The following is a 57,671-nucleotide window of genomic DNA, read 5'->3' on the forward strand; positions in this document are numbered from 1 at the left end:
GACCGTTATATTTGCAGGGGCCGTGATGGCAGGTAATTCATTGTCTACGATCTGTATGGTTCGCTGCAGGTAAAGGATGTTTCCGCATCCATCTGTTCCTGACCAGGTTTCGAGATAGGTGCCGCAAGGTCCGTTAACACCTACTGTGATCACAGAAGTGATCGACCCGGAGATCAGGCAAGGTGTACTTTGTGCGTTCGAATAGGCTAAATTGGTCGCGGCTGGTGGCGCCTGGGAGCAATCCAATGTAATATCTGTTGGTGTGCTGACAAATGAAGGCGCCGGAGCTTTGGATACGGTTATCAACCGGGAATGGATCACATCAGGCCTTCCGCAGGGGTCCAGCAGCGTCCAGGTTTCCGTATAAGACCCGCCACACTGGTCGTGGCTGCCGAGGACGGTGCTGAGCACATTCCCTTTAATGGAACAGGTACCAGTCTGATTATTGTCATAGTTAATGGTGCTGGGAGACGGAGCAGCACCACAATCAATGGTGATGTCCGAAGGTCTGCTCGTAAAGTCGGCGGGAGGTGCAGGCAGGATTGTGATGGTTTGGGTGCATTGATCGCTGTTGGAAGATTCATCATTTACCGTCCAGGTCCGGGTGATGGTTTGTGCACACGGTACAACACCGGCGGTCTGATCGGAATTGGTTATGGTGTTCGTTCCGCATCCGTTGGTAGCGGTTGCTGTTCCGGTAGAAGCAGGATCGGTTGAGGCACCACAATCGATGGTTACATCAGAAGGACATGAGATGACCGGCGGTTGGCAGCATAAGTTAAGGTCTACTGAATGAGTTACCATTTGGCTGACCGGAGGAACGTCCGAATCGGTCACGGTTAAGGTGACATTGTATGCGGCAACTGCGGGATAGGTATGGGTGGGATTAGCCTCAGTTGAGGTTGTACCATCACCGAATTGCCACAGATAATGTAAATCACCCATTCCGCCCGTTGTCATATCGGTAAAATCTACCGAATGCAATGTGGTACCACAGGCGGATGAAAAATCCGGCACCAGTGGTGCATCTACCAGGATATCCATCATATCCCAGCATTGACCATTAGGATAGTTCGTACAGGCTGTCGAATTACTACAGGTTGCACTTGCAGCAGTTCTCCAGGCAACGATAACATTACCCAGCTGGATCAGATTGCCGCAAGTCCAGTTGATCATACCCGCGTCGATGGTTACGGTTGCGCCGTTTAGCGGTAATGGTCCGTTATAACAAAAGAGCACATCTGTTCCGGAATCCGATCCATTGATGTAAAGGTCGGCTCCAAAGCGTACGGCTGCTCTGGTTCCACTACTCGTATTGGTGATCACAATGTAAATGTGCGCTGCCACGGTCGTTCCCAGGGTGCAGGGTTCGATAGGCACTCCGTTGGCGTCACCAACATAAACTTCTGTAACCGATACATCATTCGCATTACAGGATGTTCCGCACTCACGGATGTCGGTAATCGCCAGGTCAGCCATCGCAATGGCACGTGGTGCTGTTTTTGTAGCATTTAAATTCGAAGAAAGGGAATGAGGATAGGTTGTTGGGTTATTCTTTACTCTTTCAGGCGTTATCAGGAGTCCAAGGCATAACACAACTACCGCAAGTGTGTACACTTTACGCATACTTGGTTGGTTTAAAAGCTGACTCTTATTTTGATTCGGGTGGATAGACCTTATTGAATCCCAACTTTTTAAAAGGAATCAAACGTCTCGGACGTCAATCCAACTCTGAGTAACCTTAATAGAGGGCAGAAATTTAGGAAATTTTTGGATTCAATTGTATCCCTCATCGGACGAATGAAAGCAATTTTAACTTATCTGGTGGTAATATTATTGAATATTTATATTTCAAGTCATGTTTCGAAAGGAATTGATTTACAGATATTTATAAAGTGTAAAATAAATGTTTATAGCATATTGAATCAAAGGTGCCGGAGCATCCGGAAATTGATTTGGCGATTTGGCTACCGATTTGCAACCCCTAAAGCCGAAGCAGAAAAACATTTCCCAGCATTCACAAATGCAATGTTTCCCTCGCATATTTTTCCCATGCCCATGCCGACCGGGTCATCTCATCCAGATCACGTTTCGTGTGCCAGTGCAGCACCTGTGCCGCTTTATCTACATTGGCATAGATAGCAGCAACATCGCCTGGACGGCGGTCCACCAGGCGGTAATTTAAGTTTAAACCCGTGACTTTTTCGAAGGATTGAATGACTTGTAATACCGTACTGCCCAATCCGGTGCCCAGGTTGATCACGTCGTAACCAACCGACTGCTTTCCGTCCAGTTGATGTAGTAACGCGCTTACATGTGCTTCCGCCAGATCCATGACATGAATGTAATCCCGGACGGCGGTGCCATCTGCGGTATCGTAATCACTGCCAAAAACCGCCAATTCCTTTCGTATGCCGATAGCGGTCTGGGTGATGTAGGGCATCAGGTTATTGGGTACCCCGATCGGCAGCTCGCCTATCAGGGCCGATGGGTGAGCTCCTACCGGATTAAAATAGCGCAATGATATGGCCCGCTGTACTTCACCGGCGTGTACGGCGTCCCGGATCATAATCTCATTCATTTGTTTGGTCTGCCCATAGGGAGAAGCGGCCGGCTGCAATGGAGTCTGCTCGGTGACCGGTAGAACATCAGGCTCTCCATAGACCGTAGCTGACGATGAAAAGATCAGATTGGGTATGTCGTGCCGGTGCATGGCTTCCAGCACATGAAGCATGGATACCAGATTATTCCGGTAGTACCGGGTCGGTTGGGCCACCGACTCACCGACGGCTTTCAGAGCCGCAAAATGAATGATACCGACGGCATCGCTGTGGCGGTTGAAACAATCTTTTGTTGCTTCTTCATCACAAAGATCGACAATCTCGAGGAGCGGTTTGCTTCCGGTGATACGCCTGATACGGTCTACAACTTCTGCAGAACTGTTGACCAGATTGTCCATCAGGACCACCTCAAAGCCTGCTTCCTGAAGGGCTACCGCTGTATGGGATCCGATGTAGCCGGTACCTCCGGTGGTTATGATTTTACGTTTAGTCATCTGCTGTTTACCAGAACAATGCGTACAGGGCGACCAATATGATCATAATGATGGTCGCACTGATGTTGAATGCCGGTGCGGTACGGAATAGATTCTTGGTCAGCGGAATGCCCTTCGCATCCGGTTTGCCGCGGTTCTCCAGGAAACTCAACAGTAAAATAATGCCGATGGATGCCAGACAGGTTATGAACATTTGATGCATGAAGGGTATGTTCACAAACAAAGCCGCGTCCGACCATCCGTTGGGTGCCACCTTAAAATAAAGGGCGATCGGTATCGACAGGATGACGCCCCAGATGGCAGCATTGTTGGTCGCACTACGCCAGAACAATCCGGTGAGGAACACGGCCAGAATACCGGGACTTACAACACCTGTATATTCCTGGATGAATTGGAATGCCTGGGATAAATTACCCAGAAGGGGAGCAATGATCACCGCAATGACCAGAGCAATGGCAGCCGAGATACGACCGGCATTTACGATCTGGCGGTTGGTTGCTTTTTTATTGATGTAATCGACGTAGATGTCCATGGTAAATATAGTAGCCGTGGAATTCAGCATCGAAGCCAGTGATGAGACAATGGCAGCTGCCAATGCAGCCATGACCAATCCTTTCAGACCTACCGGTACGAAAGATTTGATCAGCCAGGGCGCAGCGTTGTCGTTAATGATCTGTCCGTTCAGGCCGAGAAAATGCGGATCAACGGATTCCGGAGTTACGGCACCAGAAGCATCGGCATTGAGAACAAAGGCGATGATACCCGGAATCACCACGATCAGTGGGATCAACAATTTCAGGAAGGCAGCAAATGCAATCCCTTTTTGGGACTCGCGTAAGTCTTTGGCAGCCAGCGTCCGCTGGATGATGTATTGGTTAAAGCCCCAGTAATACAGGTTCGCAACCCACATCCCGCCGATCAATACGGCGAGTCCGGGAAGGTCCCACCACGCATCACGTCCATCCGGGGTGATGATCTCCCCTTTGTCCAGGATCATAGAAAACTTCTCCGGTACTTTTTCCAGCAGGTAACTGAAACCGTGGAAGATATTTCCGTCCGGAGTGAGCTTGCCCAATGCAATAAAAGTGGTGATAAAGCCACCGATAACCAGCAAAACAACCTGTACCACGTCTGTCCATGCAACCGCACTAAGGCCTCCCCAGAGGGAATACGCGGCTGCAAAACAAGCCAGCCCGATGACAAAAGGCATCATCATGCTGCCATCCCCGGTACCAACGATGGTATCCATGGCCTTCGCACCCAAATAGAGGACCGAGGTCAGATTGACAAAAATAAACAAGGCGATCCAGAATACCGCCAGGATGGTTTTCAGGTTGGTGGAATAGCGTTTTTCCACAAATTCCGGAATGGTATACAGTTTCTTCTCGATGAAGATCGGCAGGAAGAATTTTCCTACGACCAGCAGGGTGAGGGCCGCCATCCATTCGTAGGATGCGATCGCCAGACCGATCGCAAATCCCGAACCGGACATACCGATGAATTGTTCGGCAGAAATATTGGCGGCAATGAGTGAAGCCCCGATCGCCCACCAGGGCAATGATTTGCCGGCCAGAAAATAATCTTCGGCTCCACGCTCATGACCTTTTTTGGTCCTTGATACATAAAGTCCAATTCCGAGGATGGTAAGGCAGTAGATGGTGAACACCACAATGTCGGCTGTATGCATAATCCATTTGCTTAATAGTCCAAAGCTTGAAATTAATTTAATTTTTCAAACCTCCGGACTTCAGACCTCCGTTATTTGTGGATGATCTAAAACAGGTTGCCACCAAAAGGAAAACCGGAAGGAACACTTCCGGCTTTCATTGCTTTTTTCTCCAGTAATTACAGGGTTTTACTGCGTCATGCCTGGCGGAATCCGCACCGAGCTGAGGTCCGGAATGGCAAGTTGCATTCCAGGATGCCCGAATAGGAGGTCATTCCCCTTTCTCCCTTCTCCCTTCTCCTTTCCCCTTTCCCCTTTCTCCTTTCTCCCTGCTTATTGATTGCCCAGGATCAAAGGCAGCCCTTTGTCTCCACCACCGACGACGATGACCTTGGAGTTCGGTGAATTAGCCAGCTGTAGGGTGGCTTCGATTCCTTTGTCCTGCAGGATCTTGTCAGAAAGTGAGGCGGACAAAATACGGTTGGCCTCTGCTTTGGCTTTAGCTTCAATGATTTTACGCTCGGCTTCTTTCCGCTCTTTCTCCAGGCGGAACTCGTACTGTAAGGACTCCTGCTCGGTCTTCAGTTTTTCCTCGATGGATGACCGTACCGTCTCCGGCAGTGCTACCTCCCGGATGAGCACAGCATCCAGATTAATGTACTTAATCTTGATGGCTTCACTGGTCATATGGAAGATTTCATCCTGGATGGCTTCCCTTTTAGTGGAATACAACTCTTCAGGAAGGTATTTGCCGATCACTTCACGGGTCGCAGAACGGATCTCGGGTTTGACGATACGTTCAAGGTATTCGGGGCCGATCAGATCATGCAGATAGCCGATCATTTGCGGATCCGGAGAGAAGCGGTAACTAAGTTCCACCTTGATGGTCAGACCATTACTGGAGAGAACTTCCATCGTTTCAAACGATTCATTGATGCGCACGTCGTAAATGAACATCTTATTCCAGGGCATGACCACATGAAAGCCCTGGTCATACACGTGTTCTTTGTCGAGTCCACCGCCGAAACGACGGAATAATACGCCCCGGTTACCGGCATCAATGGTCAGGAAAGTAGTATTGGTCAGGATTACAAAAAGTAAAATAAAGCCTACCCCAAAAAGGATGAGTTTCATGGCCTTTGGGGTTTGGCCAAATAAATTGGGATCGCGTCTGTTCGTCATTTTTGAATTTTTTTTAAAAAATAATGAAAGTCAGAGGGCAATACTGCAAATATTCTATCAGCAGAAGCAAAAAAACGACTTTTGATTAAGAATTACATGTTATTGTATTTCCTGCCAGGCCTGGACGACCTGTTCCGGGCGGATCTCCATCATGCATTTGAAATGGCCTTTCGGACAATCCCCTCTTCCAAATCGTGAGCAGGGACGGCAGGGCAGGTTGGCTACTTCCACGTTCTGGAAGGGGATGGGTTCATTCCCGTAATAGGGCCAGAAGCCGTACTCGGCCAGGGTCCCTCCAAAGATGGCTACGACCGGTTTACGCAAGGCAGCAGCGATGTGCATAAACCCGGTATCGTGCGCAATAACGGCACGCGATTGTTCCACCATGGAAGCCGAGCCCATCAAACTGAAGACTCCGCAGGTGGACAGCACTTTGCCCGGATAGGCTTTCTGCAGTTCCAGGCCGGTTTCTTTTTCGGCCGGGCCACCGATCAGTACTACTTTGCCCGGTATCTGCCCGGTAATTTCAAGCAATTTCTCGATGGGCAAGCGCTTCGTGAAGTGCGCGGCGCCGATGACAAAAGCCGTATAGCCATCAGACACCAGACCAAGCTCGTTAAGGTTTATTTTTTGTTTTTCTGGAATGTAAAAGTCCAGGCCTCTTCCATCTGGCTTTACACCCAGCGAATGGGCAGCGGCCAGATACCGCTCGACGATATGATCTCCGGGCAGCCGGTTGATCTTGAAGTGTACCATCAACCATTTTGCCCAGTTTGCTTTGTGGTAACTGCTTACCGGGACCCGCCATAAAGCCATCCGGATGCGCAGGCTGCGCAGGTTTTTATGCAGGTCAAGTACGTGATCGAATTTTTCGGCCTGTAATTGGGTGATAACGGCGGGCATACCTTCCCCGATGGTCCAAATTTTGTCAACGTGCGGATTAGGCAGTAGTAAGGGTTTAAATACATCTTTGGTTATCACATGGACTTCTGCGCCAACCTGCTCTTTGAGCACGCGGAGGACCGGTGTGATCAGCACCAGATCACCCAGTGCGCTGAAGCGGATGACCAGCACTTTCTTCGGTTTATTTTTCTCCCTGCCAATGGTCTGCATAGATGCACGCAAAGTAATCAAAATAGATACCTTTACGAAGGACAGCATGTTATCGTATGGAGCTAATAAGTACCCCGCCTGAAAAAATCAGAGCGCTATTTAATGCACAAAGTGACAACCGGCAGCGCATGTCATCGTCGAGTTGGCGGGAACGCAGCCGGCGCCTGAAAGCATTGGCAAATGCCGTCCTCAAGTATCAGACAGCGATTCAGGAGGCTTTATACAATGATTTTCGAAAGCCCAGTGGCGAGACGGATATGATCGAAATCTATCCCATTCTCCATGAGATCAGGCATGCTCGCAAAAACTTGCGTGACTGGACACGACGCAGAAAGGTGCCTACTGCCTTGCCTTTTATCGGATCCAGATCTTACATATTTCCCGAGGCGAAAGGGGTTGTTCTGATCATTTCTCCGTGGAATTTTCCGGTCAATCTGTCCATCATCCCCTTAGTCAGTGCCATAGCGGCTGGTAATACAGCCATTGTTAAGCCGTCTGAAAATGTACCCCATACGGCTTTAATGCTCGAAAAAATTATTTCCGAAGTCTTTCCGCCCGAGGAGGTGGCCGTCGTTCAAGGGGGGGCAGATACTTCTGGTACGCTGATGGAATTACCGTTTCATCATGTCTTTTTCACCGGCTCTGAGCGTGTCGGTAAGCTCGTTATGAAAGCAGCTGCCGAGCATCTTACCTCCGTGACGCTGGAACTGGGCGGGAAGACACCAACCATTGTGGACGCATCCGCACATCTTCCCCAGGCGGCAAGCCGGATTGTGGCAGCGAAATTTTCCAATGCAGGTCAGATATGCATTTCTCCCGATCATTTATATGTCCACGAACAGATTTATGAGCCATTCATGCAGACCTTACAGGATGTCATCGAGTCGATGTTTGGCAAAGAGCCGGCCAACAGTTCAAGTTATGCCCGCTTGGTGAATGGTCATCAATTCCAGCGGTTGAAATCCGGAATGGAGCAAGCGGTGGGGAATGGCGCCCGCATCCGTTACGGGGGTCGGATGGATGAAGCTGAACGATACATGCAGCCTACCTTGCTCAGTGAAGTTTCTCTGGAATCCAGTCTGATGAAAGGTGAAATTTTCGGTCCGATATTGCCGGTCCACAAATACAAAGATATCGATGAGGTCATCCGTAAGATCAACAGCGACCCGAAGCCACTCACCTTATATGTTTATACCAATTCACGCGTGATCGAAGAAAAAATCCTTCGCCAAACCAACAGCGGGAATGTTTGCATCAATAACAGTGCCCTGCATTTTTACAATAGTGATTTGCCTTTCGGGGGAGTAAATACCAGTGGGATCGGAGCGAGTCACGGATACTTCGGTTTTCTGGAATTCACCAACCAGAAAGCAGTCTACGATCAGGTCTTCCGCTACAGCTTGATTGATTTGATTTTTCCACCGGCCCGGGCCTGGAAAACCTGGCTGGTCAATCTGGTGATCAGGTGGTTTTAGGGGGCGGCACGCTGTACGCTATTCGCTATTCGCTATTCGCTGTACGCTATTCGCACGAAAACACGAAAACACATTAACTCAATTCTTAGTGTACCTCAGTGCCCTTTGTGTCTTAGTGGTAAAATGCTTTACGCTGTACGCTGTAGGCATTTCGCTATTCGCACGAAAACACGAAAACACGAAAACACATTAACTCAATTCTTAGTGCTTCTTAGTGACCTATATGCCTTAGTGGTAAAATGCTTTACGCTGTACGCTGTTAGTTGTTAGCAAGGAAACATGAAAACACCTTATCAGAGATCTCTCCGTGCGCCACTTTCAGCTGGCTTAGTCGAGATGACAATTTGGTAAAAAAGCTGTTCGTTGTTTGCTGTATGCTGTTTGCAGGTAAGGAAAACACCTAAAAACGAAAACATATGAAGCCTATTCTTAGTGCTTCTTAGTGACCTATATGCCTTAGTGGTAAAATGCTTTACGCTGTACGCTATTCCCACGGAAACACGTTATACATGTCCTGTCCATTCACCATTCAACCTTCACCATTCAACCTTTCTCAAGGTCTTCCCTTCGTCTTCACCAGGTGCCTTCTTTCCAGCTCCTGTTCGATCTCTTTGAGCCGTATTTCTTTGGCTTCGAGAAGGACCATGAAGTGATAGAGCAGGTCCGCAGCCTCGCCTACAAAAAGCCGGCGGTTGCTGTCCTTGGCTTCGATGACCAGCTCGACAGCTTCCTCACCCACTTTCTGGGCGATCTTGTTGATGCCCCGGTTGAGCAGTTTATTGGTATAACTGGTGGGATCTCCTTCTTCTTTGCGCTGACGGATGATCTTGCCCAGTTTATGGAGGAAAAATTTTCTTTCGTTGATGTCTCCAAAACAGGTGTCATCACCGGTATGGCATACCGGTCCGTCCGGCTTGACGCGCATGAGTAGGGTGTCGTTGTCACAATCTACCTGGACTGACTTCAGATGCAGGAAATTTCCGCTGGTTTCACCCTTGGTCCATAGCCGGTCCTTACTGCGGCTGTAAAAGGTAACCATCTTGGTGGCGATGGTCTGTTGGAGGGCTTCTTTGTCCATATAGCCAAGCATCAGGACGGCTTCGGATTGATTATCCTGGATGATCACCGGGATGAGTCCGTCGCCCTTGGCAAAGTCCAGTTTTTCGATTGTGGCTTGATTCAACATACGCATAAAGATAATTACTTATATGATTCGCATGGTAATGCCTTGACCCGCTAAATAATTTTTTAATGAAGGTATGGGTATTTCACCAAAGTGAAAGATGCTGGCTGCAAGTCCGGCATCGGCTTTTCCGGTGGTGAACACCTGCTTAAAATGTTCCATGGTTCCCGCGCCACCGGATGCAATGATGGGAATTGGCAACAGATCCGATAGCCGCGCCGTGGCTTCCAGGGCAAATCCCTGTTTGGTTCCATCGTGGTCCATGGAGGTGAACAGGATCTCACCTGCGCCACGTTCGGTGCCTTCCCGTGCCCAGGCAAACAACTCCAGTTCGGTTGGTATGCGTCCTCCATTCAGGTGCACATACCAACCCTGCTCCATCTGTTTGGCATCGATGGCAAGGACGATACACTGGCTACCGAATTCTTTACTCAGGTCGTTGATGAGGTCGGGATTGCGTACCGCTGCAGAATTGATGGAAACCTTGTCGGCCCCTGATTCCAGGAGTACGCCAACATCTGCAACCGAGCTGATGCCTCCGCCGATCGTAAATGGAATATTCAGCTCGGCAGCCACATGACGTGCAAGCTCTGCCAGGGTCTTCCGCTTCTCATGCGTAGCGGTAATGTCCAGGAAGACCAGCTCATCAGCGCCCTGACGACTGTAAGCTGCTCCCAGTTCTACCGGGTCGCCGGCATCACGCAGGTTGACAAAGTTGATGCCTTTGACGGTGCGCCCGTCTTTGACATCGAGGCAGGGAATGATGCGTTTTGCTAACATATCAGCTGGTTTGAAGTTGGACCAGAGCGGTCAGATCGATGGTCTTTTCGTAAATGGCCTTACCGATGATGGCTCCCCGGCAACCGGCATCGTGGACGGCCATGACATCGTCAAGGTTCCTTATACCGCCGCTGGCGATCAGGTTTTGGCCTGGGAATGTATGGCATACGGAGCGGTACAATCCGGTAGCCGGCCCGGTCATGGCACCATCTTTCGATATATCGGTCACGGTAAGCCAGGTGATTCCCCGCGACTCCATATCCGCTATGTAGTCGGACAATAAGGTTGATTCCGTGGCCTGCCATCCATGGGTGGCAATGTAATTGTCACGGACATCCGCAGAAAGAATGATGCGGTCCGCGCCGAAAACCTCGATCCAGGAGGTGAATAGCTCCGGTTCGCGGTAGGCCAGACTGCCGATATTGACTTTGTCCACCCCCAGCTCAAAAAGGCGTTCCACCTCTTCGCGGTTACGAATCCCTCCGCCAAAATCGACGATGAGCCGGGTATGCTTCAGGATTCCTTCCACCTGGTTCCAGTGGATTACTTTTTTTGCTTTTGCTCCTTCCAGATCCACCAGATGCAGGTGGGTAAATCCGGCATTCTCCAGGGTTTGCGCCATAGCTACCGGATCATTGGCATAAACGGTCTCCTGACTGTAATCGCCCTGAAACAGTCGTACACATTGACCGCCCAGCATATCAATGGCAGGAAATATCAGCATGGTTTATCCTTTTACAAATTGTTCCAGAATCCGGGCGCCTACCGGGCCTGACTTTTCCGGGTGAAATTGTGTAGCCACAAAGTTGTCTTTTTGCATCGCCGCTGAAAAGGGCTCAATATAATTGCAGGTGGCTGCCGTATAGGGGCCTTGCTCGGCATAGTAGCTGTGTACAAAATAGACGTATTCTCCCTCTACGGATTCCGGCAAAAAACTTCCCGGTTCGCGGTGGATGGCATTCCAACCCATATGAGGCACCTTATGTTCGGATTGATTTTTTGGCACGAAACGTTTCACCTTCTGCGGTATGATGCCCAGGCATTCGGTATCATTTTCTTCCGAGTGCGTGCAGAGCAACTGCATACCCAGACATACGCCCAGGACCGGTTGCGTCAGGCTACGTATAACCTCATCCAATCCGTGGCGGCGCAGGTATGCCATCGTCGAACTGGCTTCTCCCACACCCGGGAAAATGACTTTATCGGCTTGCCGGATACGGTCATGATCGCCGGTAAGGGTGGCATGTACTCCCATGCGTTCCAGTGCAAAAAGGACCGAACGCACATTGCCGGCATTGTACTGAATGATGACTATATCTTTCATAACGTACCTTTTGTGGTGGGTAACGAATCATCGGCGGGGTCACGACGTATAGCCATTCGGATGGCCCGGGCAAATGCTTTGAAGATGGATTCGATCTTATGGTGTTCGTTGTCACCGGTGCACAGGATGTTCAGATTGCAAGCCGCTGTATCGGTAAAGGACTTGAAAAAATGAAAGAAGAGTTCGGTGGGTACATCACCGATCCGTTCACGGCGGAATTCAGCATCCCAAACTAACCATGGTCTCCCACCGAAATCAATGCCTACGTGGGCCAGGCTATCATCCATCGGTAAATAGAAGCCATATCGTTGTAAGCCTTTCTTGTCGCCCAACGTCTTACGGAAGGCTTCACCCAATGCCAGTGCCGTATCTTCGATCGTATGATGTTCATCCACTTCCAGATCTCCGTCGACTTTAACAGTAAGATCTATGCCGGCGTGCCTGGCGATCTGGTCCAGCATGTGATCAAAGAAACCCAGACCGGTAGCTATGACACTCTTGCCGGAGCCATCCAGGTTGAGCTGGATCAGTACATCGGTTTCTTTGGTGGTGCGGCGTATTTCGGCAGTGCGTGTTCCCAGTTTCAGAAGCCGGTAGATTGCCTCCCAGGAGCCGGTCGTCAGTGCAGTGATGGACTCCAGTGTGATATCTTTCAACACTGGATCCAGCGGCCGGATGTGGATACCCTGGCAACCCAGATTGCGTGCCAGCATCAGATCCGTCTCCCGGTCGCCGATGACAAATGAATGGCTCAGATCGTAATCACCGGAGAGATAGCCAGTCAATAAAGCAGTGCCGGGTTTGCGGGTAGGCGCATTTTCCTCTGGCAGCGTGCGGTCGATAAATATAGCATCAAAATGAATGCCTTCGCCGGATAATGCTTCAAGCATTTTTTGCTGTGCTGGCCAGAAGTCCGATTCCGGGAATGACGGCGTGCCCAGGCCATCCTGATTGGTGATCATGACCAGCTCAAAGTCCAATTCACGGGCAATGCGACCCAGCCAGGTGAATACTCCCGGGACAAAGTCCAGTTTTGCCAGGCTGTCAACCTGGAAGTCGTAGGGCTCTTTGATCAATGTTCCGTCACGGTCAATAAATAATATTTTTTTTCCCATGATCAGGCGTTTTTGAAAGCTTGAATCAATGCATCGTTTTCCAGTGCAGTACCTACCGTAATGCGCAGACACCCTTCACACAGATGTACATTGGACCGGTTGCGCACAATGATGCCTTCCTGACGCAGATGGTCATACCATTTTTTTGCATCATCCACCCGGACCAGAATAAAATTGGTGTCCGAAGGATAGACCCTTTCGACCATAGGTAGTTTTTCCAGCTCAACAGTCAGCCACTGACGCTGATCCAGGATCTTTTGGACCCACCAGTCTTTTTGGTTTTTATTGCGGATCGACTGCAGGGCTTGCTCCTGGGTATAGGTGCTTATATTATAGGGTGGTTTGACTTTATAAATGAGTTTGATGATTTCCGGTGTGGAAAAAGCCATACCCAGTCGTATCCCTGCCAGTCCCCAGGCTTTGGAGAAGGTCTGCATGATCACCAGATTGGGGTAGCGCTTGATCCAGGGAACAAATGATTTATCCGGGCAAAAGTCAATGTACGCTTCATCGATAACCACAATACCAGTAAAGGCTTCGACGATGCGGTGGACCAGATTTTGATCCAGCGCATTAGCCGTTGGGTTGTTAGGGTGGCAAAGGAACAGCAGTTTGGTCTGGGGCGTGGTTGCTTGGGCGATGGCGTCCGGTATCGGCTGGTAATCGTCGTCCAGGCTGACAGCTATCGTCTGGACATCGCAAATGTCGGCGGCAACCCGGTACATCCCATAGGTAGGATCCAATGTCATAATTTGATCGATGCCCGGTTGGCAAAAGATGCGGATCATCAGGTCAATGATCTCATCGCTGCCGTTGCCGAGGGCGATGTATTCGGCGGGAACTCCTTTGATGGCGGCAATCTTCTCCCTTACCAGAGCGTGATGTGGATCCGGATAGCGGTTCAGGCCGGTTTCGTAAGGGTTTTCATTGGCGTCCAGGTGGATTCCGCCGGTGCCTTCGAAGTCATGCCTTGCTGAGGAATAGGGTGTCAATCGCCAGATGTTTGGCCGTACCAGATTTTCCAGATTCATGATGACTGATCGTTGAGATTTTGTAATCGGATGGATACCGCGCGGGCATGAGCTTGCAGTTGCTCTGCCTCTGCCATGGCAATAATTGCCGGCCCCAGGTTTTGTAGTCCTGCCGGTGTGATTTTCTGGAAGGTTATTTTTTTCAGATAGGCGTCCAGGTTAACACCGCTGTATGAACGGGCATAACCATTGGTAGGCAAGGTATGATTGGTGCCAGAGGCATAATCTCCGGCGGATTCCGGGGTAAAATTACCGATGAACACCGAGCCCGCATTGATGATCTGACTGGCTCTCTGGTCGGCATTTTCTCCGGTAATGATTAAATGTTCAGGAGCGTATGCATTAACAAAATCAACCATGTCTTGTTCTTCCTGCAGGAGTATCGATTTGCTGTGAGCAAGTGCACCCAGGGCCAGGTCGCTCCGGGGCAGCGCGGCGCACTGGCGATCAACTTCTTCCAGGGTCGCTTCCACCAGGACTTTATCCCGGGCTACCAGCACGACCTGGGAGTCGACTCCATGTTCGGCCTGGGACAGCAGATCTGCAGCCAGGAAAGCAGGTATACTTCCGGCCCCAGCCCATACCAGCACTTCAGATGGTCCGGCCGGTAAATCGATGGCCACACCCTGTTGCTGGACCAGCTGCTTGGCGGCGGTAACATACTGGTTGCCGGGTCCGAAGATCTTATAAACCCGGGGTATGGTGGCGGTTCCATAAGCCATTGCTGCAATGGCCTGCGCACCGCCGGCTTTGAAGATCTTCCCAACACCTACTTCATGTGCCGCAACCAGCATTTCGGGGATCAGGTTACCATTTTTGTCCGGGGGTGTACAAATGATGACCTCCCTGCATCCGGCAATGCGTGCTGGAATGGCCAGCATCAGGATAGTGGAGAAGAGCGGTGCGGTGCCTCCCGGAATATACAGGCCTACTTTCTCGATGGGTACGCTCTTTTGCCAGCAGGTGACGCCGGGAGATGTCTCCAGCTGCCGTTCGGGATCTTTTTGTAATTGATGAAACCGCTCGATGTTTTTTGCGGCCGTCCGGATAGCATCCAGTAAGCCATCATCGACTTGTGCATAAGCTGCTTGGATTTCCTCTTCGGATACTGCAAGGTGGCCGAGTTCTGCACCATCAAACAGAGCTGTGAAGCGAAGGACGGCGTCGTCTCCCTCATTTCTGACCGCATCCAGGATAGGCTGTACTTTCCCGGTGATCTGCGACCAGTCCATCACCGGGCGGGTGATGAGATCCGGCCAGCGGTCTCGTGTTGGCTCATTGAATTGTCGCATCAGATGATCATTTTTTGGATGGGTACCACCAGGATTCCCTGGGCTCCTTTCGCTTTCAGTTCATGGATGATCTCCCAGAATTTATCTTCCTGGATGACGGTATGCACCGAACTCCATCCGGACATGGCCAGCGGCAATACCGTCGGACTTTTCATCCCGGGCAGGATGGCAATGATCTCTTCAAGACGCTCGTTGGGGGCGTTAAGAAGGATGTATTTGTTGCTTTGTGCTTTCAATACCGATTCCATCCGGAATACCAGCTGATCCAGGATCCGCCTCTTGGCTTCACTCATATGAGGGGTAGCCGCCAGCACCGCTTCGGATCGCAGGATCACTTCTTTCTCAACCAGATTATTCTGGAAGAGGGTGTTACCGGAACTGACCAGGTCACAGATCCCCTCGGCCAGTCCGATGGCGGGGGCTATTTCGACGGAGCCGGAGATGACATGGATCTCGGCATCCACCTGGTTTTGTTCCAGATAGTTGCGTAAGGTATTCGGGTAGGAGGTGGCTATTTTTTTGCCCTGAAAGTCGCCGATGCCGGCGTAAGGCTGGCCTTTCGGTACGGCCAGGGACAGGCGGCATTTGGCAAAGCCCAGTGGCAGGACCGTATCCAGCTGGCAGCCGGTCTCTACCAGTAAATTTTCTCCGATGATACCGATGTCGGCGACACCGTCTTCGACGTATTGGGGGATGTCCGAATTGCGCAGGTAAAGAACATCAAGCGGAAAATTCTTGGCCTGGGCGCGCAACTGGTCGCGGCCGTTGTCCACTTTGATCGAACAATCGCTGAGCAACCCGAGGGAGTCTTCCAGCAATCTTCCGGACTTTTGAATAGCAATCTTTAATCGTTCCATGGTATGGTGTTAAAATAAAAAAGGCTTACCAAGCAGTTGGCAAGCCTTTGATGTTTTTTCATAGTTGACCTTACATCATACCGCTTCACCAGCTGCCCACGGGAACAGCATATGATGATGGTGATGATGTATTGGATAATTCATGAATCCAGCTATTAATTCAGGATTTGGTGGTACCTCCCAGGGTCGAACTGGGGACACCAGGATTTTCAGTCCTGTGCTCTACCAACTGAGCTAAGGTACCATTCTTCAATCAAGCCTTACGGTACTTCACCGAAAGGGAATGCAAATTTATACTCTTTTTTATTAACCCAAAATAAACCACTGCATTTTTTGTCCTTACCGGATCAGGGTGACGGTTCCGGCTTTGTTCTGCGGAAGGCCGCCAAACAATTGATACCTTACCTGATATACATAAACCCCGGGAGGTAGTTCTTGCCCGGCAGCGGTTCCATTCCATTGCGGTGAACTGCTGCCCGAGACCGGGGCATCATAAATCAGGTTGCCCCAACGGTCATAAATCCGGAAATAAATGAAGGATTCCACGGATCCGTCGTGGACGACTTCAAACAGGTCGTTTACGGCATCCCCATTGGGTGAAAAAACATTGGGGATGAATACCCCGCCACATTCCATCAGCTGCACCTGTGTTGACCTGGTGGTGGAGACACAGCCATCAGAGACCGTTACTGCATAAATGCCGGCAGAGGTAATGGTCTGGACCGGATTCAGGCTGTCGGCAGTATTCCATCGAAATGAATTTAACCGGCCATCCTGGAGGTCTATGATCCAGGATTCGCTGGCGCAGATGGTGGTGTCTTTTGCCAGTGTAAGCTGGATAGGTTCAGGTAGACCGACTTCTATGGTGTCGGTAAATGTACACACGGTGTCCACGCGGTGCAGTGCCACCCGGTACGTTCCGGTCTGGGTGATCGGATAGGCTACGCTGGTATCCCGGCCATTCCATACGGCTGTTGCCCCCGGATAGGGAATGTTGATCGTCAGCCCTTGTTCACAGATGACGGTATCCGGTCCGAGGTCAAATGGTATCTTGCGGTCGAGGACTTCCACCTGGACCTGATCCAGTGCAAACGTATCGCAGGCATCGGGGAAATAAAGGGTGTAGGTGGTGCTCTGTGCCGGCTGGGCAATGGGATTGGGACTGAACGGGTTATTTAATCCCTGGGTTGGTTCCCAGTACACATCCTGCATGATGCCAGAAATCAGCGGTATGGCTTCTCCCGGGCAGATGACCTGGTCCTGAATGTCATTGAGGAATGTGGTATACCGCATGCAGATGCGCTGCACATTGGATGAGCCACCGGTAGCTGAAGTAAATCCCCAGAAGACATAGGGAATACCGCCGAAGATGTTGGTTACAATGTCACCCTGGTAGGACAATCGCAGGTCACAGTCCATATACACATCCAGGCGGTGCACCTGGGCATCCCAGACCACACGCACATTGTGGTACTGGCAATCTTCAATATTCGGACTGCTGGCCAGCGCCTGGACCGGACCAGCCAGCGTATTGTTCGATCCATGGTCCACATCACCGTTGCGGATGATGGCTATGTGGTCGTAAGCAGGGTCATCAAGATTGAAATTCTGCCAGGTATCGAATTCAATACCTATGGAAGGCCGTACAAATTGAAACCCTAATCCTTCACCGGCCTCACCGATGGAGGTACTGACCGGTTGGAACCCGAATACGATCCCATCGGCTCCATTGGCATCCGTACAGCCCAGAAAGATGTCCATGATCGCTTCAAAGGATTCATTCAGGTTAATCTGATTGACATTCCAGATCGAGCCGGCAACAAACATGACATCCTGAGTCAGTTCGTAACATATGCTGTCGAGCCGGCGGGCAGCGCCGTTGATTTGGAATTGAGCAGAAGATGTACGGGGAAACAGGACCAGGAACAGGAGGCCGAAATGCAATGCTTTCAGGCAGCAGAAGTGCCGCCTTATGTTGATGCTGTTCAATTTATTGATCCAATTCAATCCAAATAAATTGTTGATTTCACATGCTATTCTAAACGACGAATACCGGCCCGTGTCATATATCCGTATTGGGAATTTACAATTTACTGGGTAATATGATTCACATCCTGTCCAACTTATTGATTTCAAAAGGGGGGCTGGAAAGAAGGGGAGAGGAAGACCTGGTATGCCCTACCGGTCCTGAAAAAACACATCAATTGGTTCAAGATTGCTTCAATTGCCTTCTCCGATGCTTAAAGTCTGACTACCAATAGCAGATAGCTAATATTATTTTCACTATAATTGCATTCATATTAAATGAATTCATGATATGTTTTCCAGGCGCCTGACGGTACCGCTTGCCTTATGGATCATGATCGTGCTCTACCTTGCCTTTGTAGAAGAAAAGGAGGGCGTGATGGTATGGATCATCCCACCGGCATTGTTACTGATGGTGGTATACATCTTTACGCCTCAACTGGATTATTGGTATGTGCAGCGCTACCGGCCTACCCTGGATGAACCTTTGCGGAAGTTTTTACATCGCCTGGTGCCCTGGATAACCCGCCTGGATCCGGAAGCGCAAAAAAAACTGGAAGAACGACTGGTATTACACATGGAAGGATCCGACTTCAGCGGCATGAGCATGGATACCATCCCGGAAGAAGCGAAGGTCATGGTCAGTCTGGCGGCGGTCATTATCTCGTGGGATCAGGAGAAAGCCCTGTTATCACCCTTTGAACGCGTGGTCTTTTACAAGCATCCTTTTCCCTCACCGAATCATCAGTTTCTGCATGCCAGCGAGACCGATTTTACCGATCAGGTACAGATCTATTCCCTGGAGCAGCTGATGGCTGCCTGGATGCGGCCGGACCGGTTCCTTAACCTGGCGTATTACGAATGGGGCAGAGTATTCCAGTTTGTCTTTGATCAGAAGCAGTATCCTCCATCCTCCCCACAGCATTGGGAGGTATTGACCCGAATCTCCGGGCAGTCCCTGGACCAATGGCAAAAATTTACCGGCTTTGAAGAGCTTGATTTCTGGGGAGTGGCCACGGCCTGTTATTTTACTTTTCAGCAAAAGATGGTGGAATCGGAACCAGCGCTCTATGCTGCTATCCGGGAAGTCTATGGCTCCCCGGTGAACAGTTAGTTGCTGCGTACGATTTTCGTAATGGCGGACTCTTCCACGATACCGACCGGTCCCCGGTAGATACCTCCATCTTTCCCGATATCGACCACCTTGACGGCAATCACATTGTTTCCGGTAGCATGGAGTAAGCCATCCGGGATGGGGTATACCCTCAATTTTGAAAACGATTGACTTTCACCCAGCTCGCGTCCGTCATTGGTTTCGCCTATTTTTTGGCCGTTCAGATAGGTGACATCAAAGTCGTCGATCTTACCCAGGACCAGATAATATTTTTGATTGCTCTGGGGGGTGAAATTCAGCCGGAATGTCTTGCGATACCACCCGGTACCATCATAGGAGCGATAGCCCTGATTATCCCAGAAATTCGGCACCAGAAGGGTCTCCCATTTGGTATCGTCATAATCGGGCCGGATATAATCTGCTTGATTGCTGGTGGTGAATTTCCAGGGTCCATAAAATCCCTGTTTGACAGCAGCACTCTGTTCCTGGGCATATATCCCCGGATTGCCGCCTATAATGCCACCATCCATGGTTTCATCGTATACCCGGATTGCAATGACATTGTCACCGCTGAAATTGATCAGCTCATTGGGGATAAAATAACTACGGTCCGAATCATAAGCGGTGCGGAACCGGGGAGGAAAGGTGCCGCTTTTTCCGATCAGCGTGCCATTCAGATACGTCTCATCCACATCGTCAATAAATCCGGGTAATAATATATGGGCATCCTGGCGGATTAATTCCCGGCCATCGAAATGGACCCGGTACCAGGCATAGCCATCATAGCCATTAAAGCCCTCATTTTCCCACCGGGCAGGTACCCGGATTTTCTCCCAGTTTTTGTCGGAATAAGATGGCGAAGCCCAGTTCACGTTGTCTCCAATACTAAATTTCCAGGACTGAGAAAGGTTGATTTTCCGGGTGAGGTCCTCAGAGACGTAATTTTGGCTTTCTCCAATATTATTTTCACCAAACAACCATTCCATAAACCAATTACGTAATGGCAATTCCTCCCACCGGCTTTCTTTACCTTTTTCCTGTGCAGTAAGGGAAAATGTGGATGCCAGGATTAAGATGATCATTATTAAAAGGGTGGATTTATTTCGCTTTTGCATACCTTATTTTCAGATGGTGACAGATACGTTTCCTATTTAATCATGGAATAATTTATTCCGGGTTTTTACTATTCGTTTGATGGTACATGACGACAGAATTATTTCCCATATCAATGACAAATCCATAAGACTGCATGAGCGTGGTGCCGATGATAGCTGTTATCCTTTTCCCGGTTCTTGCTTCAATAGATTCTGCCACATTGGTGAGATCAAAGGCGTACATTGGGCAGTACAAAGGCGTTTCGCCAAATTGCAATCTGACATTTTTTACCCGGTAAAGCCGGTTATTACTTGAGCCAAGTCCCGGAACTGACCTGCTCCCATTCTGGATGGTGCTGAAGCCCAGGTATTTCCTGGATTTAATATCCAGAATGGTAATATCCGATCCGGTATCGAGTAATACCCAGGTTTTTTTATTATTAATGGTCATCTCCACTATTGGCTTGTGTTTGTAGCTTGCCTGCTGATAAACTGATGACTGGCAGAAGGTTGTTTTTTCGAATAATAAACCAAATAAAGTCAGGGTTAAGATGAATTGCATTTGCATGACGGTTGACATTTGAGTTATTGAATATTTTACATTCAAAATAAACCCGGTAATTGTTGTCAGGTGTTATGCTCAGGTAAACAAATGTCATAAGATGTCATGTAAATTTGAATCAAACCATTTTATAACCCATGCCATGCACGGTCAGTATAATTTTCGGATCATTTGGGTTTATTTCCACCTTCTGACGGAGACGTAAAATGAAATTATCGATGGTGCGGGTTGAAGGAAATTCATCGTATTGCCAGATATTTTTCAAGAGGTCGTCACGCCGTACAATCTGGTGTTTATTCTGCCATAAAAAATGCAACACTTCAAATTCCCGGTGGGACAGTTTTATTTCTTTGCCCGAAACAATGGCTACATAATTCGTAAAATCAACTTCCACGAGTCCGATGGTTTCGAAGGCTCCCGCAGTGTTTTGACCGCCAGAGGTCCGGCGTAATATGGCTTTTACGCGGGCGAGTAATTCCCGTAAACTAAAGGGTTTGACAATGTAGTCATCTGCACCCAGCTCGAGGCCAAGAACGCGGTCAATTTCTTCCCCTTTGGCGGTGAGCAGAATGACCGGTATATCATTTTTTTGCTGGCGGAGTTTGCGGCACACATCGAAGCCCGACATCTCAGGCATCATGACATCCAGGATCAGTAAATCGTAAAAATTGGAAGATATCTTGACAAGAGCTTCCTTGCCATTTGCTGCAGTATCGACCTGATAACCTTCAAATTCCAGGTTGTCGGCCAGTCCGCGGCACATTAAGGGTTCGTCATCGGTAATAAGTATTTTCGTCATTCTGTGTGCGTTATAAGCGGAAACCTAAGGGTAAAGGTGCTGCCCTGTCCAGGCCTGGATGTGACATTCACCTCACCACCATGTTCCTGCATGATGTGCTTTACCAGGCTTAGCCCGAGACCGGTGCCTTTGGTTTTTTGAGTCAGGGCATCTTCGACCCGGTAAAATTGCTCAAATATTTTCGTCTGGTTTTCCGGGCTGATACCAATCCCTTCATCCGCTACCTGACAATAGCCGTATCGATCGTTCTTGCTGGTAGTGATATGGATCCTGCTCTTTTCTGGACTGTATTTTATGGCGTTGTCGATGAGATTGGAAAGTGCAGCCTCAAAGGCCTGGTCGTCTGCCAGGATGGGTACCGGCGCCTGGCAGAGTGTCAGTACGCAGTCAATTTCTTTTTCTTTGAAGGTATAGGTATAGGTGTCGTACAGGTCCCGGGCTATAACATTCATGTCGGCTTCTGCTTTGTGGTAGGAGGTCCGGTTGGCTTCGATACGTGCGAAGTCCAGGATGTTATTGACGAGATAAGTCAAACGTCCGGACTCGCGATGGATGACTTCGTAATAGTTTTGTTTTTTAGCTTCATTCCCTAATCTGCCCAGCATCAGGGTTTCGGCGTACATACGGATCAGTGAAAGAGGGGTTCTTATCTCATGGGAAACATTGGAGACGAAATCCGATTTGAGCTGTGCTATTTTAAGGGCTTTTTGAGCATTGCGAAATATTAAGAAAGCACCGATCAATACCGTGGTGAGAGAGAAAAAGAGGAAAGCCAGATTGGTCCGGTTTCTATTGCGAATTAATTCCGCATAACTGGTGCCTATGGATTGGATCGTCAGGTAGGTGTCCGGCAATATCCATAAAGAACGTTCGGTATACTCTTGTCCGGAATCAAACTCGCCGGTACTGTATAGGGTATTCAGGTTATTATTTTCTGGGTTTATCTGGATCACCGACAATAGATACTCGTTTTGGGATAGTTCCTGCATTTTAGGCCCCAATACCGATGCTACCCAATAATTCAAATCGAATATGAACAATGCATTATAAAGAGAGGAATCTTTGTCGAAAACCATGACGGTCATAGCGCCCTGTACAGGGTTCAGCCCGGAAATTGGCGGCATGCCGATGGCTGGCTGAATCTTCCGGAACCCGGCCTTTAAATAATTGGTCAGCCTGGTGATGGTAGAATCTTGCTCAGCATACCATTGGTCAATTTGTGCTGAGGCACCAGGATCGTGAGAGACGTAATCACTGTAGCACAAACTGTCCTGCCGGTTGGGAATGTGCCGGATGACCAACAATTGAATGGCTTCGTTGCCAAGGACCAAATCGTTTGCATTCCGAACGATGGGGTAGGTCTTATCGGCCAATTTATTGACCCACTGCTGCATCCGGTCGTCGGCATACTGATTCAGGGAAAAAAGTACCGTCTCCATTTGCTTTTCATAGATGGCCTCCGCCATTTTTTCATCCTGGCTGAGGGCACGGATCTGTACGAAAGCATAGATCAGAAAGGGGACAACGATGACCAGAAGAATGATTAATATGGTTCGCGCACTTTTGCTCACAACAGCTGCTTGAATAGGCAAAAGTAGCCTGAAAATGGATGCCCGGCAGTCCTGCATTGTAAACGTTTTTAATGAGTTGTCACGAATTGTCACCGTTTCAGCTAAAAGTCTGGTCCAATTAGCGCGGGAATGACACAAAGTGCTTTCCCAGGTGCCTTTGGCGTTGTCTCTGGGTTAAACCATGACCCAAACGGATACATATCCAGATTATTTGTATATTACCAAAGTAAATAGCTAACTGAGAATGGTTGTCTCGTATTACCAATCACCGATTGGCTGGTTGGAATTACATGCTACCGACAAGGGACTTACCCAGATTCATTTGAATTCATCTTCTGATGTAAAGGAGCCGGACGCCCCGGAGCATCCTATCCTGGTTCAGACTTTTAAGCAGCTGGATGAATATTTTACCGGTAAGAGGACACAGTTCAGCATTCCCCTGGATTTTGGGGAGGCACCCTGGTTTTATCAGGAGGTGTGGAAGACGCTGATGATCATTCCTTTTGGCAGGACCCGTTCCTATTTTGACATTGCCAAACGGCTGGGTAACCCAAAAGCCGTACGTGCGGTAGGTCAGGCCAACCACCACAATCCATTGCCCATTATCATCCCCTGCCACCGGGTCATCGGAAAGAATGGCGACTGGGGTGGTTATTCGGGGGGACTGACCATCAAGAAGTGGTTGCTGCGCATGGAAAACCCCAATCGTTTCCGTAAGCAGGGTGACTTGTTCCAGGAAGGAGTGGTGGGGTAAAATGTTGAATGTTGAATGTTGAATGGGCTGTCGAGATAGCTCATCCATTTCCGGACGCTTGGTCAGAACTACTTCTGCTACCTCTTTTACTTCTGCTACCTCTTTTACTTCTGCTACCTCTTTTACCTCTGCTACCTCTTTTACCTTTATCCCTTTCTTTAACCTCTTCTACCTTTCTTCTCAGATTTTTCGGACTTTTGCAGCGCGAAGTAAAAGCTTCGTTCAGGATTAAATAGGAATACCATGTACAGAACACATACCTGTGGCGAACTACGCATCGCTGATGTTGGAAAAGAGGTGACCCTGGCCGGCTGGGTGCAGGCGGGCAGAGACTTCGGAGGGATGACCTTTGTGGATGTCCGGGATCGTTATGGCATCACGCAGATCGTCTTCAATATGGAAGACAATGCCGCGCTATGCGAACAAGCCCGTAAGCTGGGCCGCGAATTCGTCATTCAGGTGACCGGCAAGGTGCGTGAACGGAGCGCCAAAAATCCAAACCGGGCTACCGGGGACATCGAGATCGAAGTAGCCGCACTCAACCTGCTGAACCCAAGTAAGGTGCCTCCCTTTACCATTGAAGACGACACCGATGGGGGTGACGACCTCCGGATGAAATACCGCTACCTTGACCTGCGCCGTACCCCGGTACAGCAAAACATCATCTTTCGCGCCCGGATGGGGCTGGAGACCCGGAAGTATTTGTCCGGCCAGGGCTTCCTGGAGATTGAGACGCCATTCCTGATCAAGAGTACCCCGGAAGGAGCACGTGACTTTGTGGTGCCAAGCCGCTTAAACCCCAACCAGTTTTATGCGCTGCCCCAGTCGCCGCAAACCTTCAAGCAGATCCTGATGGTGGCCGGCTTCGATCGTTATTTTCAGATCGTAAAATGTTTCCGTGATGAGGATCTGCGTGCCGACCGCCAGCCAGAGTTCACCCAGATCGACTGCGAGATGGCTTTCGTCACCCGCGAAGACATCCTGAACACCTTTGAAGGCCTGACCAAACATCTGTACCGCGAAGTCCTCGGTATCGAACTCAATACTTTCCCGCGCATGTCGTACGACGATGCGATTGCCAGGTATGGATCCGACAAACCGGACACCCGCTTCGGGATGGAGTTCGTGGAGCTCAATGAGCTGGCACAAAACCAGGGATTCCCCGTCTTCGACAGCGCAGAGCTGGTGGTGGGCATTTGTGCTCCGGGTATCGCTGACACCTATTCGAACAAAGACATCAATGCCCTGACCGACTGGGTTAAACGTCCCCAGGTCGGAGCCAAGGGCCTGGTCTACATCAAATACCAGAGTGATGGTACCATCAAATCCAGCATTGGAAAATTTTATACCGACGAACAACTGCATGCCTGGGGTGAACGCTTTGGGGCCAGGCCAGGTGACCTGGTGCTGATCCTGGCCGGAGAAGCGGAAAAAACCCGTTCACAACTGGGTGCCCTTCGCCTGGAGATGGGCGAGCGCCTGGGACTGCGGGACCCGAAAAAGGTGAATCCGCTCTGGGTAGTCGATTTTCCATTGCTCGAATGGGACGAAGATGCGCAACGTTTCTTTGCCATGCACCATCCGTTCACCTCGCCTAAAAAAGATGACATCGAGCGCATGCAGAATGGCGATTTTGCCACCTTGAAAGCCTTGCGGGCAGATGCCTATGACCTGGTTCTCAACGGTGTAGAGATCGGCGGAGGGTCGATCCGTATCCACAACCGGAACCTGCAGAGTAAAAACTTTGACCTGCTCGGATTTACCAAAGAAGAAGCGGAAGCTCAATTTGGGTTCCTGCTGGGGGCTTTCGAATACGGAGCTCCTCCTCACGGTGGGATAGCATTTGGTTTTGACCGGTTGTGTGCCGTGATGAACGGGCAGAATTCCATCCGCGACTTTATCGCTTTCCCAAAAAACAACATGGGGCGCGATATGATGATCGAAGCGCCGTCACCGATCGATCAGAAGCAGCTTGATGAACTGGCATTGCAGTTGAAGCGTAACAACCTTTCCCAGTAGGAGCGGCAGAAACTGTACCGGGTAGGGCAATTAAAATCGTACCGGACACGTTTTGGTTTGGTAGCAAGCATCATTTATATTAAGATTAGTTATTATATTTGATCTTGGTTACGCATTTTCCCTGAACACATCTTCCTATTGTAAAAATCGCGGTAACCATTAATTTTGCGCCGCTTTTTAAACCACAATGAATATGAAGAAGTGGAAATGGGCCACTTGGGCATTGAGCTTTTTAGTTATTTCTTTATTGGTATTGGCATTCACGCCAGTTCCACAGGCAGCACCGGACAACTGTTACGATGTGACCGGAGTTGTGGAGAAAGTTTACGTACCTTGTTGTGGTGACGTAGCCATAGCAATAAAAGGTGACGATCATCTGCACTACATCAATCGTGGATTGGATCAGGGAATCGATGTAACTCAGTGGGAGCAGCTCCTGCCGGGAAAAGTAGTAACCCTGAAGGTCATCCGCCGCCACTGGACACCCCTGGATCCGACATTCCACCAGCGCTCTATCGCGGCCGTATCGTTGGATAACCAGACCATTTATAACCACATTCAAAGCAAATAGTCGTAAAACATACTTCACCATTTTAATATCAGGATGCTCATAACTTCATTTATCTGGTCGGTTTTTTTGCTGGCCACACTCCCCGGAGACTATTCCTGTAAGAAAAACCTCGACACGTGGGTGCCGGAAATTGCCCATCGCCTTAGCCGTGATTCCATCTGGTACGATGCTCGTAAGGGCAGCGACTGTTCTGGGATGATGCACCGGCTATTTGACAGCCTGGAGCAAAGGTGTTCGAACTTTGATCTGCCCGGGAGGTCCTACCGGGACAGCAAAGGATTGGCCGCATATTACGCCAAAAGCAAAGCATTGGAAATTGTCAGCGATCCGCTGAAATCGGCTAAACAGATCCGCACCGGAATGCTCCTCTTTTTTAGTTATAAGCCCTCAGCCAAGGGAGATAAAATTCCTGAGGGTATCTGTCATGTAGGAATGGTAACTGGCATTCAGGAGGGTCCCGATGGGAACCGGGTGAGCGGAATTGAATTATTTCATGGCCACAGACCCGGAACGGTAGCAAGCATTTCCACTTTACGGAATGCCGGCAAATCATCCCAGGCTTACCGCAACGGGGCTCAATATTGGGTGGCTTATGCCGCCATCGACTAGATTTTTGTAGCAGGACTAATTCCGGTAGCTGTCTTTATCGATCGGTACCTTGAGCAGATCACCCAGATGATTTTCTCTTTTATCAAAGACATCCAGTCCATAGACGATCTCATTCGCCGGGATGAAGGCATAGGTGCCGAACAGGCGGTCCCAGATGGAAAAAATATTTCCGTAGTTGGTGTCGGTCAGAGGTTGCTTATAATGGTGGTGAACCCGGTGCATGGCAGGAGTCACCAGAACCAACCGCAGGATACGGTCGATGGATTCAGGTATCCGGATATTGGCATGATTGAACTGAGAACTAAATGCCGATATGCTTTGATAGATCATCACCAGCCACATCGGTGCCCCGGTTGCCAGCACGGCGAGAACAGTAAAGGTAGCCCGGAAGACCGATTCTCCCGGATGATGGCGCAAAGCCGTCGTAGTGTCCACTTTGGTGTCTGAATGGTGGATGACATGGAACTTCCACATCCAGGGCACCTGGTGCTCAATCCAATGGATCAGGTAGGCGCTGATGAGGTCCATGCTAAGCAGGGCCATTACGATGCGGACGCCGAGGGGCCAGTTGCTGACCCATTGAAATAATCCAAATCGGTGGGCCACCGACCAATCACTACCTTTAACGATCAGGAAGGCAAATCCCAGGTTGATGATCAGCGTCGTTAGTGTAAAGAAGAGATTCACACCGGCATGCCGGTATTTGTTGTACAGGATGCGGCTGATCGGGATGACTCCTTCCATTATCCAGAAAAACAATAATCCGGAGACCAGAATGATCGTCCGGTGCGAGGAAGGAATGGTGCTGAAGTAGTTGATGATTGATTCCATAAGTCCTGACTTGGAATCAAGTTAGGATAAAAAATCCATTCCGGGCGGGTCATTCTTCCGATCAATGGTTACTCAGGAAGCGGTGACTCGTCCTAAATATGTTCGTTTTATTAATTCATTAGTTTTGTAATTTGACATAAATTTTACCCCATGCGTTTTTTGAAGAAGTGGAGTCTATTTTCTTGCTTACTGGGTCTGACATTTTGCAAGGCTGTTCCTTTTGCTCCGAATCAGTATGAAGGTGATATGCTGCGATTTGGTAAAGGTGGAGGTATCACGGGTAGTGTTACTGAATTTGTCCTAAGCGATAAAGGTGTCCTTTACCGGGGCGAAGGCATGATGGACAGGACCTTCACCAAGGTCAAGTCATTACCCAGGGGGATTTTTAGCCAGATGGTCACGAATTACCAGGTATTGGGATTGGGCGAACTGGAAATCAATCAGCCTGGCGATCTGTATTTTTTTCTGGAATACCAGCATGAGGGAAAGACCCAGCGACTGGTATGGGGAGATACCCGCTATGATCCACCAAAGAATCTGCAATTGTTTTATAAAATATTGGTTGAACAAACTAAAGAATGATGCACATGAATCACCATCGTTACATTCTGATCTGCCTTTTGGCAGGTGCCTGGGTTGCCGGTTTGGCCCAGGATAAATTTCATCGGCCCATCTACCACACCGGACAGCCGGTACCGGCTCTGCAGCCGATCAGGAAGACCTGGAAAGATCCAGGCCAGGTGCGGGCTTTGCCACAGTTTCAGCCGGCAACCCTGTTCTGGCAGAATGACTACCAGATCCTATCTGCTCAATACGATAAAACCTCGCTCTTTATCGAAGCGAAAGATCAACTTTCCGGTAAGCGCAATCGCCCCGACGCGAAAGACGCACTGCAACTGCTCAGCGCGGTAGGCCTGCAGGTACCTTTCAGTGAAATAGCTACCGAAGCCGATGACCTGGGTTGGCGACACACCCATTTCCAGCAAATGTATGCCGGCTATCCGGTCTATGGCGGAGAGGTGATCATCCACCAATCCAACCAGGGGATGGTACGCATCCTCGGTCAGGTAAAAAGGGCGAAGTCTGCTGCCGGAGCCGCCACTTTTTTAGGGCCCAAATTGAATGCTGAAGCTGCAATCAAGCAGGGGTTTCAGGATGTCGGCAGGTACACGGAAGTGCTGGATCAGCTGCCCGAAATTCCCGGGTTACCCAAAGTGGAACGCCAGACCGCTAACCTGGTGGTATGGATGGAAGGAGAGCAGCCAAAGTTGGCCTGGCACCTGCAGATCGTGCCCAATTGGTACGGATCCTGGGATTATTTCATTGATGCCAATACCGGCGAGGTACTGGAAAGTCACACCAACCGTTGTACCCTTAACCACGAGTTGAATCATTCAGGTAACCACAGTCATTATGCAGCCCCGGAAGGAGACCCGCTGGACGGAGCGACCAAAGGCACGGGTAAAGACCTGGCGGGTGTGACCAGGGAAGTGAATGGTTATCAGGAAAATGGAACCTTCTACATGGTGGATGCCAGTCGTCCCATGTTTTCGACGATTGGAACTGATACCGAGCAACCGGAAGGCGTGATCTGGACATTCAATGCCCAAAACTCCAATCCGAATAAGAACTTCAATGCCGTAACGGTGACTTCTGCCACCAACACCTGGAGCGATGCCAAAGCGGTGTCTGCACACTACAACGGTAGTGTGGCTTATGAGTATTTCCGGCAGACCTTTGGCCGCAATTCGATCAATGGCCTGGGTGGAAATATTGTTTCCTTCATCAACGTGGTCGATGACGATAATTCTCAAATGGACAATGCCTTCTGGAACAATACCGCCATGTTTTACGGCAACGGTAAGGATGCCTTTAAACCATTGGCTCAGGGGCTTGATGTAGCCGGTCATGAGATGAGCCATGGGGTGATTCAGAACTCTGCCGGACTGGATTATGTCAATGAATCGGGAGCGATGAATGAATCGTTTGCAGATGTTTTCGGCGTACTGATCGATCGTGACGACTGGACCATTGGTGAAGACGTCGTGTTAACGTCGGTTTTTAAATCCGGAGCTTTGCGTAACATGCAGGATCCGCACAATGGAGGCAGCAAATTAGGCGATAATGGATGGCAGCCGGCTCATTATTCAGAACGTTATACCGGCTCGCAGGATAATGGTGGTGTACACATCAACAGTGGTATACCCAATTTTGCATTTTATAAGATCGCTTCCAAAATCGGTAAAGAAACCGCCGAACAAATTTATTACCGTGCCCTGACCAAATACCTGACCCGCAGTTCGAATTTTGTTGACCTGCGCAATGCTGTGTTGGCATCTGCGACCGATATCCAGGGTTCCAACAGTGCTTCTATCGCGATCATCAATACAGCATTTGATGAAGTTGGTATCGGTTCGACCGGTGGATCGGAGAAACCAACCGACGTCGGTGAAAACACCGGAGAAGAGTATGTTGTAATCGTCAGCAATGAAGATGGTAATTTATACCTGGCGACTACCGCTGGTGAGATCATCTCCGATGCCTTGTCGGACAACCCTCCTTTGAGCCGGCCGAGTATGACGGATGACGGAACCGTATTGGTCTATGTATCCCAGGATAATATCATGCGTTACATCAGCTTTGACTGGCAACAAGGACAATATGGTTCAGATGTGCTCGACGATCAGGTGCCCTGGCGGAACGTCGTTATTTCTAAAGATGGCAACCGGCTCGCTGCATTGACCAAAGAAGAGGATAACCTTATCTACGTGTATGATTTCAATTTGCAGCAGTTCCCGGCATTTGAGCTGACCAATCCGACCTATACAGAGGGGATTTCGACCGGCGACGTGCTGCGTGCCGACGCCATGGAATTTGACTTTACAGGAGAATACCTGGTTTACGATTGTGAAAGCCAGCTGAAAAATGCCAACGGTGCTGACGTGACCTATTGGGATATTGGATTTCTGCATGTTTTTGATGTGGCCAGCAACCAGTTTGCCGAAGGCTCTATCCAGAAGCTTTTTGCCGGATTGCCGCCGAATACCAGTGTGGGCAACCCAACCTTCTCGAAGAACTCACCCTATATCATTGCCTTTGAGCTGATTGATGAATCCAATGCCGAGCCGACTATTTATTTGCTGGGCGGTAACCTGGAAACGGGACAGGTGGACACCATTCTGGAGAATAATACCCTCAGTTATCCGAACTTCAGTACGGCGGATGACCGGCTGCTGGTTAATACGGATGTGACTGAATTATTCATCTTCACCCGGACCGATCTCTATCAGGTGCCTCTGGCGTCCGATAAAATCAGCCTGGGAGGTAACCCTTCGGAATTTTTGCAAAATGCACAGTGGGGATATTGGTTTGCTACCGGCAGCCGGGTGCTGACTAAAATCGTCAAGGAACTGGCTCCTTCCTATGCGCTGAAAGCGTACCCCAATCCGGTTACGGACCGGGTTTTGGTTAGCCTGGAGCTTGAAAAATCTGCGGAGGTAAATTATCAGTTGTTCAACCTGTACGGCCAGCAAATAGCCACCTGGCGTGAATTGGAATCGCCGGGAAAAGTTCAGCGATCATTGCAACTGCCTGAACTTGCTGCCGGAACCTACGTGTTGCGGGTGAATGTAAATGGCCAGCAGGGCATCGTTAAGCTGACGAGGTTCTGATTTGTGGTAATTAAAAGTATAATTGTGCCCTGTCAGGATCCTGGCAGGGCATTTTTTTTGACTTTATTGGTAAATAGTTCTTACTCCCGCTCGCGCTCACTTAATGCATACAATGCAAAGGTGCCCAGCCAGTGTTCTCCGGCGTAGTCGCCATCGGTAATGTTTGCCAGGCTGGTAGCCAGGTGCTCATCGGCCAGTGCTCTCAATTCGGCCGAGCGTGCCGGCAGTTTTCTGGCCAGGATGTAGAGACACCACGCACGGCTGAAATTGAGACCATCCAGGTGTACAAGTTTGCCGTCGGAGCGATCACTGACCCGGGCCGGCGTTAAACTGCCAAGATCGGGCAGGAAAGCAGAAAACCAGGTCTGAAAGGACCGTTCCGGCAAAACCTCAGCCATAAGCGCGGCTTCTTCCAGGCAGGGAGAAAGGAAATCGAACCCGCCGGGTTCCCAGCTGACTGGACAGTTTTGGTCCTGTTCAAAAAAGTACTTCGCGCGTCGCTCGATGGCATGTTGCAGGCTGGTGTCACCAACCGTCAGGGCATAATCCAGAGCCATGGTCAGCCCAAAAGCGGTATTGGGATGTTCGCCTGTCCTGACCGGGTACAGTAATTTTGGTAAAAATTCTTTATACCGGCTTACCATCAGGTCTGTCAGAGGCTGCAAATGCCTCAGCCAACGCTTGCCTTGTGGATCATCCCAGGTTTTGAGTTCTTCGGTCAGCTTGAGTAACCAGGCCCACCCATAGGTGCGTTCATAGCTGGAATTGTTCTTGTCCTCAAAGAACCTGACTTCTGCATCGATATTAGCCTCGGTGAGGTTTTGATTCAGCCGGTTTCGGATTTCCTGTGCATCCGGCATATCCGGAAATTTTTTCAGTAAGCGTACCAATGACCAGTGCCCGTGTACCGCAGAATGCCAGTCAAAACAGCCATAAAAAGCAGGATGCTGTTCGCGCGGGCCCTGGATATAACTCGAATCACCCATGGTATTACCTGGCTTATTCGGGTATTCCTGACCAATGCATTTCAGGGGTAGCTGACTCAGGCGCTCTGCTTGTTCAGATGTAAGATTCAACATAGGATTGGGTGGGGGCAACGGTTTGGTTTCAGTCGCTTTGGGTGGCTCCGGATGAACACAATTGGATAATAGGAGGACCAGGAGCAACCCTGTACTGCATATCTTTTTCATTCCGCCAATTTAAAAAAGAGGCTGGTATTATCATGTTGGAATTTCCCTCTTCTGTTGTTTCGGCTTACATCTTGTGCCTAAATGGGAGCCCAAACCTTGCCAACATCTGAAAATGGAATGCAACCCTGATAACTACCCGGGATCTGGTCGATTTTAAATACTTCTTTGCATGCGATCTCAGAAGTACAAAAACTGAATACGATCATCTGGTAGACCATTTGGAAATTATTTGGCGCACCGGATTGTTTGGCTGCATCGGCAAGCGTCTGGACGACTTTTTCGCGATCAGGGCTGGACAGGGATGTGAACTTTTTACCGAACTGCTTGTCGCTTTCTGCATCAACTTGTGCCAACCCATCCAGGAACCGCTGTTTTTCTTCGTCGGATACGATCAGATTCAGCGTATCGTCGATGGTTTGGGTTACCTGCGCATCGGTGGCACCAGGCGTTTTCGTTTTCGGTACGATGGTTTCCGCCAGTTCCGCAAGCAGGTTGGCCTGATCCATGTTCAGGGCTGCTGGTGTCCAGTCACCCAGAACGGAGGGAGTGGATTGATTACACCCGGATACCAGGGAGGCTATGCTGCCTGCCGACAAGACACCCGCCAATATCCAACCGGATTGTTGCAATGCTTCTCTTCTTGACAGGCTCATAAGTTCATTTTTTTAAGTTCGGAAACAGCATAGTCAGCAGCTCTGGCGGTTAAAGCCATGTATGTCAGTGAGGGGTTTTGACAGGCCGCAGATGCCATAGCAGCACCATCGGTGACAAAAACATTGGGAGCATCCCACACTTGATTGTGTTTGTTTAGTACTGATGTCTTTGGATCGCGGCCCATCCGGGCTGTGCCCATTTCATGGATACCCAGTCCTGGTGCACCCAGCTGGTCATAGGTGTTCACATTTTTTGCACCGGCAGCTTCCAGCATCTCGGCAGCCTGTTGCTGCATATCTTTCCGCATGCTCAGTTCATTCTCTTTGAAAGAACAATCGAATACCAGCGTCGGCATTCCCCATTTATCCCTTACTTCCCGGTTGAGGGTAACTTTATTTTCATGGTAGGGGAGGCATTCGCCAAAGCCAGTCAGACCGATTCGCCATTTGCCGGGTGTCTGGAAGGCTTCTTTGAGACCTTTGCCAACGGCCAGTTCGGCGACTGATCCGGTCCAGTCTTCACGGCTTCCGCTGCCCTGATAACCATATCCGCGCACGAAGTCTTTCATGGTGGTCTCTTTGCTCAGGTTTCGGAATCGCGGGATGTAGATACCATTTGCCCGGCGTCCTTTATAATATTGGTCACCCCATTCGTCAAATTCTCCGGTAGCGCCGGCACGGAAGTGGTGATCCATCAGATTATGTCCTAATTCACCACTGCTGCTACCCAGTCCGTCCGGCCAGATTTCATTGGCCGAATTCATGAGGATCAGGGTCGAATTTAAGGTGGAAGCACAGAGGAAAATAATTTTAGCTGAAAACTCATGAACCTCCATGGTTTCTGCATCAATAACCCGTACTCCGGAAGCCCTTTTCTTTTTCGGATCGTAGATGATGCTTTCTACCACGGAGAAGGGACGAAGCGTCACGTTGCCCGTTGCGTAGGCGGCGGGAAGGGTTGCGGCATTACTGCTGAAATATCCTCCGTAAGGACATCCGCGTATGCACCGGTTTCGGAACTGGCAGGGTCCCCGGCCATTGTGAGCAACGGTAAGGTTGGCTGTGCGGCCGATGGTCAGGATACGGTCATTGTAATTTTTTGCGATGGATTCACGCAGGTGACGTTCCGAGCAATTGAAATCCATGGGCGGCAAAAATTGTCCGTCAGGAAGCTGAGGAAGGCCTTCCTTCATTCCGGAAATACCCGCAAAGGTCTCCACATAGTCGTACCATGACGCCATTTCATTGTAGCGCACCGGCCAATCTGATCCGTGGCCATCTTCCAGGTTTGCCGTGAAATCCTGTGGACCCCAGCGGTAACTCTGCCGGCCCCACATGATGGAACGACCTCCTACATGGTATCCGCGCATCCAGTCAAACCGCTGGATTTCCTGATAGGGTTGTTCGTGATCTTTCACCCACCAGTGTTTGGTGGATTCACGAACCGTATAACCGGTGCGGTTTTGTTTGGGGTAGTCCCGTTCGATTTCTTCACGGGGTACACGGTCCCGGTGAGGCAGCTGATATACATTGAGCGTGGCGGTAGGATATTCCGGATGTTTTACATCCCGGCCCCGCTCAAGAATCAGGGTTTTCAAGCCTTTTTCACTGAGTTCTTTGGCAGCCCAGCCTCCACTGATCCCTGAACCTACGACGATGGCATCATACGTCGTTTCATCATTTCCTTGCGAATTGAAATACATGTTTGACTAATTTGAGGTGCCCAAATTAAGAAATTGCCAAACGGATAACTAGCAAAATTTGATTTTAACGAGAACTTAAAACTTGATATAATTAAATCACGGAAGAAGTGGAAGACCGCTTCCGGGCAATTACAAGGTTATTGGTATATTGGACAAAAACCATGTCCGGTTCCTTCACCCCTCAACAAACAAAATGGATCAAAGGCCTGGCCTATTTTTTTCTGGTCGTAGGCTTGCTCGGCTTGCTGGGGTTGATTTCCGAAGACCTCCTGGGCTATTCATTGGGTGTTAGCGGTTCTCCGGCACCATTGATCGTCATGGCATTTTGTGGAGGTGCCCTCTTATGGATGGTCCAAAGAAATGAGGAAGAGAACAAGTGACTCGAATAGGAAGGGGCCAGAAGTAAATCAGTAACGAAATTTCCGGTAATACTTAAGACCCCAACCATTAAAAGATTGATCATCACCGCATCAAACACGTCACGTTTGCCACGGGAATAAGTTTCATGAATTTGAATTTCTCATCCAGTTTGGTCCGGATGGCAAAGTTGAGGAGGATGCCGCTGCTGAGCCGGAAATCACCACCCCAGGTGAACGTCCAGCGGGAAATGGCCTGCAACCCTTCCTGGTACTGGTACCAGCCAGAGTCCAGGTCCGGAGCAAATTTGGATGCGAAGAGCTCTTCCGGTGAAAAGCCATTGGCAGAGTAATTCCCCAGGGCCTCATAGACCAGTTCTCCAAAGAAATTGAACTTATGACTGCCAAAGCGGTAACTGCTCCCCAGCATCAGGTCCCGGTTGTCACCGATCTGCTTCAGCCGGGCCACGCCACTCAATAGCCCACGGTAACCGAGCCGGTATGCTCCGTTAACCCAAATGCCAAATCCGGCTTTTTGAAAATTGAGCGTGTCAAAATCATTGTTATAGGTATAGACCCGTCCTACTGCAAGATCCAGCCCGCTGCTGTTCCAATGGTCGTAAAGGTAAGCAGCTTCCATTTCAATAAGCCGTTGCTTCTGGGCATGATGCATGTTTTTTACCTCCGATTTCAGGTTAAAGACCTGCTCTTTTAATTCCAGTTTCCATTGACGATTGGAAATGGTGTCGATCATGGACTGCAGGCTATCGATCATCTGACGGTAAGGCCATTCCATTTCTTTCAATTCACGGGCCATGGAGTCCAGCAGGACAGGATCGTCCACCGGATCCCTCTCCCGGAACAGGCTGATCTTGGCGGCGTAGGACAGGTGGTTCAACCCATCCATTTTCGCGGTACCAAGCGAGAGGCTGAGTGTAGAGAGGGTTTTCATGAAGGGGCTGGCCTCCCGGTAGGCATCCAGTCCCTTGCGGTCATAGTAAAATGCCCAGAACGGCTGGGCTTCAATGGCGAGGTCCGGTGCCAGGACATAATTTTTTATCCGCCAGTCAACTTTAAAATCCTGTACGGAACCGGGACGGCCGACCTGATCGGGTGTCACCCCCATTAAATAAAAGGCAGGGGCTGATGGAATGTAAAATTCTGCATTACGGCGTACATCTTCGGATAAATTGAATGCTTCCTGCTGGTAATCAGGGTCTTCATAATAATCCTGGGCCTGGCTTGGGATTTGAGCCAGACATAACAAATAAAGGACGTAGATTAATTGATTGGAGCGCATGATAGATTTGTTTTCGTTACTGATTACTCCAAAATTATCAAGCACTGAAAGCAACCAACCTAGACCCAGGTATAGTAATGACGTGTTTAGGAAGGGGAGGTGTGGTTTTATGGTATTGTGGTTTTATGGTATTGTGGTTTTGTGTGGGGGTATGAACTGTCTCTGCTATTGATATTCTGTAAGGTGCATGGGTGTATATTTGTTTAGAGGTTATGCTTGACTTTGAACCTGGACTCGCGAAAAGCGTATAGCATTTTACCACAAAGACACTTAGGACACCAAGGAGCACTAAGTATAGGCTTCATATGTTTTCGTGTTTAGGTTTTTTCGTTACCTGCAAACAGCATACAGCAAACAACGAACAGCTTTATACCAATTGTCATCTCGACTAAGCCAACTGCAAGTGGCGCACGGAGAGATCTCTGATAAGGTGTTTTCGTGTTTAGGTGTTTTCGTTACCTGCCAGCATACAGCAAACAACGAACAGCTTTTTTACCAATTGTCATCTCGACTAAGCCAGCTGCAAGCGGCGCACGGAGAGATCTCTGATAAGGTGTTTTCGTGTTTAGGTATTTTTGTTACCTGCAAACAGCATACAGCAAACAACGAACAGCTTTTTTACCAATTGTCATCTCGACTAAGCCAGCTGCAAGTGGCGCACGGAGAGATCTCTGATAACGTGTTTTTGTGTTTAGGTGTTTTCGTTACCTGCAAACAGCATACAGCAAACAACGAACAGCTTTTTTACCAATTGTCATCTCGACTAAGCCAGCTGCAAGCGGCGCACGGAGAGATCTCTGACAAGGTGTTTTCGTGTTTAGGTGTTTTCGTTACCTGCCAGCATACAGCAAACAACGAACAGCTTTTTTACCAATTGTCATCTCGACTAAGCCAGCTGAAAGCGGCGCACGGAGAGATCTCTGATAAGGTGTTTTCGTGTTTAGGTATTTTCGTTACCTGCGAACAGCATACAGCAAACAACGAACAGCTTTTTACCAATTGTCATCTCCTTACCGGATCTCCACCTCGTTAATACGCCGCGGGAGCCACACCTGCATGTCGGAATTACCTCGGTTGGCCCAGCTGTAATAAGGTATGGCAGTCAGGGTTCTGGGTACATCCTCCACACTGTTGCCACGATTCGCCGGGGACAGGCCACGAGCCTGGACACGAATGGCCTGGACAGGTTCTCCGGCCACCTTGTAGGGGAAGACACGGTATTGGGTACCTTCCGGCGCCCAGAAATTCCATGCCTTGCCTGGATTGTCGACACCTTCGACGCAGTAGACCAGGGGCCCTCGCTGTAACACAAATCGATCGCGATCCGCGGCTACTTCGGTCCGGCTCTCCACCTCGTGAACTACCATAGGTAACATGATCTGTACGGTATCTCCGGGATGCCACATACGGGTGATGGTAGCATATCCTTTTTCAATGGTGTAGGGAACAACTTCATCATTTACCTGAATGGTGATGATATCATCACCTTCCTGTGCATAATGATATAATCCTTCCGGAACCGGTGTGCCGGTAGCCCAGCCCGGTATGCGGATCTTGAGGCTATGGCTTACCGGTTTTGCAGGCTCAATACTTATCCGGGTCATGCCCTGCCAGGGGTATTGTGTCTGCTGCCCGATTGTTACATTAACCTGGCCAGTTTTCACTGCTGTTTCGGAACCGATGAACAACTGGATGTACCAGGCCTGCTCATCGGCAGCATAGATGTAGTCGCCCAGTGACGATACGAGCCGGGCAATATTGGATGGACAGCAGGCGGTGCCGAACCATTCCCGCCGGCTGTGCTGCCCATGTGAAGCAAGCGGATTGCCATAGAAAAAGTGGTCACCACTCAGGCTTAATCCGTCCAGCGCCCCATTGTAAAGACTGCGCTCCAATACGTCCATATAGCGGGATTCACCGGTGAGCGCTGTCATGCGCTGGTTCCAGAAAACCATGCCCACACTGGCACATGTTTCGCAATAGGCATCTTCATTGGGCAATTCATAGTCAACGCCAAATCCTTCATTGCGCCCGGAGGAGCCGATTCCGCCAGTCACATACAGATTCCGACCAACTACATCTTCCCAGACCAGATTCATCGCTTTCTGGTAACCGGTATCTCCGGTCATCGCACCTACGTCTGCAGCACCGGTATAAAGGTACATGGCTCGTACCGCATGACCAGTGATCTCTTTCTGGTCTTTCACCGGCACCGCATCCTGGGCATAAGCCGGATCATTCCATTGGTCCCAGATCTTGCCTTTGCCATTGCCATGTCCGCGTTGATCCAGAAAATATTGAGCTAATTGGATATATCGTTGTTCACCGGTTGTTTTTGCCAGCTTTACCAGGGCTAATTCAATCTCTTCGTGACCAGTGACCCATGGACGTTGAGCTTGCCGGAAGGTACGGTCTATGTGATCCGCCAGCCGGATGGCTACATCCAGCAATTTGCGCTTTCCGGTTGCCTGGTAATAAGCTACTGCTGCTTCCATCAGATGCCCGGCACAGTAGGCTTCGTGTTTTTCCATATCCGTCCACCGTTGGTCAAGGCCAGTAAGTGAATAATAGGTATTGAGGTATCCGTCCGGTTCCTGTGCGGCGGCGATGATGTCAATCCAACGGTCGGCAGTGGCTTCCAGCTGGGAGTCATTGGTGTTACTGATGGCATAAGACATAGCCTCGAGGGCTTTGTAGACGTCACTGTCGTCGTAATAGATACCTTCGTGTTTCTCACCCTGGTGACGGGCGACTTTTTCGAAATTCCGGATACGTGGCGTATTTATTTCGGTTTGGTAGATGCAGGCTGCCATAGTGGCTGTTGCCACTTTTTCCTGCTTAGGGGACCAGAATGCATCCTCGATCTTTACCTGGGAAAACGGTATAAAATGCATTTTCCCGGCTTGTTGTCCGTGGGAGGTAAGACAAATAAGCAAGGCCCCCAATAACATCCAATATTTCATGACTCGATTTTCAAGTGAAATTAATGAGGACAAATGAATATCGAAAAGGAAACCGTCGGAGACTGGTTGATTAAACCAAACCTGAATCTTACAGAATCGTCATTCGGAAGGCTGATACATGGAATGGTCAATGGCTTTTGATAAACGGAATAACCTGTCGGGCCGATGAACTCCGGGTAACCAAAAAATAACATCCCGGTGGTAAATCTTCCGTATAAAAGGTGATGGAGGTGGTAGTCAATTGACCATTGCGAAGGATTTGCCCTCTTTGATCTACCAGTTGATAGTCAAGTGGTAATTGTTCAGCAGGTACTTCAAGCAGGCACTGAGTGGGGCAGGGATTCGGGTACATCCGGATAGATGACTCCGGTGCAGGATTGATAGCAGTGGTAACTGGCAGGTAGGTCAATAATAAACCAAAAGGGTTGTCGGCTATCGTGACGGGTACAGCTTCAGCATCTCCAAAATGGAACCGCAAAATTTGATCGGTCCCGATATCGGTCCAGAACAAATCATGCGTTTTGGTGTCGAGGGCCATTGCTTGGGGAGCCATTGGACTATAGCCAAATTCCAGTAAGGTATCCTGGTTAAGGCCCTGGTAGTCCATCGTAATGATAGAGCTTGGGGACTGAAGTGCGATGTACAATCGACGATTCATCTCATCAACCAGATAACTGCCCAGGAATCCATTGTTCACAACCAGCGTATCCTCGGTTTGGGTTTCCAGATCGTATCGAATGGTGTAGGTCAGTCCCAAATGACTGTTGCCGTAGAAGAGCATACCTGCTCTGGTGTCCAGCGCAAACGACTCGGGAGCGGACGACAGGGAATATAAGGTATCAATGGATCCGTTTCCCGGGTGCAGTCTGAACAGATGAGCCTGATCCGATTCGGACCAGTAGAGGGTCTGGCTCATGGTGTCATAATGCATGGTCATGACATCCCTTACGGTGGAGTAAACCGGCTGTCGGTCCGGTTGAAATATGGAGCTCCTTTCGATGGTAGACAACATGCCTTTACGACCGCACCAGTAAAGCTCGTCATGGATGTCATCGAAGGCGATTTGTACGGGCTGCAAATAATCGTCATTCAGGAAAACACCGTGTTCAGCACTTGCTGGCCGGTACACCTGAATGGTTTGGGCAGACCGGGAGGCGATGATCAGAGCCTGCTCGGTTTGACCATAGGTTTTGGACAAACAGGCTGCTGTAAAAAACCACCAAACGAGTATTTTCCAGGGCATTGTTCTTGCTTTTGGATGTTGGCCGGAATGGTATTTCCCTTCGGACTACATCCATTTCAAGGACAAAATACTCATGAAATACAATATTTCGGGTCCCGATATTTTCCTGAGAAAGTTGAAGGAGGACCAGCGGAATCCGAAGCCCTCCTTCCATATTTGCTGATGATTACCTTTGGATGGCTGCCTGCGCTGTGCCGTTGGTGACATCATTATGAATGGCAGGCACGGTTTTCAGGAACCTGTAGATGGCATCAATTTCGCCCGGCGTAAGTCCGGAATGGGGTACCATGGGATAAGATACTGGATTGCCGTCAGGCTTAAGGCCATATTTCAACAATCTGGTAAACTGATCCGGTGTCCAGTTTCCAATTCCAGTTTCCGGGTCTGGTGTTAGATTGGAGGAATAGATGGTGTTTCCTTCCAGATCCAGCATCTTGTTACCACCACCGTAATACAGTTTCGAATTAGGCGGATTGTCGTCGTCATTGGTTGTAAAGCTTCCGGAATGACATCCATAACAGGAATACAGGTCATTGGCCAGATAACTACCCCAGACTATAGTATTTGTCGTATCCGGAAGTGGTATCGTTTCAGCAGGATATGCCTTGGGCTTAAGAATGAAATGCTTGAGAAAACGGCCTAACAGGGCATACTCGGAAACTTGTGAAGGGAGCGAAGAAGGTTGTACCTCCTCCAGGTCCGAATGCAGGTACGCGATAAGCGATTGCAGATCTTCATCGGCAACCTTGGGGAAATTCGGCATCACCCCACTGAAGTGCCCATCCTTGCGAATCCCGGTTCTGAGGTAATAATACAGCTCGCCATCGGTCCATTTGCCAATGCCATGATCCGGATCCTGGGTGATGTTTGCGCTGTAGAACTTACCAAATATTTCCGGAGCGTCCATCATCCGCTTTCCATCCATCCTGCGCGTGTCGGGATTGTAGTGACAGCCCTGACAGAGCATACTGGATATCCGGTGGCCCTCCGCGATGCGTTCGGGAGTAATTTCTACCGTGATCTCAGGAATTTTGCCTGGCTCGTAATCCGGGAGCGGACTGAACCGGACAAAAGCAACGAATAATAACACGATCACAAGAATAGCGACGATTGTATATGCGGAAATTTTTACAACTCTCTTCATAATGCAGGTTTATTGGATGTCCGGGTAATTTCAGTTTTATTGTTTCTGATAGCCGATCGATAAGGTGTAGGTGATACCACTATCGACCACCTGAAATGTGAGGGCAAATTCAGAGGAGGTGAGCTTTTGGATGGACCAGCTCTCGGCTTCACCATCTTCCACCACCGTGATGGTTTTCTTATCGGCACTCAAGGTCCAGGATGCGGTCTTGGTCTGTGGATCGGTCGGAGAACACCGGGTGCCACCCTCGTCGAATTTGACCACGTTGTTTTTCTCAAAAAGCACCAGGTCATCTTTTGCACAGCTGGGTAACTGGGCATAAATATTGGATACCTGCACTCCGGTGCCAAACCAGTCTATGGCCGGATCGACTGTCATACTGGTCATGACCCAACTTTTATTTGCTAACAGATCCTCAGGTTGAGGTACAACCGGATCTTTTTTACAGGCTGCAAAAACACTTAATAAGAGTGCCGTGAACAAAAACAATTTGGTTTTCATAATTAATCAGGTTTAGTTTGAATGAATGATCGAGGGGTAAGACGCAGGAAGGGCATTAACTGGTTAGGGGGGGTACAGAAAAAGCCGCCCGAAGTAATCAGGAAAACGATCAGTAAAGTGATTTTTCCGACCGGAGTTTAGTTCAAATCTGCTGAATGGGACGGTCGATATGGACTGGCACGAAAAATTAGAACCCGGTTTATTGGCGAATCCTGGCCAATAGGCTTGTCCGGGAACTCACCTCCAGCTTTTGATAAATGTGGTTGAGGTGTGTTTTTACAGTATTGATGGAAATAAAAAGATGATCTGCGATGGCTTGATTGGAATACCCGTCCCGGATCAGCTTTACGATATCTATTTCCCGGTCGCTTAGCAGCGATAGCAATTCTTTTTCCCAGCTGGCCAGAACTGGATTTTCATCGGTAGGGGCACTGCGCTGATGATTTGCAAAGGCAATTTCCAGGGCAGCAAAAATATCTTTCTCTGTGAATGGTTTGACAACATATCCGGCGGGAGCAGTTGCTTTTGCTTTCTCCAGCGTTCCACGGTCTGCAAATGCAGTGAGGTAGATGAAGGGAAGATGGAGATGATTGTGAATGTGCCTTCCTATGGCAATGCCTTCCTGGCCTTTCCCCAGATGGATATCGAGCAGGATTATCTCAGGATCGCATGTTCTCAGGGCTTCCATCGCTTCTTCTTCTTCATAGGCAATGCCACAAACCAGGTAACCGGAGGATTTCAAATAGCGTTGGATGGCTGCCGCGATCAGCGGGTCATCTTCAATGATCAATACTCGCAAACTCATAGCAGATCAAGATTTGGAAGTAACAATGTAAAAAGTGTTCCATCGGCTTTGCGGTAAGCAAAACGTGCGCCCAATCGCTTGCTGAACATTTTAACCAGCTCCATCCCCAAGCCATCTGCGGTGGCGGGATCAAAATTTTCCGGGATTCCAACACCATTGTCCTGTACTTCAAGTGTCCAACCCTGACCGGGGTTTTCGAAAAGCCGGATTTCTATCCGGCCTGCCCGATCTCCGGGAAATCCGTGCTTGATGGCATTGCTGATCAGCTCATTGATGACCAGTGCCAAAGGAATCATGGTGTCAATACGAACGGTCTTGTCTGGTAACTCGGTGGACCAGGAGATACGGTTCGGTTTGACCTGATAGGAATCCATCAGGCTGGCAATCAGCTTTTCAATATAGGTCTTGATATTAACACCGGTCAGATGGCCATCCTGATATAAATTCTGATGGATCAATCCCATCGACTGCACGCGGTTTCGACCTTCATTCAATGCCTGGATGGCATGTGTATCCGAGGTGTGCTGTGATTGTAAATAGAGCAGACTGGAAATAACCTGCAGGTTGTTCTTTACCCGGTGGTGAATTTCTTTAAGCAGCAGTTCGCGTTCCTGGAGTGATGCCGCCAATTCTGCATTGGTGTCGGCCAGGGTCGTTGCGGTTTGCCGGCGATTCCGGTTCAAACCATATAATAACGTAATCAGCATTATTGCACTTAATAAACCGATTCCCAGTATCCAGTCGTTGCGGAGGGCTTTAGCGATGGTCAGATCTTTGATTTGATTTTGGGTAACCAATTGATAGATTTCCTGCTCTTTTTGAGCCGTTTGATAACGTATCTGCAGTTCCTGGATCCTGGTCCTGTTTTCAACCTGTAAGATGCTGTCATCCAGCCGTTTCCATTGCTCCAAATAAAGAAGCGCCTGGCCGGGCTGGCCGGCGGCTTTATGGATCTCGTACAATTGACCAAGAAAATCGGATTTGGCCTGGTAGAAGTTATCAGACAGCTCAAGGGCTTTTTTAGCAGAGTTGGCAGCTCGTGCATATTGATGTGTTTCCTGGTACAGATCAGCAAGGTTTTCCAGCATGATCAGCATGGCCGGGTAGTTGTGTTTACTCTCGTAATAGGGCAGGATGCGTTCGATACGCCGGATGATCAGTGGTGCCGGTTCGCTGTCAAATAAAGATCCCATGTGGAATGGTTTGACGCGGTCGAGGATCTTATCGGTGCCGATATAATCCAGGTATGCTTCGATGGCTGCCGCTTGCTTTTCCGGGTTATTGGTGATGCTGGCCAGTTGAATCTTGTGCCATAGGATAAATCCGACATTCATCCGACTGTCGTACCTGGTAGCACGCTGCAGACTTTCATTCAACTCCGATTCAGCCTGATCGAACTGTTGATGTACGCGGTAGATATCCGCACGTATCTTGGCATTCTCCCAATTAGAAAATGGGGTAGCCAGGTGACTGTACAAACTGTCACTGCGCAGGGTAAGCTCGAAGGCTTTGCTATAATCCTGCAGGTAGAAGAGCGTCTTTGCTTCTTGTTTGGTGTACAATGCCAGGGTTGCGGTGTCCCTGAGGGGTGTTACGAACTCCATGGCGGTGCGAATCGATTGAAGTGCTTCTTCCGCATGACCCTGACTTAGGTAAGTTCTGGATTTTTTGTAGGCAAGCTGATGGGACAAGATAGAATCAGGGTGTGAAGTCAGGTAGTTTTGAACCATATCGAGGTAAAAAACCGCCGAATCATCCTGGAATGAAATGTTCTTTTCGGCAAGATCAAGCCACCGGAGAACATCAGGTTTGCCTTCGGCCTGGGGTAGTTGAGCAAACGACGCAAGCGGGAGTCCACACCATATGACAGCGGTCAGCAGAATAAATTTTGGATATAAACACCTTTGCAGCATAATAGTGAATCGTGTTGGTTTCACCAGTGTGATCTTCGATGATCGTGATTCGGGATTGTAATGATAATGGATGATTTTAAACTGGGCAATATTTTCACATTCCCCGGCTTGCAAAACATGGCAGGCTAGTGAGGTCGCGGTTACGCCATGCATTCTCCTGATATTCAGACAAAAAACCTTTGTTATTACGATAGAAAAGGTCTATCTTTGCGGTCCATTTTGATAAAGTAAAATAAAATCTTTAATGAATCAGTACGAAGTTACCTTTATTGTCGATCCGGTACTGTCTGATACAGAGATCAAACAGACATCGGAAAACTACGTGGATCTTCTGAAAACAGAAGGTTGCCAAATCGTACACGTAGACGAGATGGGCTTACGTCAGTTGGCCTATCCAATCAAAAAGCGTAATTCGGGTATTTATTACTGTATTGAATTCCAATCCGATTCCGGCACCATTATTGGCCGCCTGGAATTGGCTTTACGTCGTGACGAGCGCATCATGCGTTTCCTGACAACCGCCCTGGATAAATACGGTATCAAGTACAACGAAGATAAACGGAATGGCCTCATCAAAAAACGTGATAAGGCTGAGAAGAAACCGGAGAAGTCATTTGGTCAGCCGACACCTGCTCCTACCAAGCCGGAAGAGCCAGCACAACCTGCCAAGGCTCCTGAAAAGGCACCGGTAGCTGCAGTAGCTGAAGAAGAAGAATAACCAAATTCAGACCATCCAAAAATTAGCACAAAATGGCATCAAGAGACGATATTAAATTTCTTAGTAACCCCAAGATTGGGCAGAATAAGAAAAAATATTGCCGGTTCAAGAAATACGGCATCAAATACATTGATTACAAAGATCCGGACTTCCTGTTAGGCTTTATCAATGAGCAAGGAAAGATCCTGCCGCGTCGGATCACGGGTAATTCGCTGAAATACCAGCGGAAAGTAGCCACCGCGATCAAGCGGGCACGTCATTTGGCCATGCTGCCTTATGTAGCGGATTTATTGAAGTAATCGGAAAAATGTAACAGTCATGGAACTCATTTTATTAAAAGATGTAACCAATCTGGGCGATAAACACGAAGTGGTGACGGTAAAAGACGGCTATGGCCGTAATTACCTGATCCCTCAGGGCATAGCTATTGTGGCCAACTCGATGAATCGCCGTAAACTCGCAGAACTCAAACGCCGGGAAGAAGCAATCGAAACCAAGCGTTTGGATGAATATAAAGCCGTCGTCGACAAAATCGGCGGGCAGGTATTGCGCATAGCAGCCAAAGCAGGTACCTCAGGTAAAATCTTTGGAAGCGTAACCAATGTGCAATTGGCACAGGCTTTAAAAGATCAACTCGATGTGGATGTGGATCGGCATAAGATCCACTTGATTGAAGATGTGAAAATGTTGGGAACCTATACCGCTGACCTCAAATTGCATAAAGAGGTCGTGACCCAACTGGCATTCGAGGTGGTCCAGGACTAAGTTTATTCTATTTTCACACGATGAAGGCTTTCTTTCGAACCGTCGAAGGGAAGCTTTTTTTTATGTATAAGATGGTGTGTTCGACGCATCAATCAGGCGATTTGGCGATTAATTGACCAATGCATCCCCGCGTTTTGTATTTTCTCGAAGAATTTCCTTATTTCAGGGATTAACGGAAAAAACATTTCCCATGCGCGTTCCCCTCACCCGCTATCAATGGCTAAGTTGGGTACGGTCACCAGCCCTGACCCAGCAAATCGTTCAAACGGTAATTCTTGCCCTGTTTGGCCTGTATATGGCGGCTAACCTGGTATTTCTAAGCCTGTTTGCCACCAAAATCATGCAGGAGGTGTATCCTCAGGCAGACCCGGCGATAAAACTGGGAGGATTGCTGATCTATGGATTCTTTGCCGGATTATTAATGCGTATCCTGTTTCAGAAATTCCCGGCCATACACATCAAACCTTATCTACTCCTGCCCATCACAAGGAGCAATCTGATCCACTACCTGCTGCGCTCTTCACTGACCAGTTTTTTTAACTGGATACCACTTTTTATCCTGATCCCGTATTTTGTCCAGGATGTCCTGCCATCCCATTCGGCAGCGTATGCCATACACTTCTTGTTGTTTTACACAGGTTTTGTGCTCTTTAACAACTACCTCGCATTCAGCATTGATAAGCTCTTTAAGCTCAAGCCTGCAGTTGCAGCTATACCGGTAATTCTGTTGATTGGTGTGTTTATTGCTGATCACCGTGGATGGATTGCCGTATCACCCGTGCTGGAAAGCTGGTTTGCTGCCTGCATGCAGAAGGGATGGATTGCCTCATTACCATTGATCGGGGCGATAGTGCTCTATGTTTACAATTTGAAGGCTTTGGGCCGGGTTTATTTTCTGGTTGACCGGAACTCCAATCAGCCAGTCACAGAGATGAGTATACCTACCACCTGGCTTGGCAGGTTGGGTCCGACAGGCATATTGATAGGCAATGAAATCAGGATGATCTGGCGGCATAAGCGATCCCGGTCCCTGCTATACATTGCTTCCCTAATGGTGCTGTATCCACTGATATTCATGGGTAACCCGGTGATGGATTTTGTTGCCTTCAAGATATTTCTGGCCTTATTCATCACGGGCATATTTGCTTTGAACTATGGCCAGCTGATGCTGAGCTGGAACAGTCCTCATTTCGACTTTTTAGCTACCCGACAAGTCCGTATTGAGGATATCTTCCGGGCGAAATACTACACCCTGGCTGGATCCTGTGTTGTATTGTTTTTGATCACCCTGCCTTACGGATGGGTTTATCCCGATTATTTGCCGGCACACATCGCTTTATTTCTCTTTAATGTGGGCTTTTCCATTTATATCTATATGATTCTGGCAGCCTTTAACAGTAAGCGGATTGATCCTTCCAAGGGCGCCATGATGAATTACGAAGGGATATCCATCGTTCATTTTTTCATTTTATTACCCTTGTGGGGAATCCCCTTCTTGATTTATGTGGCATTTCAATTTCTGGGCGCGAATGTGCCTTTTTTAATCATTGGCGGTCTGGGAGTCATCGGAGCATTATTTCACCCCACGATTATCCATCAGGTAACCAGATTGTTTGAAAGCAGGAAATATCCCATTCTTTCGGCATTTCGGAAAAAATCATAAACGTTCGAGGTATGATCCAATTTCAGCAAGTCATTAAGAAATACGGAAATCAGGTAGTCCTGGACATTCCCGAACTGGAGATCAGGGAGGGGCAATTGTTTGGCCTGGTCGGTAATAATGGTGCCGGGAAAACCACGGCCTTCAGTCTTTTACTCGATCTGATTCCACCGGACCGGGGACAAATCCTGTCGAAAGGAGAAACGGTACAGCACCATGAAGGATGGAAGCGGTACACAACTGCATTTTTGGATGAGAGCTTTCTGATGGACTTTCTGACCCCGGAGGAATATTTTAATTTTATTGGTGAATTGTACGGCTGGGGGAAAGCGCAGGTTAACGCTTTTCTGGAGCACTACCAGCCGTTTTTTAATGATGAGGTGCTTGGCAAAAGGAAGTATATCCGCGATTTTTCGAAAGGGAATCAAAAGAAGATCGGATTGATCGGAGCGCTCATTGGCGACCCGGAAGTCATCATTCTTGATGAACCTTTTGCAAATCTGGATCCCACCACTCAGATACGATTCAAGCGCATTGTCGAAGAACTGGAGTCTACCCGAACCGTATTGATTTCCAGTCATGACCTGAATCACATCACGGAAATCTGCCGGCGCATTGTTTTGCTCAATAAAGGCAAGATCGAGAAGGATATACAGGTATCGCCTTCAACCTTGCAGGAGCTGGAGGACTATTTTGCAGGATAGTTCGTGGATCGTGATCTTGTCAAAAAAATATTAATCCTGAATAAAATAAAAGGGCGGCTATGCATGAAGCAGTTGCCGCCCAATTGTCAAATCGTAGACGAAAATGATCTATTCTATCCGGATAAACTGGCCGTACATGATGTAGGCATTGACCCGAACGATGACGTAGTATGGACCAGGAGTCCATCCTTCGGTATTGATCTGCAGTTCTTTTGCACCTTTTTGCATCGGAACTGTCTTCTTGTATACCGGAATGCCCTGACCGTTAACGATTTGTATGCTTCCCTCCTCGGTGGAGATTGGAATTTCAAATGCCAGCTTCACCAGGTTGACAGTCGGGTTCGGATAAGCCGTGATCTTTCCAACTGTCGTATTGATTTCAACTGGTGCCTCGGTTAGCTCCTCACCTTCAGGTGTGGTAATCGAGTTGGTGACGGACCATGAGGTCACGATGCGGCATTCGTCAAATCCATCGTTGATGAACCCAAGTGCATCGGTGATATCACCTAATCCTACACCTACATTTTCACCCCCTAACGCCCGGCTGGCCAGATCAAACAATTGGCTGATGGTAAATCCGGTTCCCAATTTCTGCAATACTGCTGTAGAGAAACAGAATGTTTGTTCGGTACCGGGAACTGGATAGGCATTGCCGTTAGCGCCACAGTTGCTGGATGAAGCGGTTGTCATGCAATTGCCCATTATTTGAGTGCTTCCAAGGTTACCATCCAGGCGCATATTGAGTGCCAGGGTAATGGCTTGGGATACCAGAGTATTCTTACTGGTAGCCACACCTTTGCTGGTTCTGGTACTAAAGTTGAAGGAACCGCAACTTCCATTGCCGCTATTCAACGCGACCGATGGTCCACCTCCGCCTAACAATCCGATGATACAAGCTACGTCATTAGAATTTAAGGTAAATGACCGACCTGGTTTGCCCAGAACAATTGGACCAGAAGCCATAAGATCAGTGATCAGTGGCGTGGTTTGGCGACCATCACAATAGCGGCCTCTGTCATTACCATAAAAGCCTTGCGTTAATGTACATCCACCACCTAAATCCGAGGTTGGGGCGTCGGCTTCAACGGTACAAGTTGAGCTACATCCATTTTGATCGGTTACTGTAAGCTCGAGTATCAGATGATCGCTTCCTGCATCCAGGTTTACAGTCGAACTGTTGCCCCCGGAAGTGATGTTCCAATTACCAGACAAAATGGTCCATTCGTATTGCATGGGATCCATACCACCGGTAACATCTGCCATAAAGGTATTGCTGGCTAGAGTGCTGATCTCGTTAGGTGCGATGATCGAACAGACCGGTGAGCTACCCTCGATGCACACATCTCGTGTAAAGGTGGTTTGGTTGCCACAGTTATCCGTAAATACATAGGTCAGGATGTATTTACCAGCTTCGCAATCCCAGTTAATTTCAGGGACATCTACCGTAATATCCGGACTGCAGTTATCGGTTGCTGTCAAACTCCAATTGTTATTGAAGAATGATTCAAAAGTCATCGGTGTAATGCACTCCACATTTGGTGGATTGACCACAACTGGTGGTTCGTGGTCGGCAGGTACAGAAATCTTTTGGGTTACTGATGCCTGATTGCCACACTTATCCGTTGCGGTCGTAGTCCGGTAAATGGTCACTCCACAACTTGAGGATTGCTCGGTACAACCCAGATTGAGATTGAAGTCAGAATTTACACCATTGCGATGATAAGTATTACCATTGTAAACAATGTCGCCATAGTATGTAAACCATCCTGACATGCCGTATGTATAGGTAAATACATTCGCATTCTCCCCGACCTGGAATCCGTAATAGTAGTTGGATGGATTATGGGTCAAGGACAGTTGAGATCCAGCGTAGGCACGAATGCCTGTAAAAGTATTGGCCTTACTGTCGTCCATTTCATAATAGGTCCAATCCAGGTAATTGTTTCCGGCAATACCGGAATTTTTATACCCGCGTCCCATAGCGCTCCACTCTTCCCAGTTGGAACCATTGCGCATCCAGATGTCAAATTCCCAGGCAAGCTGATCATTATTCACATTGGATACTGTTCCATAGAAATGAGCGGTACCATCGGCAAATTGGTCGAATCCACCTTGCTCTACGTGGAAGAGGAGACTGGAAGCTCCCGGCATATTCTGGAACCAGCCAATTCTGGGATCACTTTCATTGGACCAGTCCATATTCACCAGATCACAGTGGCTGCCACCTTCTGTTACCATGCTATCCTGGTAAGTTACTGTGACATTGCCATCACAGTTATCAACAACTGTAAGCGGAGTGAAATCTGGAATGGGCTGTCCGCAAGAAAGTATAATATCACCAGTATTTCCAATGAAAATCGGAGCTTCATCGTCCAATACTGTAATGTTCTGGGTGACAATCTCAGATTGATTTCCACAGGCATCCTCTGCATACCATGACTTACTCATCATATATCCACAGTCAATTTCCGATCTGACTTCTAATCCCTCGATAAGTTGTGGAGTACCACAGTTATCTTCTGCTACTGGAGCATCCCAAGACCAATCCTCATTGCAGGAATATGACTTATCCTGTAAAGCACTAATGGTTGGAGGTGTATTGTCAGGATCCCTCGTAATGGTCTGGGTCACCGTTGCCTGATTGCCACAATGGTCAGTAGCAATCGTAGTTCTGATGACTGTGGTCCCACAAGAATTATTGCTATTGGTACAACCCAGATTAAGGTTGAAGTCAGAGTTGATACCGGTGCGATGATAAGTCTTGCCATTGTAAATGATGTCTCCGTTGTAGGTAAACCACCCGGACATGCCGTAGGTAAATGTAAACACATTGGCATTCTCCCCGACCTGGAATCCGTAATAGTAGTTGGATGGATTATGGGTCAAGGACAGGTGAGAACCTGTGTAGGCACGAATACCGGTGAAGGTATTGGCCTTGCTGTCATCCATTTCGTAATAGGTCCAATCGAGGTAATTGTTACCGGCAATTCCGGAATTTTTATACCCGCGACCCATAGCACTCCACTCATCCCAGGTGGAGCCGTTGCGCATCCAGATGTCAAATTCCCAGGCAAGCTGATCGTTGTTTACATTGGATACTGTTCCATAGAAATGAGCGGTACCATCGGCAAATTGGTCGAATCCACCTTGCTCTACGTGGAAGAGGAGACTGGAAGCTCCCGGCATATTCTGGAACCATCCGATCCGTGGATCACTTTCATTGGACCAATCCATGTTAACGAGATCACAGTGACTTCCTTCTTCAGTAACCACACTGTCCTTATACGTGACAATTACATTATTATCACAGTTATCAACTGCCGTAAGTGGTGTGAACTCCGGGATGGCCTGACCACAGGAAAGAATAATATCCTTTGTGTCGCCAATGAAAACCGGAGGCTCGTTGTCCTCGACCGTAATGGTCTGGGTGACAATGTCGGACTGATTACCACAGGCATCCACCGCATACCAGGATTTTGATACCTGATAACCACATTCCGTATTGGTACGGGTTTCCACACCTTCGATCATATCCGGAGTTCCACATTCATCCTGAGCTACAGGCGTATCCCAGGTCCAACCTTCATCGCAACTGAAGAATTTATCTTCTAATGCAGAAATGGAAGGCTTGGTATGGTCTGAGATGGTTATGGACTGAGACATAGAGGTGGTATTGCCACAGGCATCCGTAGCAGTCCAGGTACGCAGGATCGTGGTGGTACAACCGGTGCTGTTTTCAGTGCAACCGAGATTCAAGTTAAAGTCAGAGTTGATGCTGTTGCGCTGATACTCGTGGTTGTTATATACGATGGTACCTGAATAGTTAAACCACCCGGACATTCCGTATGTATTGGTAAACACATTCGCATTCTGACCTACCTGGAATCCATAATAGTAGTTACCCGGATTATGAGTCAGATTTAAAACCGACCCATCGTATGAACGCAACCCGGTCAATGTATTGGATTTGGAATCATCCATTTCATAATAGGTCCAATCCAGGTAATTGTTTCCAGCTATGCCTGCATCTTTGTAACCGCGACCCAGGGCGCTCCAAGCATCCCAATTGGAACCGTTACGCATCCAGATATCAAATTCCCAGGCCAATTCACTGTTGTTGATGTTGGATACAACACCATAGAAGTGTGCAGTTCCATCACCAAATTGCTCGAAATTGCCACTTTCAACATTAAACAGGTTGGAACTTGCACCTGGCATGTTCTGGAACCATCCGATACGCGGAGCTTCTTCCTGAGGACGATCCATATTGACAATGGTACAACCTTGGTTCTCAGTCGTCGTTGTCTCTTCAGTCATGGTGACTTTGACTTCGCTGCAGTCATCGACAGCATTTACCTTAGTACTTGGAATTTCCTCGATACACGATAACGTCAAATCTTTTGGTACATCAATGAATGTTGGAGCTGTTTCATCGATGACCGTAATGGTTTGAGTTACAGGACCGGATTCGTTTCCACAATTATCCTTTGCTATCCAGGTCTTGGTGATCTGATATCCACATTCAACCTTCGTGGTCTCCGTCTTACCTTCAACAAGTGAAACGCTGCTGCAATCATCGGAGACTTCAGGTTTGTCCCACTGCCAGTTTTCATTACAACTTACGGTCTTGTCCTCCACAGGATTAATTACAGGTGCCGTTTCGTCGATGTAATAGATGTGCTGGGTCACCGGTTTGGTTTGACCTCCACAATCACTTACAGCATACCACGATTTTGTCAGTACATACCCACAATCCAGGTCTTCACGTACGACTTCACCTTCGATAATTTCATAATCTACCGGACAATCGACATTAACTTCCGGTTTGCCGAATTCAGGCTTGTCGTCTTGAGGTGGATTAACCGATTCACAAGAAGCAGGACCACAAATCTCAATGGTTGAAACCCTTCTTCCGTATTTGATGCTGGTGGAAATTTTACCAAGTTCAGGGCTTCCATCCACACATATCACATAGGTTTTGGATTTCCCTTTCTTAATGCCTTCATCCCACTTACATCCAAAAGCTTGAGTGGTGGGATCTGGTTTCGAAATTCGGGCTTCACCGCCAATACACGTTGCACAATCCATCATATCCAGGTCGCCAATCATGGAATGGCTGATTTCCGGATCAATGTTACTATGAATGGTGTAGGTGTAACAGGTTTGGTTACTTTCCTTATCGTATTCGTAACCTTCAAACGTGATGGAGTGGCCATCTACTGTGTAATAAACCGTTGTTTCCTCACAGGAAGCAGGTTCCGTTCCGCCTGGTGAATTGTTCACATCGGTACATGACAGATAGATATCTTTTGGTGGTACCAACGTGATGCTGGAAGTATTGTCAACCGTTATGGTCTGAGATACTACATTGGATTGATTTCCACATGCGTCAACAGCATACCATGTTTTTGTCAAAATATAGCCACAGGAAGATGGCTCTTCAGTAACCGGTCCCTCCATTAATGTAACTGAGCTGCAGTTATCACTGGCAAACGGTTTGTCCCAGATGACTTCATCATTACAGGACAAGAATTTGTCTTTTAGCTCCGTAATTTTCGGAGAGAGATCGTCGATGACTGTTATACGCTGTTCCATAGTCATGGGCTCTCCACAATCCATAGTTGCTGTGTAAGTTCTGATCAACATTTCACCACATTCCAAAGGTTGAATTTCTTCTACCATACGGACTGTCGATTGGCTACAGCCAATTGTTTTAACAGTTGGCGCCAGCGGCATAGGATCACTACAGCTGATGGTAATGTCCGTAAGTTTGGTGTCAAATGTTGGGGTGCCTCCATTTTCAACTGTGACGTACTGAGTAACTTCAGGAGATTTATTTCCACAATCATCAATTGCATACCAGGTTTTTGACAATTGGTATCCACAAGCCAAGCCAATCGAATCTACTTTTCCTTCAATTAAGGTTGCTTTGCTGCAATTATCTTCTGCTTGTGGTATGCTCCATGCCCAAGTTTCGCAGGTCACAGTAATATCATCCAGTTTGGTGATACTAGGTGCTTCGGTATCGATGACGGTTACGGTCTGTGCTACGGGCTCGGACTGGTTACCACACTCGTCGGTGGCGGTCCAGGTACGGGTGAGGGTATAGCCGCAGGCGAGGTCTTCGCGAACGGGCTCGGAACCTACCGGATTGAGGCCTTCTTCACAGTTATCATCGACGGTGGGTTGATCCCAGGTCCAGTTGTCGTCACAGGTTACGGTTTTATCTTCCGGTTGTGAGAGTACCGGTGCTTCGGTATCGATGACGGTTACGGTCTGTGCTACGGGCTCGGACTGGTTACCACACTCGTCGGTGGCGGTCCAGGTACGGGTGAGGGTATAGCCGCAGGCGAGGTCTTCGCGAACGGGCTCGGAACCTACCGGATTGAGACCTTCTTCGCAGTTGTCATCGACGGTGGGTTGATCCCATGTCCAGGTGTCGTCACAGGTTACGGTTTTATCTTCGGGTTGTGAGAGTACCGGCGCTTCGGTATCGATGACGGTTACGGTCTGTGATACGGGTTCGGACTGGTTGCCACACTCATCGGTTGCGGTCCAGGTACGGGTGAGGGTATAGCCGCAGGCGAGGTCTTCGCGAACGGGCTCGGAACCTACCGGATTGAGACCTTCTTCACAGTTATCATCGACGGTGGGTTGATCCCAGGTCCAGGTGTCGTCACAGGTTACGGTTTTATCTTCCGGTTGTGAGAGTACCGGCGCTTCGGTATCGATGACGGTTACGGTCTGTGATACGGGTTCGGACTGGTTGCCACACTCATCGGTTGCGGTCCAGGTACGGGTGAGGGTATAGCCGCAGGCGAGGTCTTCGCGAACGGGCTCGGAACCTACCGGATTGAGGCCTTCTTCACAGTTATCATCGACGGTGGGTTGATCCCAGGTCCAGTTGTCGTCACAGGTTACGGTTTTATCTTCCGGTTGTGAGAGTACCGGCGCTTCGGTATCGATGACGGTTACGGTCTGTGCTACGGGCTCGGACTGGTTACCACACTCGTCGGTGGCGGTCCAGGTACGGGTGAGGGTATAGCCGCAGGCGAAGTCTTCGCGAACGGGCTCGGAACCTACCGGATTGAGACCTTCTTCGCAGTTGTCATCGACGGTGGGTTGATCCCATGTCCAGGTGTCGTCACAGGTTACGGTTTTATCTTCGGGTTGTGAGAGTACCGGCGCTTCGGTATCGATGACGGTTACGGTCTGAGATACGGGCTCGGACTGGTTACCACACTCGTCGGTGGCGGTCCAGGTACGGGTGAGGGTATAGCCGCAGGCGAGGTCTTCGCGAACGGGCTCGGAACCTACCGGATTGAGACCTTCTTCACAGTTGTCGTCGACGGTGGGTTGATCCCAGGTCCAGTTGTCGTCACAGGTTACGGTTTTATCTTCCGGTTGTGAGAGTACCGGCGCTTCGGTATCGATGACGGTTACGGTCTGTGCTACGAGCTCGGACTGGTTACCACACTCGTCGGTGGCGGTCCAGGTACGGGTGAGGGTATAGCCGCAGGCGAGGTCTTCGCGAACGGGCTCGGAACCTACCGGATTGAGACCTTCTTCGCAGTTGTCATCGACGGTGGGTTGATCCCATGTCCAGGTGTCGTCACAGGTTACGGTTTTATCTTCGGGTTGTGAGAGTACCGGCGCTTCGGTATCGATGACGGTTACGGTCTGTGATACGGGTTCGGACTGGTTGCCACACTCATCGGTTGCGGTCCAGGTACGGGTGAGGGTATAGCCGCAGGCGAGGTCTTCGCGAACGGGCTCGGAACCTACCGGATTGAGACCTTCTTCACAGTTATCATCGACGGTGGGTTGATCCCATGTCCAGTTGTCGTCGCAGGTTACGGTTTTATCTTCCGGTTGTGAGAGTACCGGCGCTTCGGTATCGATGACGGTTACGGTCTGCGATACGGGCTCGGACTGGTTACCACACTCGTCGGTGGCGGTCCAGGTACGGGTGAGGGTATAGCCGCAGGCGAGGTCTTCGCGAACGGGCTCGGAACCTACCGGATTGAGACCTTCTTCACAGTTGTCGTCGACGGTGGGTTCATCCCATGTCCAGTTGTCGTCGCAGGTTACGGTTTTATCTTCCGGTTGTGAGAGTACCGGTGCTTCGGTATCGATGACGGTTACGGTCTGCGATACGGGCTCGGACTGGTTACCACACTCGTCGGTGGCGGTCCAGGTACGGGTGAGGGTATAGCCGCAGGCGAGGTCTTCGCGAACGGGCTCGGAACCTACCGGATTGAGACCTTCTTCACAGTTATCATCGACGGTGGGTTCATCCCATGTCCAGTTGTCGTCGCAGGTTACGGTTTTATCTTCCGGTTGTGAGAGTACCGGTGCTT

Annotated in this window: 46 protein-coding genes and 1 tRNA gene (2 of these 47 cut by a window edge); 16 read left to right on the top strand and 31 right to left on the bottom strand. The window is 49.0% G+C overall.

Annotation, left to right across the window (positions count from 1 at the left end):
- The 5 genes from H6570_01635 to H6570_01655 form a co-directional block, all read right to left on the bottom strand.
- On the bottom strand, positions 1-1,626 hold the beginning of the coding sequence (locus H6570_01635; protein ID MCB9317957.1) for a T9SS type A sorting domain-containing protein. Its footprint begins 5,163 nt before the window's first position; the window shows 1,626 of its 6,789 coding nt (coding positions 1-1,626); the start codon lies at positions 1,624-1,626; its stop codon lies off the left edge, out of view.
- A 391-nt stretch (positions 1,627-2,017) separates the two neighbouring features.
- Positions 2,018-3,055, bottom strand: a complete 1,038-nt coding sequence (gene galE / locus H6570_01640) for a UDP-glucose 4-epimerase GalE (protein MCB9317958.1) — start codon at positions 3,053-3,055, stop codon at positions 2,018-2,020.
- Between the two features lie 7 nt (positions 3,056-3,062).
- Positions 3,063-4,742, bottom strand: coding sequence for a sodium/sugar symporter (locus H6570_01645; protein MCB9317959.1), 1,680 nt, complete (start codon positions 4,740-4,742; stop codon positions 3,063-3,065).
- A 312-nt stretch (positions 4,743-5,054) separates the two neighbouring features.
- Positions 5,055-5,855, bottom strand: coding sequence for a prohibitin family protein (locus H6570_01650; GenBank protein ID MCB9317960.1), 801 nt, complete (start codon positions 5,853-5,855; stop codon positions 5,055-5,057).
- Between the two features lie 147 nt (positions 5,856-6,002).
- Positions 6,003-7,028 carry a glycosyltransferase family 9 protein gene (locus H6570_01655; GenBank protein MCB9317961.1) on the bottom strand — a complete coding sequence of 342 codons (1,026 nt, stop codon included), beginning with the start codon at positions 7,026-7,028 and terminating at the stop codon, positions 6,003-6,005.
- 44 nt (positions 7,029-7,072) lie between these two features.
- Here H6570_01655 and H6570_01660 point away from each other — a divergent pair, with 44 nt between their 5' ends.
- On the top strand, positions 7,073-8,491 hold the full coding sequence (locus H6570_01660; GenBank protein MCB9317962.1) for an aldehyde dehydrogenase family protein: 1,419 nt from the start codon (positions 7,073-7,075) through the stop codon (positions 8,489-8,491).
- 553 nt (positions 8,492-9,044) lie between these two features.
- On the opposite strand, the gene H6570_01665 is transcribed toward H6570_01660, so the two are convergent.
- From H6570_01665 to H6570_01710, 10 genes are all read right to left on the bottom strand, one after another.
- Positions 9,045-9,677 carry a bifunctional phosphoribosyl-AMP cyclohydrolase/phosphoribosyl-ATP diphosphatase HisIE gene (locus H6570_01665; protein MCB9317963.1) on the bottom strand — a complete coding sequence of 211 codons (633 nt, stop codon included), beginning with the start codon at positions 9,675-9,677 and terminating at the stop codon, positions 9,045-9,047.
- Between the two features lie 18 nt (positions 9,678-9,695).
- On the bottom strand, positions 9,696-10,454 hold the full coding sequence (gene hisF / locus H6570_01670) for an imidazole glycerol phosphate synthase subunit HisF (GenBank protein ID MCB9317964.1): 759 nt from the start codon (positions 10,452-10,454) through the stop codon (positions 9,696-9,698).
- A gap of 1 nt (position 10,455) precedes the next feature.
- The gene (gene hisA, locus H6570_01675) at positions 10,456-11,178 is read right to left on the bottom strand and encodes a 1-(5-phosphoribosyl)-5-[(5-phosphoribosylamino)methylideneamino]imidazole-4-carboxamide isomerase (GenBank protein MCB9317965.1); all 723 of its coding nucleotides are present in this window, start codon (positions 11,176-11,178) and stop codon (positions 10,456-10,458) included.
- A 3-nt stretch (positions 11,179-11,181) separates the two neighbouring features.
- Positions 11,182-11,778 (bottom strand): imidazole glycerol phosphate synthase subunit HisH, encoded by a 597-nt coding sequence (gene hisH / locus H6570_01680; GenBank protein ID MCB9317966.1) that lies wholly within the window; start codon positions 11,776-11,778, stop codon positions 11,182-11,184.
- Positions 11,775-12,893, bottom strand: coding sequence for a bifunctional histidinol-phosphatase/imidazoleglycerol-phosphate dehydratase HisB (gene hisB / locus H6570_01685; GenBank protein MCB9317967.1), 1,119 nt, complete (start codon positions 12,891-12,893; stop codon positions 11,775-11,777). The genes hisH and hisB overlap by 4 nt, the downstream gene beginning before the upstream one ends.
- Positions 12,894-12,895: 2 nt before the next feature.
- Entirely contained in the window at positions 12,896-13,924 is a 1,029-nt protein-coding gene (gene hisC, locus H6570_01690; GenBank protein ID MCB9317968.1) for a histidinol-phosphate transaminase, read from the bottom strand.
- Entirely contained in the window at positions 13,921-15,216 is a 1,296-nt protein-coding gene (gene hisD, locus H6570_01695; GenBank protein ID MCB9317969.1) for a histidinol dehydrogenase, read from the bottom strand. The genes hisC and hisD overlap by 4 nt, the downstream gene beginning before the upstream one ends.
- Entirely contained in the window at positions 15,216-16,073 is an 858-nt protein-coding gene (locus H6570_01700) for an ATP phosphoribosyltransferase (protein ID MCB9317970.1), read from the bottom strand. The genes hisD and H6570_01700 overlap by 1 nt, the downstream gene beginning before the upstream one ends.
- 168 nt (positions 16,074-16,241) lie before the next feature.
- Positions 16,242-16,317, bottom strand: a tRNA-Phe gene (locus tag H6570_01705).
- Between the two features lie 95 nt (positions 16,318-16,412).
- A complete protein-coding gene (locus H6570_01710) occupies positions 16,413-18,080 on the bottom strand; it encodes a gliding motility-associated C-terminal domain-containing protein (GenBank protein MCB9317971.1) in 1,668 nt (555 codons plus the stop codon).
- 310 nt (positions 18,081-18,390) lie between these two features.
- On the opposite strand from H6570_01710, the gene H6570_01715 reads away from it, so the two are divergent.
- Positions 18,391-19,212 carry a hypothetical protein gene (locus H6570_01715; GenBank protein ID MCB9317972.1) on the top strand — a complete coding sequence of 274 codons (822 nt, stop codon included), beginning with the start codon at positions 18,391-18,393 and terminating at the stop codon, positions 19,210-19,212.
- Here H6570_01715 and H6570_01720 read toward each other — a convergent pair.
- From H6570_01720 to H6570_01735, 4 genes are all read right to left on the bottom strand, one after another.
- Positions 19,209-20,294, bottom strand: coding sequence for a beta galactosidase jelly roll domain-containing protein (locus H6570_01720; protein ID MCB9317973.1), 1,086 nt, complete (start codon positions 20,292-20,294; stop codon positions 19,209-19,211). The two genes, H6570_01715 and H6570_01720, sit on opposite strands and share 4 nt — an antisense overlap.
- Before the next feature lie 85 nt (positions 20,295-20,379).
- Positions 20,380-20,868, bottom strand: a complete 489-nt coding sequence (locus H6570_01725; GenBank protein MCB9317974.1) for a retropepsin-like domain-containing protein — start codon at positions 20,866-20,868, stop codon at positions 20,380-20,382.
- A 118-nt stretch (positions 20,869-20,986) separates the two neighbouring features.
- The gene (locus H6570_01730; protein ID MCB9317975.1) at positions 20,987-21,667 is read right to left on the bottom strand and encodes a response regulator transcription factor; all 681 of its coding nucleotides are present in this window, start codon (positions 21,665-21,667) and stop codon (positions 20,987-20,989) included.
- Positions 21,664-23,238: a HAMP domain-containing histidine kinase gene (locus H6570_01735; protein ID MCB9317976.1), complete on the bottom strand. Its 1,575-nt coding sequence runs from the start codon at positions 23,236-23,238 to the stop codon at positions 21,664-21,666. Before H6570_01735 ends, H6570_01730 begins: the two co-directional genes overlap by 4 nt.
- Before the next feature lie 244 nt (positions 23,239-23,482).
- On the opposite strand from H6570_01735, the gene H6570_01740 reads away from it, so the two are divergent.
- The 4 genes from H6570_01740 (at position 23,483) to H6570_01755 (ending at position 27,191) form a co-directional block, all read left to right on the top strand.
- Entirely contained in the window at positions 23,483-23,992 is a 510-nt protein-coding gene (locus tag H6570_01740; GenBank protein ID MCB9317977.1) for a methylated-DNA--[protein]-cysteine S-methyltransferase, read from the top strand.
- 243 nt (positions 23,993-24,235) lie between these two features.
- The gene (gene aspS / locus H6570_01745; protein ID MCB9317978.1) at positions 24,236-26,011 is read left to right on the top strand and encodes an aspartate--tRNA ligase; all 1,776 of its coding nucleotides are present in this window, start codon (positions 24,236-24,238) and stop codon (positions 26,009-26,011) included.
- Between the two features lie 193 nt (positions 26,012-26,204).
- A complete protein-coding gene (locus H6570_01750) occupies positions 26,205-26,582 on the top strand; it encodes a hypothetical protein (GenBank protein MCB9317979.1) in 378 nt (125 codons plus the stop codon).
- 33 nt (positions 26,583-26,615) lie between these two features.
- Positions 26,616-27,191 (top strand): hypothetical protein, encoded by a 576-nt coding sequence (locus H6570_01755; protein MCB9317980.1) that lies wholly within the window; start codon positions 26,616-26,618, stop codon positions 27,189-27,191.
- Positions 27,192-27,206: 15 nt separating this feature from the next.
- Here H6570_01755 and H6570_01760 read toward each other — a convergent pair whose 3' ends face one another.
- Positions 27,207-28,022 carry a sterol desaturase family protein gene (locus tag H6570_01760; GenBank protein MCB9317981.1) on the bottom strand — a complete coding sequence of 272 codons (816 nt, stop codon included), beginning with the start codon at positions 28,020-28,022 and terminating at the stop codon, positions 27,207-27,209.
- Between the two features lie 150 nt (positions 28,023-28,172).
- Between H6570_01760 and H6570_01765 the strand changes: the two genes are divergently transcribed.
- Together H6570_01765 and H6570_01770 are read left to right on the top strand one after the other, a co-directional pair.
- The gene (locus H6570_01765; protein MCB9317982.1) at positions 28,173-28,604 is read left to right on the top strand and encodes a hypothetical protein; all 432 of its coding nucleotides are present in this window, start codon (positions 28,173-28,175) and stop codon (positions 28,602-28,604) included.
- A 5-nt stretch (positions 28,605-28,609) separates the two neighbouring features.
- Positions 28,610-31,693 carry a M4 family metallopeptidase gene (locus tag H6570_01770; GenBank protein MCB9317983.1) on the top strand — a complete coding sequence of 1,028 codons (3,084 nt, stop codon included), beginning with the start codon at positions 28,610-28,612 and terminating at the stop codon, positions 31,691-31,693.
- Between the two features lie 80 nt (positions 31,694-31,773).
- Here the strand turns inward: H6570_01770 and H6570_01775 are convergent, their stop codons facing one another.
- The 3 genes from H6570_01775 to H6570_01785 all read right to left on the bottom strand — a co-directional run bounded on the left by H6570_01775 (position 31,774) and on the right by H6570_01785 (position 35,239).
- On the bottom strand, positions 31,774-32,883 hold the full coding sequence (locus H6570_01775; protein ID MCB9317984.1) for a DUF2891 domain-containing protein: 1,110 nt from the start codon (positions 32,881-32,883) through the stop codon (positions 31,774-31,776).
- Between the two features lie 77 nt (positions 32,884-32,960).
- Positions 32,961-33,536, bottom strand: coding sequence for a gluconate 2-dehydrogenase subunit 3 family protein (locus H6570_01780; GenBank protein MCB9317985.1), 576 nt, complete (start codon positions 33,534-33,536; stop codon positions 32,961-32,963).
- Entirely contained in the window at positions 33,533-35,239 is a 1,707-nt protein-coding gene (locus tag H6570_01785; protein ID MCB9317986.1) for a GMC family oxidoreductase, read from the bottom strand. The genes H6570_01780 and H6570_01785 overlap by 4 nt, the downstream gene beginning before the upstream one ends.
- Positions 35,240-35,400: 161 nt before the next feature.
- On the opposite strand from H6570_01785, the gene H6570_01790 reads away from it, so the two are divergent.
- Entirely contained in the window at positions 35,401-35,619 is a 219-nt protein-coding gene (locus H6570_01790) for a hypothetical protein (GenBank protein MCB9317987.1), read from the top strand.
- Between the two features lie 82 nt (positions 35,620-35,701).
- On the opposite strand, the gene H6570_01795 is transcribed toward H6570_01790, so the two are convergent.
- From H6570_01795 to H6570_01825, 7 genes are all read right to left on the bottom strand, one after another.
- Positions 35,702-36,895: a hypothetical protein gene (locus tag H6570_01795; GenBank protein ID MCB9317988.1), complete on the bottom strand. Its 1,194-nt coding sequence runs from the start codon at positions 36,893-36,895 to the stop codon at positions 35,702-35,704.
- A 1,010-nt stretch (positions 36,896-37,905) separates the two neighbouring features.
- Entirely contained in the window at positions 37,906-39,858 is a 1,953-nt protein-coding gene (locus H6570_01800; GenBank protein MCB9317989.1) for a glycoside hydrolase family 127 protein, read from the bottom strand.
- A 127-nt stretch (positions 39,859-39,985) separates the two neighbouring features.
- A complete protein-coding gene (locus tag H6570_01805; GenBank protein MCB9317990.1) occupies positions 39,986-41,101 on the bottom strand; it encodes a T9SS type A sorting domain-containing protein in 1,116 nt (371 codons plus the stop codon).
- Between the two features lie 166 nt (positions 41,102-41,267).
- Positions 41,268-42,245: a cytochrome c gene (locus H6570_01810; protein ID MCB9317991.1), complete on the bottom strand. Its 978-nt coding sequence runs from the start codon at positions 42,243-42,245 to the stop codon at positions 41,268-41,270.
- A gap of 36 nt (positions 42,246-42,281) precedes the next feature.
- A complete protein-coding gene (locus tag H6570_01815) occupies positions 42,282-42,746 on the bottom strand; it encodes a lipocalin family protein (protein ID MCB9317992.1) in 465 nt (154 codons plus the stop codon).
- Positions 42,747-42,945: 199 nt separating this feature from the next.
- A complete protein-coding gene (locus tag H6570_01820) occupies positions 42,946-43,551 on the bottom strand; it encodes a DNA-binding response regulator (GenBank protein MCB9317993.1) in 606 nt (201 codons plus the stop codon).
- Positions 43,548-45,617 (bottom strand): hypothetical protein, encoded by a 2,070-nt coding sequence (locus tag H6570_01825; GenBank protein MCB9317994.1) that lies wholly within the window; start codon positions 45,615-45,617, stop codon positions 43,548-43,550. The genes H6570_01820 and H6570_01825 overlap by 4 nt, the downstream gene beginning before the upstream one ends.
- Before the next feature lie 91 nt (positions 45,618-45,708).
- On the opposite strand from H6570_01825, the gene rpsF reads away from it, so the two are divergent.
- From rpsF to H6570_01850, 5 genes are all read left to right on the top strand, one after another.
- Complete coding sequence (rpsF, locus tag H6570_01830; GenBank protein ID MCB9317995.1) at positions 45,709-46,182, top strand: 30S ribosomal protein S6; 474 nt, start codon at positions 45,709-45,711, stop codon at positions 46,180-46,182.
- A 32-nt stretch (positions 46,183-46,214) separates the two neighbouring features.
- On the top strand, positions 46,215-46,481 hold the full coding sequence (locus tag H6570_01835) for a 30S ribosomal protein S18 (GenBank protein ID MCB9317996.1): 267 nt from the start codon (positions 46,215-46,217) through the stop codon (positions 46,479-46,481).
- Between the two features lie 19 nt (positions 46,482-46,500).
- The gene (gene rplI / locus H6570_01840; protein ID MCB9317997.1) at positions 46,501-46,947 is read left to right on the top strand and encodes a 50S ribosomal protein L9; all 447 of its coding nucleotides are present in this window, start codon (positions 46,501-46,503) and stop codon (positions 46,945-46,947) included.
- Positions 46,948-47,137: 190 nt separating this feature from the next.
- Positions 47,138-48,610: a hypothetical protein gene (locus tag H6570_01845; protein MCB9317998.1), complete on the top strand. Its 1,473-nt coding sequence runs from the start codon at positions 47,138-47,140 to the stop codon at positions 48,608-48,610.
- 11 nt (positions 48,611-48,621) lie between these two features.
- On the top strand, positions 48,622-49,311 hold the full coding sequence (locus H6570_01850) for an ABC transporter ATP-binding protein (protein ID MCB9317999.1): 690 nt from the start codon (positions 48,622-48,624) through the stop codon (positions 49,309-49,311).
- Positions 49,312-49,419: 108 nt separating this feature from the next.
- Here the strand turns inward: H6570_01850 and H6570_01855 are convergent, their stop codons facing one another.
- On the bottom strand, positions 49,420-55,296 hold the full coding sequence (locus tag H6570_01855) for a hypothetical protein (GenBank protein MCB9318000.1): 5,877 nt from the start codon (positions 55,294-55,296) through the stop codon (positions 49,420-49,422).
- 2,038 nt (positions 55,297-57,334) lie between these two features.
- Between H6570_01855 and H6570_01860 the strand changes: the two genes are divergently transcribed.
- Positions 57,335-57,526 (top strand): hypothetical protein, encoded by a 192-nt coding sequence (locus H6570_01860; protein MCB9318001.1) that lies wholly within the window; start codon positions 57,335-57,337, stop codon positions 57,524-57,526.
- 42 nt (positions 57,527-57,568) lie between these two features.
- Positions 57,569-57,671 carry the 5' portion of a hypothetical protein gene (locus H6570_01865; protein MCB9318002.1) on the top strand. Its footprint extends 89 nt past the window's final position, so only the first 103 of its 192 coding nucleotides appear in the window; it begins with the start codon at positions 57,569-57,571; the stop codon falls past the right edge of the window.

The organism is Lewinellaceae bacterium, assembly GCA_020636135.1.
Classification (GTDB): Bacteria; Bacteroidota; Bacteroidia; order Chitinophagales; family Saprospiraceae; genus JAGQXC01.

Bases quoted from the DNA above. Each gene is read 5' to 3' on its own strand.
- galE (MCB9317958.1), bottom strand. From the start codon at position 3,055: ATGACTAAACGTAAAATCATAACCACCGGAGGTACCGGCTACATCGGA.
- H6570_01645 (MCB9317959.1), bottom strand. From the start codon at position 4,742: ATGCATACAGCCGACATTGTGGTGTTCACCATCTACTGCCTTACCATC.
- H6570_01650 (MCB9317960.1), bottom strand. From the start codon at position 5,855: ATGAAACTCATCCTTTTTGGGGTAGGCTTTATTTTACTTTTTGTAATC.
- H6570_01660 (MCB9317962.1), top strand. From the start codon at position 7,073: ATGGAGCTAATAAGTACCCCGCCTGAAAAAATCAGAGCGCTATTTAAT.
- H6570_01665 (MCB9317963.1), bottom strand. From the start codon at position 9,677: ATGTTGAATCAAGCCACAATCGAAAAACTGGACTTTGCCAAGGGCGAC.
- hisF (MCB9317964.1), bottom strand. From the start codon at position 10,454: ATGTTAGCAAAACGCATCATTCCCTGCCTCGATGTCAAAGACGGGCGC.
- hisA (MCB9317965.1), bottom strand. From the start codon at position 11,178: ATGCTGATATTTCCTGCCATTGATATGCTGGGCGGTCAATGTGTACGA.
- hisH (MCB9317966.1), bottom strand. From the start codon at position 11,778: ATGAAAGATATAGTCATCATTCAGTACAATGCCGGCAATGTGCGTTCG.
- hisB (MCB9317967.1), bottom strand. From the start codon at position 12,893: ATGGGAAAAAAAATATTATTTATTGACCGTGACGGAACATTGATCAAA.
- hisC (MCB9317968.1), bottom strand. From the start codon at position 13,924: ATGAATCTGGAAAATCTGGTACGGCCAAACATCTGGCGATTGACACCC.
- hisD (MCB9317969.1), bottom strand. From the start codon at position 15,216: ATGCGACAATTCAATGAGCCAACACGAGACCGCTGGCCGGATCTCATC.
- H6570_01700 (MCB9317970.1), bottom strand. From the start codon at position 16,073: ATGGAACGATTAAAGATTGCTATTCAAAAGTCCGGAAGATTGCTGGAA.
- H6570_01715 (MCB9317972.1), top strand. From the start codon at position 18,391: ATGTTTTCCAGGCGCCTGACGGTACCGCTTGCCTTATGGATCATGATC.
- H6570_01720 (MCB9317973.1), bottom strand. From the start codon at position 20,294: ATGATCATCTTAATCCTGGCATCCACATTTTCCCTTACTGCACAGGAA.
- H6570_01725 (MCB9317974.1), bottom strand. From the start codon at position 20,868: ATGCAATTCATCTTAACCCTGACTTTATTTGGTTTATTATTCGAAAAA.
- H6570_01730 (MCB9317975.1), bottom strand. From the start codon at position 21,667: ATGACGAAAATACTTATTACCGATGACGAACCCTTAATGTGCCGCGGA.
- H6570_01740 (MCB9317977.1), top strand. From the start codon at position 23,483: ATGGTTGTCTCGTATTACCAATCACCGATTGGCTGGTTGGAATTACAT.
- aspS (MCB9317978.1), top strand. From the start codon at position 24,236: ATGTACAGAACACATACCTGTGGCGAACTACGCATCGCTGATGTTGGA.
- H6570_01750 (MCB9317979.1), top strand. From the start codon at position 26,205: ATGAAGAAGTGGAAATGGGCCACTTGGGCATTGAGCTTTTTAGTTATT.
- H6570_01755 (MCB9317980.1), top strand. From the start codon at position 26,616: ATGCTCATAACTTCATTTATCTGGTCGGTTTTTTTGCTGGCCACACTC.
- H6570_01760 (MCB9317981.1), bottom strand. From the start codon at position 28,022: ATGGAATCAATCATCAACTACTTCAGCACCATTCCTTCCTCGCACCGG.
- H6570_01765 (MCB9317982.1), top strand. From the start codon at position 28,173: ATGCGTTTTTTGAAGAAGTGGAGTCTATTTTCTTGCTTACTGGGTCTG.
- H6570_01770 (MCB9317983.1), top strand. From the start codon at position 28,610: ATGAATCACCATCGTTACATTCTGATCTGCCTTTTGGCAGGTGCCTGG.
- H6570_01775 (MCB9317984.1), bottom strand. From the start codon at position 32,883: ATGAAAAAGATATGCAGTACAGGGTTGCTCCTGGTCCTCCTATTATCC.
- H6570_01780 (MCB9317985.1), bottom strand. From the start codon at position 33,536: ATGAGCCTGTCAAGAAGAGAAGCATTGCAACAATCCGGTTGGATATTG.
- H6570_01785 (MCB9317986.1), bottom strand. From the start codon at position 35,239: ATGTATTTCAATTCGCAAGGAAATGATGAAACGACGTATGATGCCATC.
- H6570_01790 (MCB9317987.1), top strand. From the start codon at position 35,401: ATGTCCGGTTCCTTCACCCCTCAACAAACAAAATGGATCAAAGGCCTG.
- H6570_01795 (MCB9317988.1), bottom strand. From the start codon at position 36,895: ATGCGCTCCAATCAATTAATCTACGTCCTTTATTTGTTATGTCTGGCT.
- H6570_01800 (MCB9317989.1), bottom strand. From the start codon at position 39,858: ATGAAATATTGGATGTTATTGGGGGCCTTGCTTATTTGTCTTACCTCC.
- H6570_01805 (MCB9317990.1), bottom strand. From the start codon at position 41,101: ATGCCCTGGAAAATACTCGTTTGGTGGTTTTTTACAGCAGCCTGTTTG.
- H6570_01810 (MCB9317991.1), bottom strand. From the start codon at position 42,245: ATGAAGAGAGTTGTAAAAATTTCCGCATATACAATCGTCGCTATTCTT.
- H6570_01815 (MCB9317992.1), bottom strand. From the start codon at position 42,746: ATGAAAACCAAATTGTTTTTGTTCACGGCACTCTTATTAAGTGTTTTT.
- H6570_01820 (MCB9317993.1), bottom strand. From the start codon at position 43,551: ATGAGTTTGCGAGTATTGATCATTGAAGATGACCCGCTGATCGCGGCA.
- H6570_01825 (MCB9317994.1), bottom strand. From the start codon at position 45,617: ATGCATGGCGTAACCGCGACCTCACTAGCCTGCCATGTTTTGCAAGCC.
- rpsF (MCB9317995.1), top strand. From the start codon at position 45,709: ATGAATCAGTACGAAGTTACCTTTATTGTCGATCCGGTACTGTCTGAT.
- H6570_01835 (MCB9317996.1), top strand. From the start codon at position 46,215: ATGGCATCAAGAGACGATATTAAATTTCTTAGTAACCCCAAGATTGGG.
- rplI (MCB9317997.1), top strand. From the start codon at position 46,501: ATGGAACTCATTTTATTAAAAGATGTAACCAATCTGGGCGATAAACAC.
- H6570_01845 (MCB9317998.1), top strand. From the start codon at position 47,138: ATGCGCGTTCCCCTCACCCGCTATCAATGGCTAAGTTGGGTACGGTCA.
- H6570_01850 (MCB9317999.1), top strand. From the start codon at position 48,622: ATGATCCAATTTCAGCAAGTCATTAAGAAATACGGAAATCAGGTAGTC.